General features: G+C 60.6%; 53 protein-coding genes, 2 rRNA genes and 1 riboswitch (2 of these 56 only partly in view). Of the genes, 22 read left to right on the top strand and 33 right to left on the bottom strand.

Annotated features, from left to right (window positions below):
• Both PSAKL28_RS06580 and cobO read right to left on the bottom strand, forming a co-directional pair.
• Nucleotides 1-1034, bottom strand: the 5' portion of a protein-coding gene (locus PSAKL28_RS06580; RefSeq protein ID WP_038608144.1) for a cobyrinic acid a,c-diamide synthase CobB. 262 nt of this gene lie to the left of the window's left edge; only the first 1034 of its 1296 coding nucleotides appear in the window; its start codon is at nucleotides 1032-1034; its stop codon lies beyond the left edge, outside the window.
• Nucleotides 1031-1642, bottom strand: a complete 612-nt coding sequence (cobO, locus tag PSAKL28_RS06575) for a cob(I)yrinic acid a,c-diamide adenosyltransferase (protein WP_038608142.1) — start codon at nucleotides 1640-1642, stop codon at nucleotides 1031-1033. Before cobO ends, PSAKL28_RS06580 begins: the two co-directional genes overlap by 4 nt.
• A 165-nt stretch (nucleotides 1643-1807) precedes the next feature.
• Nucleotides 1808-2032, bottom strand: a riboswitch (cobalamin riboswitch).
• Nucleotides 2033-2180: 148 nt separating this feature from the next.
• On the opposite strand from cobO, the gene PSAKL28_RS06570 reads away from it, so the two are divergent.
• Complete coding sequence (locus PSAKL28_RS06570; protein WP_038608139.1) at nucleotides 2181-2759, top strand: hypothetical protein; 579 nt, start codon at nucleotides 2181-2183, stop codon at nucleotides 2757-2759.
• Nucleotides 2760-2839: 80 nt separating this feature from the next.
• Here PSAKL28_RS06570 and PSAKL28_RS06565 read toward each other — a convergent pair whose 3' ends face one another.
• The 6 genes from PSAKL28_RS06565 to PSAKL28_RS06540 all read right to left on the bottom strand — a co-directional run bounded on the left by PSAKL28_RS06565 (nucleotide 2840) and on the right by PSAKL28_RS06540 (nucleotide 7930).
• Nucleotides 2840-3487 carry an O-methyltransferase gene (locus PSAKL28_RS06565; RefSeq protein WP_038608136.1) on the bottom strand — a complete coding sequence of 216 codons (648 nt, stop codon included), beginning with the start codon at nucleotides 3485-3487 and terminating at the stop codon, nucleotides 2840-2842.
• 16 nt (nucleotides 3488-3503) lie between these two features.
• Nucleotides 3504-4037, bottom strand: coding sequence for a C40 family peptidase (locus tag PSAKL28_RS06560; protein ID WP_038608133.1), 534 nt, complete (start codon nucleotides 4035-4037; stop codon nucleotides 3504-3506).
• Nucleotides 4038-4171: 134 nt separating this feature from the next.
• A complete protein-coding gene (locus PSAKL28_RS06555; protein ID WP_038608130.1) occupies nucleotides 4172-4804 on the bottom strand; it encodes a C40 family peptidase in 633 nt (210 codons plus the stop codon).
• Between the two features lie 115 nt (nucleotides 4805-4919).
• The gene (hda, locus tag PSAKL28_RS06550; RefSeq protein ID WP_038608127.1) at nucleotides 4920-5624 is read right to left on the bottom strand and encodes a DnaA regulatory inactivator Hda; all 705 of its coding nucleotides are present in this window, start codon (nucleotides 5622-5624) and stop codon (nucleotides 4920-4922) included.
• A gap of 157 nt (nucleotides 5625-5781) precedes the next feature.
• Nucleotides 5782-6855 (bottom strand): AI-2E family transporter, encoded by a 1074-nt coding sequence (locus PSAKL28_RS06545; RefSeq protein ID WP_038608123.1) that lies wholly within the window; start codon nucleotides 6853-6855, stop codon nucleotides 5782-5784.
• A 25-nt stretch (nucleotides 6856-6880) separates the two neighbouring features.
• Nucleotides 6881-7930 carry a DUF2066 domain-containing protein gene (locus PSAKL28_RS06540; protein ID WP_038608120.1) on the bottom strand — a complete coding sequence of 350 codons (1050 nt, stop codon included), beginning with the start codon at nucleotides 7928-7930 and terminating at the stop codon, nucleotides 6881-6883.
• Nucleotides 7931-8276: 346 nt separating this feature from the next.
• Here PSAKL28_RS06540 and purM point away from each other — a divergent pair, with 346 nt between their 5' ends.
• The 4 genes from purM to PSAKL28_RS06520 all read left to right on the top strand — a co-directional run bounded on the left by purM (nucleotide 8277) and on the right by PSAKL28_RS06520 (nucleotide 11150).
• Nucleotides 8277-9335, top strand: a complete 1059-nt coding sequence (purM, locus tag PSAKL28_RS06535; RefSeq protein ID WP_038608117.1) for a phosphoribosylformylglycinamidine cyclo-ligase — start codon at nucleotides 8277-8279, stop codon at nucleotides 9333-9335.
• Nucleotides 9335-9988: a phosphoribosylglycinamide formyltransferase gene (gene purN, locus PSAKL28_RS06530; RefSeq protein ID WP_038608114.1), complete on the top strand. Its 654-nt coding sequence runs from the start codon at nucleotides 9335-9337 to the stop codon at nucleotides 9986-9988. Before purM ends, purN begins: the two co-directional genes overlap by 1 nt.
• A gap of 8 nt (nucleotides 9989-9996) precedes the next feature.
• Entirely contained in the window at nucleotides 9997-10707 is a 711-nt protein-coding gene (locus tag PSAKL28_RS06525) for a DUF3108 domain-containing protein (protein WP_038608111.1), read from the top strand.
• A gap of 260 nt (nucleotides 10708-10967) precedes the next feature.
• Entirely contained in the window at nucleotides 10968-11150 is a 183-nt protein-coding gene (locus PSAKL28_RS06520; RefSeq protein WP_038608108.1) for a hypothetical protein, read from the top strand.
• Nucleotides 11151-11196: 46 nt separating this feature from the next.
• Here PSAKL28_RS06520 and PSAKL28_RS06515 read toward each other — a convergent pair whose 3' ends face one another.
• From PSAKL28_RS06515 to PSAKL28_RS06485, 7 genes are all read right to left on the bottom strand, one after another.
• Entirely contained in the window at nucleotides 11197-11736 is a 540-nt protein-coding gene (locus PSAKL28_RS06515) for a DUF2058 domain-containing protein (RefSeq protein WP_038608105.1), read from the bottom strand.
• Between the two features lie 25 nt (nucleotides 11737-11761).
• Entirely contained in the window at nucleotides 11762-12592 is an 831-nt protein-coding gene (gene mazG, locus PSAKL28_RS06510) for a nucleoside triphosphate pyrophosphohydrolase (protein ID WP_038608102.1), read from the bottom strand.
• 80 nt (nucleotides 12593-12672) lie between these two features.
• Nucleotides 12673-14913, bottom strand: a complete 2241-nt coding sequence (gene relA / locus PSAKL28_RS06505) for a GTP diphosphokinase (RefSeq protein WP_038608100.1) — start codon at nucleotides 14911-14913, stop codon at nucleotides 12673-12675.
• Nucleotides 14914-15012: 99 nt separating this feature from the next.
• Nucleotides 15013-16371: a 23S rRNA (uracil(1939)-C(5))-methyltransferase RlmD gene (gene rlmD, locus PSAKL28_RS06500; RefSeq protein ID WP_038608097.1), complete on the bottom strand. Its 1359-nt coding sequence runs from the start codon at nucleotides 16369-16371 to the stop codon at nucleotides 15013-15015.
• Nucleotides 16371-17273, bottom strand: a complete 903-nt coding sequence (gene cysM / locus PSAKL28_RS06495) for a cysteine synthase CysM (RefSeq protein WP_038608094.1) — start codon at nucleotides 17271-17273, stop codon at nucleotides 16371-16373. Before cysM ends, rlmD begins: the two co-directional genes overlap by 1 nt.
• Before the next feature lie 81 nt (nucleotides 17274-17354).
• Entirely contained in the window at nucleotides 17355-18821 is a 1467-nt protein-coding gene (locus tag PSAKL28_RS06490; RefSeq protein WP_084589072.1) for a sensor histidine kinase, read from the bottom strand.
• Nucleotides 18793-19509, bottom strand: coding sequence for a response regulator transcription factor (locus PSAKL28_RS06485; protein WP_038608092.1), 717 nt, complete (start codon nucleotides 19507-19509; stop codon nucleotides 18793-18795). Before PSAKL28_RS06485 ends, PSAKL28_RS06490 begins: the two co-directional genes overlap by 29 nt.
• Before the next feature lie 217 nt (nucleotides 19510-19726).
• Between PSAKL28_RS06485 and PSAKL28_RS06480 the strand changes: the two genes are divergently transcribed.
• The 4 genes from PSAKL28_RS06480 (at nucleotide 19727) to PSAKL28_RS06465 (ending at nucleotide 24405) form a co-directional block, all read left to right on the top strand.
• On the top strand, nucleotides 19727-22480 hold the full coding sequence (locus PSAKL28_RS06480) for a response regulator (protein WP_038608089.1): 2754 nt from the start codon (nucleotides 19727-19729) through the stop codon (nucleotides 22478-22480).
• Nucleotides 22481-22545: 65 nt separating this feature from the next.
• On the top strand, nucleotides 22546-23535 hold the full coding sequence (locus PSAKL28_RS06475) for a 2-hydroxyacid dehydrogenase (RefSeq protein ID WP_038608086.1): 990 nt from the start codon (nucleotides 22546-22548) through the stop codon (nucleotides 23533-23535).
• A gap of 31 nt (nucleotides 23536-23566) precedes the next feature.
• Nucleotides 23567-24004 carry a hypothetical protein gene (locus PSAKL28_RS06470; RefSeq protein ID WP_038608081.1) on the top strand — a complete coding sequence of 146 codons (438 nt, stop codon included), beginning with the start codon at nucleotides 23567-23569 and terminating at the stop codon, nucleotides 24002-24004.
• The gene (locus tag PSAKL28_RS06465; RefSeq protein WP_038608078.1) at nucleotides 24001-24405 is read left to right on the top strand and encodes an META domain-containing protein; all 405 of its coding nucleotides are present in this window, start codon (nucleotides 24001-24003) and stop codon (nucleotides 24403-24405) included. Before PSAKL28_RS06470 ends, PSAKL28_RS06465 begins: the two co-directional genes overlap by 4 nt.
• Here the strand turns inward: PSAKL28_RS06465 and PSAKL28_RS06460 are convergent.
• A complete protein-coding gene (locus tag PSAKL28_RS06460) occupies nucleotides 24345-24851 on the bottom strand; it encodes a TlpA disulfide reductase family protein (RefSeq protein WP_051939195.1) in 507 nt (168 codons plus the stop codon). The genes PSAKL28_RS06465 and PSAKL28_RS06460 overlap by 61 nt on opposite strands.
• Before the next feature lie 86 nt (nucleotides 24852-24937).
• Between PSAKL28_RS06460 and arsC the strand changes: the two genes are divergently transcribed.
• From arsC to PSAKL28_RS06445, 3 genes are read left to right on the top strand one after another with little or no spacing between them, the layout of a single operon-like run.
• Nucleotides 24938-25291, top strand: a complete 354-nt coding sequence (gene arsC, locus PSAKL28_RS06455) for an arsenate reductase (glutaredoxin) (protein WP_038608075.1) — start codon at nucleotides 24938-24940, stop codon at nucleotides 25289-25291.
• The gene (wrbA, locus tag PSAKL28_RS06450) at nucleotides 25288-25893 is read left to right on the top strand and encodes an NAD(P)H:quinone oxidoreductase (RefSeq protein ID WP_038608072.1); all 606 of its coding nucleotides are present in this window, start codon (nucleotides 25288-25290) and stop codon (nucleotides 25891-25893) included. Before arsC ends, wrbA begins: the two co-directional genes overlap by 4 nt.
• Complete coding sequence (locus PSAKL28_RS06445) at nucleotides 25886-26296, top strand: DUF2069 domain-containing protein (protein ID WP_038608069.1); 411 nt, start codon at nucleotides 25886-25888, stop codon at nucleotides 26294-26296. Before wrbA ends, PSAKL28_RS06445 begins: the two co-directional genes overlap by 8 nt.
• 77 nt (nucleotides 26297-26373) lie before the next feature.
• On the opposite strand, the gene PSAKL28_RS06440 is transcribed toward PSAKL28_RS06445, so the two are convergent.
• Nucleotides 26374-27045, bottom strand: a complete 672-nt coding sequence (locus PSAKL28_RS06440; RefSeq protein ID WP_038608067.1) for a DNA-3-methyladenine glycosylase I — start codon at nucleotides 27043-27045, stop codon at nucleotides 26374-26376.
• Nucleotides 27046-27050: 5 nt separating this feature from the next.
• Nucleotides 27051-27875, bottom strand: coding sequence for a tRNA 2-thiocytidine(32) synthetase TtcA (gene ttcA / locus PSAKL28_RS06435; RefSeq protein WP_038608065.1), 825 nt, complete (start codon nucleotides 27873-27875; stop codon nucleotides 27051-27053).
• Nucleotides 27876-28146: 271 nt separating this feature from the next.
• Here ttcA and PSAKL28_RS06430 point away from each other — a divergent pair, with 271 nt between their 5' ends.
• Nucleotides 28147-28746, top strand: coding sequence for a Yip1 family protein (locus PSAKL28_RS06430; protein WP_038608063.1), 600 nt, complete (start codon nucleotides 28147-28149; stop codon nucleotides 28744-28746).
• 140 nt (nucleotides 28747-28886) lie between these two features.
• Nucleotides 28887-29381: a SprT family zinc-dependent metalloprotease gene (locus PSAKL28_RS06425; protein WP_038608060.1), complete on the top strand. Its 495-nt coding sequence runs from the start codon at nucleotides 28887-28889 to the stop codon at nucleotides 29379-29381.
• Between the two features lie 112 nt (nucleotides 29382-29493).
• On the opposite strand, the gene PSAKL28_RS06420 is transcribed toward PSAKL28_RS06425, so the two are convergent.
• The 4 genes from PSAKL28_RS06420 to PSAKL28_RS06405 form a co-directional block, all read right to left on the bottom strand.
• On the bottom strand, nucleotides 29494-30816 hold the full coding sequence (locus PSAKL28_RS06420) for a dicarboxylate/amino acid:cation symporter (protein ID WP_038608058.1): 1323 nt from the start codon (nucleotides 30814-30816) through the stop codon (nucleotides 29494-29496).
• Between the two features lie 289 nt (nucleotides 30817-31105).
• The gene (locus tag PSAKL28_RS06415; RefSeq protein ID WP_038608055.1) at nucleotides 31106-32452 is read right to left on the bottom strand and encodes an ATP-binding protein; all 1347 of its coding nucleotides are present in this window, start codon (nucleotides 32450-32452) and stop codon (nucleotides 31106-31108) included.
• Nucleotides 32449-33126, bottom strand: a complete 678-nt coding sequence (locus PSAKL28_RS06410; protein WP_038608052.1) for a response regulator — start codon at nucleotides 33124-33126, stop codon at nucleotides 32449-32451. The genes PSAKL28_RS06415 and PSAKL28_RS06410 overlap by 4 nt, the downstream gene beginning before the upstream one ends.
• Before the next feature lie 116 nt (nucleotides 33127-33242).
• On the bottom strand, nucleotides 33243-33845 hold the full coding sequence (locus PSAKL28_RS06405) for an outer membrane beta-barrel protein (RefSeq protein ID WP_038608049.1): 603 nt from the start codon (nucleotides 33843-33845) through the stop codon (nucleotides 33243-33245).
• A gap of 266 nt (nucleotides 33846-34111) precedes the next feature.
• On the opposite strand from PSAKL28_RS06405, the gene PSAKL28_RS06400 reads away from it, so the two are divergent.
• Nucleotides 34112-34813 (top strand): 4'-phosphopantetheinyl transferase family protein, encoded by a 702-nt coding sequence (locus PSAKL28_RS06400; RefSeq protein WP_038608046.1) that lies wholly within the window; start codon nucleotides 34112-34114, stop codon nucleotides 34811-34813.
• Nucleotides 34814-34819: 6 nt separating this feature from the next.
• On the opposite strand, the gene fhuF is transcribed toward PSAKL28_RS06400, so the two are convergent.
• From fhuF to PSAKL28_RS06385, 3 genes are read right to left on the bottom strand one after another with little or no spacing between them, the layout of a single operon-like run.
• Nucleotides 34820-35368 (bottom strand): siderophore-iron reductase FhuF, encoded by a 549-nt coding sequence (fhuF, locus tag PSAKL28_RS06395; protein ID WP_038608044.1) that lies wholly within the window; start codon nucleotides 35366-35368, stop codon nucleotides 34820-34822.
• Nucleotides 35365-36978, bottom strand: a complete 1614-nt coding sequence (locus PSAKL28_RS06390; RefSeq protein WP_038608041.1) for an ATP-binding protein — start codon at nucleotides 36976-36978, stop codon at nucleotides 35365-35367. The genes fhuF and PSAKL28_RS06390 overlap by 4 nt, the downstream gene beginning before the upstream one ends.
• On the bottom strand, nucleotides 36975-37700 hold the full coding sequence (locus tag PSAKL28_RS06385; protein WP_038608039.1) for a response regulator: 726 nt from the start codon (nucleotides 37698-37700) through the stop codon (nucleotides 36975-36977). The genes PSAKL28_RS06390 and PSAKL28_RS06385 overlap by 4 nt, the downstream gene beginning before the upstream one ends.
• Before the next feature lie 781 nt (nucleotides 37701-38481).
• Here PSAKL28_RS06385 and PSAKL28_RS06380 point away from each other — a divergent pair.
• A complete protein-coding gene (locus PSAKL28_RS06380; protein ID WP_038608036.1) occupies nucleotides 38482-41364 on the top strand; it encodes a ribonucleoside-diphosphate reductase subunit alpha in 2883 nt (960 codons plus the stop codon).
• Nucleotides 41365-41577: 213 nt separating this feature from the next.
• Nucleotides 41578-42825 carry a ribonucleotide-diphosphate reductase subunit beta gene (locus PSAKL28_RS06375; RefSeq protein WP_038608033.1) on the top strand — a complete coding sequence of 416 codons (1248 nt, stop codon included), beginning with the start codon at nucleotides 41578-41580 and terminating at the stop codon, nucleotides 42823-42825.
• Nucleotides 42826-42876: 51 nt separating this feature from the next.
• Here PSAKL28_RS06375 and PSAKL28_RS26740 read toward each other — a convergent pair whose 3' ends face one another.
• Together PSAKL28_RS26740 and PSAKL28_RS27605 are read right to left on the bottom strand one after the other, a co-directional pair.
• On the bottom strand, nucleotides 42877-43686 hold the full coding sequence (locus tag PSAKL28_RS26740; RefSeq protein ID WP_218918491.1) for a hypothetical protein: 810 nt from the start codon (nucleotides 43684-43686) through the stop codon (nucleotides 42877-42879).
• A gap of 90 nt (nucleotides 43687-43776) precedes the next feature.
• Nucleotides 43777-44073: a hypothetical protein gene (locus PSAKL28_RS27605; protein ID WP_075226442.1), complete on the bottom strand. Its 297-nt coding sequence runs from the start codon at nucleotides 44071-44073 to the stop codon at nucleotides 43777-43779.
• 515 nt (nucleotides 44074-44588) lie between these two features.
• Between PSAKL28_RS27605 and PSAKL28_RS06370 the strand changes: the two genes are divergently transcribed.
• From PSAKL28_RS06370 to PSAKL28_RS06350, 5 genes are all read left to right on the top strand, one after another.
• Complete coding sequence (locus tag PSAKL28_RS06370) at nucleotides 44589-45116, top strand: BRO-N domain-containing protein (protein WP_038608030.1); 528 nt, start codon at nucleotides 44589-44591, stop codon at nucleotides 45114-45116.
• 321 nt (nucleotides 45117-45437) lie between these two features.
• Entirely contained in the window at nucleotides 45438-46040 is a 603-nt protein-coding gene (locus PSAKL28_RS06365; protein ID WP_257011859.1) for an Xre family toxin-antitoxin system antitoxin, read from the top strand.
• Complete coding sequence (locus PSAKL28_RS06360) at nucleotides 46040-46537, top strand: RES family NAD+ phosphorylase (protein ID WP_038608027.1); 498 nt, start codon at nucleotides 46040-46042, stop codon at nucleotides 46535-46537. The genes PSAKL28_RS06365 and PSAKL28_RS06360 overlap by 1 nt, the downstream gene beginning before the upstream one ends.
• A gap of 125 nt (nucleotides 46538-46662) precedes the next feature.
• Nucleotides 46663-48417 carry a SulP family inorganic anion transporter gene (locus PSAKL28_RS06355; protein ID WP_038608024.1) on the top strand — a complete coding sequence of 585 codons (1755 nt, stop codon included), beginning with the start codon at nucleotides 46663-46665 and terminating at the stop codon, nucleotides 48415-48417.
• Between the two features lie 98 nt (nucleotides 48418-48515).
• Entirely contained in the window at nucleotides 48516-48812 is a 297-nt protein-coding gene (locus tag PSAKL28_RS06350) for a hypothetical protein (RefSeq protein WP_038608021.1), read from the top strand.
• A gap of 59 nt (nucleotides 48813-48871) precedes the next feature.
• Here PSAKL28_RS06350 and PSAKL28_RS06345 read toward each other — a convergent pair whose 3' ends face one another.
• From PSAKL28_RS06345 to PSAKL28_RS06320, 6 genes are all read right to left on the bottom strand, one after another.
• The gene (locus PSAKL28_RS06345; protein ID WP_038608018.1) at nucleotides 48872-49864 is read right to left on the bottom strand and encodes an asparaginase; all 993 of its coding nucleotides are present in this window, start codon (nucleotides 49862-49864) and stop codon (nucleotides 48872-48874) included.
• The gene (locus PSAKL28_RS06340; RefSeq protein ID WP_038608016.1) at nucleotides 49861-51057 is read right to left on the bottom strand and encodes a hypothetical protein; all 1197 of its coding nucleotides are present in this window, start codon (nucleotides 51055-51057) and stop codon (nucleotides 49861-49863) included. The genes PSAKL28_RS06345 and PSAKL28_RS06340 overlap by 4 nt, the downstream gene beginning before the upstream one ends.
• An 11-nt stretch (nucleotides 51058-51068) precedes the next feature.
• Nucleotides 51069-51965, bottom strand: coding sequence for a nitrilase family protein (locus PSAKL28_RS06335; protein ID WP_038608013.1), 897 nt, complete (start codon nucleotides 51963-51965; stop codon nucleotides 51069-51071).
• Nucleotides 51966-52113: 148 nt separating this feature from the next.
• On the bottom strand, nucleotides 52114-54051 hold the full coding sequence (locus PSAKL28_RS06330; RefSeq protein WP_038608010.1) for a flavin monoamine oxidase family protein: 1938 nt from the start codon (nucleotides 54049-54051) through the stop codon (nucleotides 52114-52116).
• A 198-nt stretch (nucleotides 54052-54249) separates the two neighbouring features.
• Nucleotides 54250-54365, bottom strand: a 5S ribosomal RNA gene (gene rrf, locus PSAKL28_RS06325).
• Nucleotides 54366-54502: 137 nt separating this feature from the next.
• Nucleotides 54503-56198 (bottom strand): 23S ribosomal RNA (locus tag PSAKL28_RS06320) (it continues 1194 nt past the right edge of the window).

The following is a 56198-nucleotide window of genomic DNA, read 5'->3' as shown; positions in this document are numbered from 1 at the left end:
AAACCCAGCAACTCGGCACGCTCACCCGCAACATCGGTCAAGGCCTCAAGCAGGTAGAGCATGCCGCCACATTCGGCCAGCACTGGCTTGCCTGCCTGATGATGGCTGCGGATCGCGGCGAGCATCGCGGTGTTGGCAGCCAATGCCTGGTGATGCAGTTCCGGATAGCCACCCGGCAGGTACAGGCTGTCTGCCTGCGGTAGCGTGTGGTCATGCAGTGGCGAAAAGAAGCTCAGCTCGGCGCCCATGGCCCGCAGCAGGTCAAGGTTGGCGCCATAAGTGAAGGCAAAGGCCTCATCCCGCGCCACGGCGATGGTCACGCCATCGAGCAAGGGCTCGATAACCTCGACAGTCGGCGCCGCGAACGCCACCGCCGGCGGCAGAGACGACTCACAACTGGCGCCGAGGGCTGCGGCTGCGGCGTCCAGGCGAACATCCAGATCATTGAGCTCACTGGCCTGGACCAGGCCCAGATGGCGGCTGGGCAATTCAATCCCGGTTTCCCGCGACAGGCCGCCGTACCAGCGCAGTCCTTCGGTAAGGCTGCCTTCAAGCAACTGGGCGTGACGCAAAGTGCCGACACGGTTGGCCAGTACCCCGGCAAACGGCAGGTCGGGCTGATAGCGCGCCAACCCCAGGGCCAGGGCGCCGAAGGTCTGGGCCATGGCGGTACCGTCGATCACCGCCAGCACCGGCACATTGAAATGGCGGGCAAGGTCGGCGCTCGACGGCGTACCGTCGAACAGACCCATAACCCCTTCGATCAGGATCAGATCGGCATCGCTGGCCGCTTCCCACAGCAGCCGGCGGCTTTCCTGCTCACCGACCATCCACAGGTCCAGCTGGTACACCGGCGCACCGCTGGCCCGTTCGAGAATCATCGGGTCAAGGAAGTCCGGGCCGCACTTGAACACCCGCACCTTACGCCCGAGGTTGCGGTGCAGCCGCGCCAGGGCAGCGGTCACCGTAGTCTTGCCCTGGCCTGAAGCCGGGGCGGCAATCAGCACCGCCGGGCAGTGGCGCGTGTCACTCATAGTTCAACGCCCTTCTGGGCACGGATACCGGCCTGAAAAGCGTGCTTGATCATGCCCATCTCGGTGACGGTGTCGGCCAGTTCGATCATTTCATCCTTGGCGCCCCGACCGGTGACGATCACGTGCTGCATCGGCGGACGCGCCTGCAGGTCGCTGAGCACCTGTTCGAGGTCAAGGTAGCCATGCTTGAGAGCGATATTCAGCTCGTCGAGCACCACGAAGGTGATCGTCGGATCCTGCAGCAACTGGCGCGAAACGGCCCAGGCCGCTTCGGCTGCGGCGATGTCACGCTGGCGGTCCTGAGTTTCCCAGGTGAAGCCTTCGCCCATCACGTGATAGCGCACCTGCTCGGGGAAACGCCGGAAGAACAGCTCTTCGCCAGTGCTGTTGCGGCCCTTGATGAACTGCACCACGCCGCATTGCATACCATGGCCCATGGCCCGGGCGAGCATGCCGAAGGCCGAGCTGCTCTTGCCCTTGCCGTTACCGCTGAGCACCAGCAGCAGGCCGCATTCGTTAGGGGCGTTGGCAATACGCTCGTCGATTACCGCCTTCTTCCGCTGCATACGGGCCAGGTGGCGTTCGTCACGCTCGGTGGATTCAGTCATCGAAGTCTCCGCAAACCACTGTCAGCCAACCTGCAACGCGCTTGGCAGCACAGGGCTGCACAGCGTTCGCGGCAAAGAGATGGCAACAGATCAATGGATAAGGCAGACGGAAAAACGCGCAGGGCTGCGGCACAGGCCGAAGAAACCGCGCATCACCCTCCGTGATGCCGTTGACTGTTACAGGCCGGTCTCCGGGCTTGTGAGCGGGGTCATCAACACCCGGGGTCGCGCGCCTTCCCGGGTGCGATCACCCAGTGGCCATGCGCGGCCTTGACTCACCTACCGTTGCGGGGGCAGCGCCGGACTCGCACGCAATTGCGCACCCACCGGCTTCCCTGTTTCACCCTGCCAGACCACAGCCCACAGAGCACCTGAAACAAGTCGCGAAGGTTAGAGGGTTGCACCCGGAGCGTCAATGAAAGGCGCAGTACTGGCCTGGATCAATGGCGCCTTTGTCATCTTGTGCCACCCTGATATCAGTGATATCAAATAGCCACAATCTGGCTGTCTCGATTACAACGATAAAGGAGAGAGCGGCATGCAAGGCCTGATCATCAATAACCCGCGCCTGGAATTCCTGCGTCCGGCCCTGGAACGCTGGGTCGAGTGCATCGACCGCTGCAACCAGACCCTGGGCGACGGCGAGGCCCCTTACTGGCACGGCGCCCAAGCGAACCTCGGCGTACTCTCGGCTGCGGCCTGGCAAGCAGAGCTGATCACCTTGCAACATCACCAGAGCAAGAAGCAGCGTGACGAAGGTGAGCGTGAAGGTTACTGCGACCTGTACATCGCCAACCGTGAAGAAGCCGCCTACCTGCAAGGCAGCCAGCGCTGGCCACGCATCGCCCGCCTGGACCTGAACAACGCCCTGCAGGAGACCGTATCTGCCGCCCGCCAGGTGGCTGCACCCAGCCAGCTAAAAGTCGCCGCGCTGTTCGCCAGCCCCTGGAAAGCCGGGCAGCATGCCAGCCCCGAAGAACTCCAGGACCTGGTTGGCGACCTGCAAAAGCACACCGCCTGTGCCATTGCCTGGTACTTCCCCTATGCCTACCGCAAACTGCACAACGAGGCCGGGCAGTACCATCCGGGGGTTGCGCTGCTGCTCAAGCAGGCATGATCAATCGCGGGGCAAGCCCGCTCCCACAATACTGAGCAAACCTGTGGGAGCCGGCTTGCCCCGCGATCAGCTTGGTAAACTCAACGCTTACGACAAAGCGTCAAGCCATCCCCTATGGGCAACATCGACAGATCCACCCGCGGATCGTCCTTGAGCCCCAGGTTCAACGCCTGTATTGCCCGGGTATCTTCACTGTCGGGCTGCGCCTGCAGCACCCGCCCGCTCCACAGGGTGTTGTCGAACAACACCAGCCCACCCGTACGCAGCAAGCGCAGGGCCTCTTCCAGATACTGCGGGTAGTTGGCCTTGTCGGCATCGATGAACATCAGGTCGTAACGACCTGACGGCAATGTCGCCAGCGTCTGCAAGGCAGGCGCCAGGCGCAACTCGATACGTTCTGCCACGCCGGCCTCCCGCCAATAGCGCCAGGCAATCGCGTTGTAACTACCTTCAAGATCGCAGCACAACAACTGCCCCTGCTCCATGGCCTGAGCCATGCACAGTGCGCTGTATCCGGTGAAGGTACCGACCTCGATCACCCGCTGCGCGCCGATCAGGCGCACCAGCAGCGCCAGCAACTGCCCTTGTTCCGGCGCCACCTGCCAGCGCGCCTCGGGCAAGGCCTGGGTTTGCGTGCGCAAGCGCGCAAGCAACGGTGTCTCGCGAAGAGAAACCGCTTGCAGGTAGTGGTAGAGAGCATCGTCGAGGTAGAGCGTTTGTGCCGTCATCGCCTACCTCGCAAGGTCAGGGGTTGCGCGCCAGGTGGGTCGGCGCCAGCACCCGCTTGGCATTGAGATAGGTTTTGTTCCAGTAGCTGTTGGACAGGTAGTCCAGACGCACGGTTCCGCCCGCAGACGGGGCATGCACGAAACGGCCTTCGCCGACGTAGATGCCGGCGTGGCTGACCTGCGAGCCGCCATTGGTGGCAAAGAACACCAGGTCCCCGGACTGCAGGGCGCCACGGTCGATAGTCGGCGCACGCACGCCAATCATTTCACGGGTGGTGCGCGGCAGGGCGATACCGGCGGCATCGCGATAGACGTAACCGATCAAGCCACTGCAATCAAAACCCGAGTCCGGTGTGTTGCCGCCCCAGCGATAGGGCGTACCGACCAGGCCCAAAGCACGGAACAGCACATCTTCGGCAACCGGAGAGAAATATACCTGAGGCGCCATGACGGCTGGCTCGACCACCTTGGGCGGGGTCGGGGCATGGCTGGAGCAGGCACCGAGCAGTGCCAGCAGGGAAAACAGAGCGAGGCGCGCCTTTATCGCCATGGTCAGAACATCCTGTCTGAAGCCGTCCGGAAACGAGGCCGGAAATAGGTGAGAATTTAGATTAGACGCTTTCTGTAAACACGCACGGCGACGCGCTTTTCAGCTACGTCGCCGTGATACCGCAAGGCCGATGATCAGTTGCGCGAGATGGTGGTCGCGGTCGGTGCCATGGCCAATGCGCGCTTGGCTTCGATAAAGGTCTTGCTCCAGTAGCGATCACCGAGTTTGTCGATGCGCACGCCACCGCTGCGGCGGCTGCTGGAGTGGATGAACTGATCGTCGCCCAGGTAGATCCCGGCGTGACTGACACGACCGCGACCATTGGTGCTGAAGAACAGCAGATCACCCGGCTTGAGGTTGTTACGGGCAACCAGCGGGGCTTTTACGTTGATCATTTCGCGGGTGGAGCGCGGCAGGTTGAGGCCGGCTTCTTCGCGGAACAGGTAACCGATGAAACCGCTGCAATCAAAGCCGGTGTTCTCGGAGGTACCACCGAAGCGGTAACGGGTACCGATCAGCGACATACCGCGCTCGAGAATGTTGTCAGCCAGGGCTGGCAATTGGTAAGGCTTGCTGCTGGAGAAATCCTGAAGTTCTTCTTCGGTGGCCAGCTCTTCCTCGAACACCGACGAGGTGGAGGACTTGCTCAAAACCTGAGCGGAAACCGGTTGTTGAACCTGCTGCTGCGAAACAGGGCTATGCGCTGCGCAGCCAAAAAGCAGGGTCACAAGTGCGAGGGGCACGAGGGGTGCGAAGCGATTTAGCATGGGCACGACCGTGTCTTGGATTTAAAGAAGTCGAGACTATGCCTTCTATCGCATCGATTTGCAAATTCAATCGAAAAAAATGTGACTTTTACGTGCCGAGGCTCTAGCCCCTGCCTCACCAGCCTAAAGTTTCTTTCAAAAACGGGATGGTGAGCTTGCGTTGAGCCTGCAAAGAAGCCTGATCGAGGCGTTCGAGCAAGTCGAACAAGGCGCTCATGCTGCGCGTGCCGCGGGTGAGGATGAAGTGTCCGACCTCGTCGGAGAGTTGCAGGCCGCGGCGCGAGGCACGCAGTTGCAAGGCGCGCAGCTTGTCTTCGTCAGACAGCGCACGCATCTGGAAGATCAGCGCCAGGGTCAGGCGCGACTTGAGGTCTGCCAGCTTGATCGGCAGCTCTCGCGGTGAACTGGATGCTGCCAGCAACAAGCGCCGGCCGCTGTCACGCAGGCGGTTGAACAGGTGGAACATGGCCTCTTCCCACTCCGGCTTGCCGGCAATCACATGCAGGTCGTCGAGGCAGACCAGTTCGTACTGTTCGAGGTTATCCAGCAACTCGACTCCACGGTCGAGCAGCTGCGCCAGCGGCAGGTATACGGCGGGTTCACCCAATTGCTCGAAACGCAGGCAGGCGGCTTGCAGCAGATGGGTACGCCCGACGCCCTGCTTGCCCCAGAGATAGATCAGGCTTTCGGTCCAGCCGGCGTCGGCTTCGCAGAGTCGCTCGACGTAGCCCAATGCGGCGGCGTTGGCACCCGGGTAGTAGTTGATGAAGGTGGCGTCATCACGCAGACGCACACCCAAGGGCAACTGGATCGGTTTCATGCTGGCTGGGCAGTTCCGAAGAACCACAAGGGGCCTTTTGTGAAAAGTCTGCAAAGTCTATACCCGTGGCGCCGGTCGCACAATCAGTGAGGACCACAAGTAAAATCAAAGGCTTGCATTGACACCCGGGAATCACTGCAAGCCCATTGCCATCAAGCTAGAGATCCGGGTCGATCTCACCGCCATACATATCCGACTCTTTATAGAGATCATGGATGTGACGCAGCAGCACCATGATCACCGCCGCCACCGGCAGGGCCAGCAGAACGCCGGTGAAACCGAACAGTTCACCGCCGGCGAGAATGGCGAAAATCACCGCCACAGGATGCAGGCCGATGCGGTCACCGACCAGCAGTGGCGTCAGGACCATGCCTTCCAGCGCCTGGCCGATCATGAATACCGCTGCGATCGCCAGTAACGGATAAGGATCACCGCCAAACTGGAACAACCCGGCAATCATCGCCGCGCCGATACCAATAATGAAGCCCATGTACGGCACGATGGCCGCCAGACCTGCCAGCAGGCCAATCAACAATCCGAGCTCAAGGCCCACAAGCATCAGGCCAGAGGCATAGATCACCCCCAACGCCACCATCACCATTAACTGGCCACGGACGAACGCCCCCAGCACTTCGTGGCACTCGCCGGCCAGCGCCACCACCCGTTCCTCGCGCTGACGCGGCAGCAGGCCACGGATCTTGGCCATCATCAGGTCCCAGTCACGCAGCAGGTAGAAGCTCACCACCGGGATCAGCACCAGGTTGGCCAGCCAGCCCAGCAGGGCCAGCCCCGAAGCGGTGGCCTGGGACAGGATGACCCCGACGATGTCGGTGGTCTGGCCCATATGACCGCTGATGGCCGCCTTGATCTTGTCGAACTTCCAGAAGCCCTCGGCCAGGCCAAGGCGTGTCTGTAGCCAGGGCAAGGCATCATGCTGCAACCAGTCAAGCATCTGCGGCGCCAGCTCGTAGAGGCGCACCAACTGCTTGGCCAGCATCGGCACCAGCACCAGGAGCAGCAGGGTCAGCAACAGGGTAAACAAGGTGAATACCAGCACCACGCCCCAGGTGCGGGACAAGCCGGCACGTTCCAGGCGATCGACCAGCGGGTCGGCCAGATAGGCCAGCAGGATGCCGACCAGAAACGGCGGCAGAATCGGGTGCAGCCAGTACAGCAAAGCGGCGCACAGCAAAATTACGCCGGGCCATACCCAGCGACGCATATCAATCATGAACGGCTCCAGGCCAGGTCAGGGATTACCAACGAAAACGCAGGCCATTGAACGGTTTTGGCGCAGCGGCCTGGGTCGCTCCCGGATTGGCCAGATCAACAGGCGGTTGCGCTACCGGCGCTTCAGCTGGCAGCTCCTGCAGTTTGGCCAGGCCCAGCTGGGCGCGCAGCTGATCGCTGTTGCCAGTGACCTGATAGGTCAGGGTATCGCCCTCAACCTGTTTCAGGCGCGCACCATAGGGTTCCAGCACCCGACCGAGCTCGGCATAACGTGCCAGGTTCATGCCTTGCACCTGCACCTGCATTTCACTGCTGGCACCGGGGCGAGTCACAAAGCGCGGCGCCAGGCGGTTGCTGACCGCCAGCATCACAGCGTCGGCCAGCGCGGCCTGGTCGGCAGCTTCAACCTTGCCCTGCTCGCGCTGCTCGCCCAGCCACAGCCGCCAGCTGCCCTGCCACTTGCCGTCGGCTTCACTGGCATGCACCGCCAGCAAGGCGTCGGCGCCATAACGCTCGGAAGCCTCGCGCAGCGGCGCAGGGTCCGCACCCTCTAGATTTTTCGCAGTGGCCACCAATTGCTCATTGAGGTCGGCCAGCGGCAGGCGCAATGGCAAGCCTCGGTGCTGGGCGGCACGGCGCAGGGGCGCGGCGCTGTTCTGGCCGTCGCCGACCAGGCTTGAGCCTTCGGTACTGTCGTTCAACCACCAGCCAAGGATCGAAGGCCGATTGTTGCCCCACAGCGCCAGGCCCGCCTGACGCAAGGTGCGCTCGGTGCTGCCCGGATCGAAGTCCACCAGCACGGTTTCGGGCGGCCCGGCCTCGAAGCCGAACTGACTGATGATCTGTTGCGGGTCTTTGCGCAGCCCCGCCAGGGCCGGGCTCTGCGCCGCCTTGGGGTCACCGGTCAGGCGCAGCACGAGGGTTTCAAGGGCTTTGCCGGTGGCCAGGGTGCGGGCTTCGGCGCTTTGGCCGTCGACCGGCTCGCGAACCTGATAGAGGCCGGAAAGGGTTTCGGCCTGAGCCGACAGCCCCAGCAAGGCAAGACAGCCAACGGCCAGGTAATTACGCAAACGCATGGAGGATTCCTGTCCTGGTAATAAAGAAGCGATGCTTATAAACAAGATGCCGGTATGACCGCAGCACCCGGCAAAACATTCAGCCAGCGCGGTCAATTTCATCTCAAAGCCTTTGCTATACCTTATACAGCCTGGGCCCCGGCAACCAGCGAGACACTGTTAAAGGCTATTTTTTTAGCCGATCTGGGCTCTGCCCGTCGGCCTGAGGATGGCCGCTACCGGGCAACCCTGATAAAATCGCGCGCCTTCGCAGACCGGCGACGGTCAGGCAACCGGATTACCCTCCGCCTTGCCTGGCAGGTCACGGTCGATTCCCCTGAATCCCTCCCCCCTAAAGGCCTGGATCATGAGCAAGCAACCCTCCCTGAGCTACAAGGACGCCGGTGTAGACATCGACGCCGGTGAAGCATTGGTCGAACGCATCAAAGGCGTTGCCAAGCGCACGGCGCGCCCGGAAGTCATGGGCGGCCTGGGCGGTTTTGGCGCCCTCTGTGAAATCCCGGCCGGCTACAAACAACCGGTACTGGTCTCCGGCACCGACGGCGTCGGCACCAAGCTGCGTCTGGCACTGAACCTGAACAAGCACGACAGCATCGGCCAGGACCTGGTCGCCATGTGCGTCAACGACCTGGTGGTGTGCGGCGCCGAGCCGCTGTTCTTCCTCGACTACTACGCCACCGGCAAGCTCAACGTTGATGTTGCCGCTACCGTGGTTACCGGCATCGGCGCTGGCTGCGAACTGGCTGGCTGCTCCCTGGTCGGCGGTGAAACCGCTGAAATGCCTGGCATGTACGAAGGCGAAGACTACGACCTGGCCGGCTTCTGTGTTGGCGTGGTGGAAAAAGCCGAGATCATCGACGGCTCCAAGGTTGCCACTGGCGACGCGCTGATCGCCCTGCCGTCTTCCGGCCCGCACTCCAACGGCTACTCGCTGATCCGCAAGATCATCGAAGTGTCCGGTGCCGACATCGAAAACACCCAGCTCGACGGCAAGCCACTGACCGAACTGCTGATGGCGCCGACCCGTATCTACGTCAAGCCGCTGCTCAAGCTGATCAAAGACACCGGCGCAGTCAAGGCCATGGCCCACATCACCGGTGGCGGTCTGCTCGACAACATTCCACGCGTCCTGCCAAAAGGCGCCCAGGCGGTGGTCGACGTCGCCAGCTGGAATCGCCCGGTAGTCTTCGACTGGCTGCAACAGCAAGGCAACGTTGACGAGCACGAAATGCACCGCGTGCTGAACTGCGGCGTCGGCATGGTCATCTGCGTGGCTCAGGACCAGGTCGAGACCGCCCTGAACAACCTGCGTGACTCCGGCGAGCAGCCATGGGTCATCGGCCAGATCGGCGTTGCCGCCGAAGGCGCTGCCCAGGTCGAGCTGAAGAACGTCAAGGCGCACTGATGCCAAGCAAGTCTTGTGATGTCGTGGTGCTGCTGTCCGGCACCGGCAGTAATCTGCAAGCCTTGATCGACAGCGTCCGCACCGGCGATAGCCCGGTGCGGATCCGCGCGGTCATCTCCAACCGCGCCGATGCCTATGGCCTGCAGCGCGCCCGTGATGCCGGCATCGACACCGCTGTGCTCGACCATAAAGCCTTCGAGGGCCGCGAGGCGTTCGACGCGGCACTGGTCGAGCTGATCAATGGTTACCAGCCGCAACTGGTGGTGCTGGCCGGTTTCATGCGCATCCTCAGTGCCGGCTTCGTCCGTCACTATCAAGGTCGCCTGCTGAACATTCATCCGTCGCTGCTGCCCAAATACAAGGGCCTGCACACCCATCAACGCGCTCTCGAGGCGGGTGACAAGGAGCATGGCTGCAGCGTGCACTTCGTGACCGAGGAACTCGACGGCGGACCGCTGGTCGTACAGGCAGTAATACCGGTAGAGTTGGATGACACGCCAGAACGTCTGGCGCAACGGGTTCACAGCCAGGAACACCAGATTTACCCGCTGGCAGTGCGCTGGTTCGCCGAAGGCCGTTTGCGCCTGGGTGAGCACGGTGCTCTACTGGATGGCCAGCCTCTGGCGGCCAGCGGCCACTTGATTCGACCCTAGGAGATACTATGCGTCGCGCCCTGCTCTTCGCTCTTGCCGTGCTCGCACTGCCGCTTCAGGCAGCGGATCTGAAACCTTTCTCGGCCAGCTACACCGCCGACTGGAAGCAGCTGCCCATGAGCGGCACCGCCGAGCGCAGCCTGGAAAAGAATGCCAACGGTACCTGGAGCCTGAACTTCACGGCATCGATGATGATCGCCAGCCTGACCGAGCAAAGCACCCTGCGTCTGGACAAGGACACCCTGTTGCCACAGACCTACCACTTCGAACGTGGTGGCCTGGGCAAGGCCAAGAAAGTCGACCTGGACTTTGACTGGAGCAGCAAGCTGATTACCGGCACCGACCGCGGTGACGCGATCAAGCTGCCGCTGAACCGTGGCGTGCTGGACAAGTCCACCTATCAGCTGGCCCTGCAACATGACGTCGCTGCCGGCAAGAAGAGCGTGAGCTACCAGGTGGTTGATGGCGACGAGATCGATACCTATGACTTCCGCGTCCTGGGTACCGAAAAAGTCACCACCAAGACCGGTCAGGTCGATGCCATCAAGGTCGAGCGTGTGCGCGATCCGAGCCAGAGCAAGCGCATCACCGAGCTGTGGTTCGCCAAGGATTGGGATTATCTGCTGGTACAACTGCGTCAGGTCGAGACTGACGGCAAGGAGTACGTGATCGTGCTGCAGGATGGTACGGTCGATGGCAAGGCGGTCAAAGGCAACTGATTGCCTGACTGCTGGTTACACCCGAAACCCCGCCAAGTGCGGGGTTTCTTTTTGGGGCCTGTGGGAACTACCGGTGGGAGCGGGCTTGCCCCGCGATTGCAAGTTGTCAGTCACATCGCGGGGCAAGCCCGCTCCCACAGGCATCCCTCTACCCACATGAAAGATGTTTCATGGGCCAAGCATTTACTTAGCCAGCTAACAAATTCTATAAAGGAGACCTGCGACACGGTGCCGCAGTTAACTGAAAGTGGAGTTTGCAGATGACTGTCAAAGTAACTGAGCGCGACGAAAACAAAATGTCTTATGAAAGCCTGGCAGCAGGCCTGCGCATCTGGGATGTGCATCAGCAGGATGAACTGGTTGGCATGTTCCACAACGAACATGAAGCCCACAGCTACCGCATCGAGCTGGAATTCCTCGAAAACAGAGAGCAACAGCAATAGCCCTCTGCAGAAAATACAAACCCCGCCGAAGCGGGGTTTGTCGTTTTTACCACATCAGATCGTCAGGGATCACGTAGGCGGCGTACGGATCATCGGCATCCGGCGCTTCAACCTGGGTGTTGAGCAAGACAATACGCTTGGGATCGCGCTCCTGGATCTTCAGTGCCGCTTCACGCGGGATCACTTCATAGCCGCCACCATGGGCAACGATCGCCAGCGAACCGCTGCTCAGCTTGCTGCGCATCAGGGCGTTGACCGACAGGCGCTTGACCTTCTTGTCGTCGACGAAGTTGTAGTAGTCCTCAGTGGTCAGCTTGGGCAGGCGCGAGACCTCGATCAATTGCTTGACCTGGGCAGCACGGGCTTTCTGCTCGACTTTCTCCTGCTGCTGGCGGTTGAGCTCCTGGTCGCGCTTGGCTTTTTCCGCCATGGCTTCCTTGGCCAGCCGCTGTTGGCTATCGTCGACTTCGACCTGGCCTTTGTGTTCCAGGCGCTTTTGTTTCTTCTGTTCTTTACTGACCTGCTTGACCTGCTTCTGGTTGACCAGACCGGCTTTGAGCAATTGGTCGCGAAGGGAAAGGCTCATTGTTCACTCACTTATGTGCTTCAGCTCAGCCGCAGCTGGGCAGGTTCTTTTCCTGACGTTTGGCTTCGCCCCACAGCGCATCCATGTCTTCCAGGGTGCAATCTTCAATCGGACGCCCACTCTCGCGCAATGCCTGCTCGATAAAACGGAAACGTCGTTCAAACTTTTGGTTGGCGCCGCGCAGGGCGTTTTCCGGGTCGACCTTCAGATGCCGGGCCAGGTTGACCGTGGCAAACAGCAGATCGCCCACTTCCTCGGCCAATGCCGCACTGTCATTTTCGGCCATGGCTTCGAGTACTTCGTCGAGCTCTTCGCGCACCTTGTCCAGCACCGGCAAGGCATCCGGCCAGTCGAAACCGACCTTGGCCGTGCGTTTTTGCAGCTTGGCGGCCCGGGACAGGGCCGGCAAGGCGGCCGGAACGTCATCGAGCAACGACAACTGCTCGGGAACGCCCTTCTCGGCCCGTTCCTGGGCCTTGATTTCTTCCCAGCGCTGCTTGACCTGAGCCTCGTCGAGTTTTGGCGTATCCAGCGGTGCATACAGCTCACCGGTGGGGAACACGTGCGGGTGGCGGCGGATCAGCTTGCGGGTAATGCTGTCGATCACCCCGGCAAACTCGAAACGGCCTTCTTCACGGGCCAGCTGGCTGTAATAGACCACCTGGAACAACAGGTCCCCCAATTCACCCTGCAAGTGCTCAAAGTCGCTACGCTCGATGGCGTCGGCCACTTCGTAGGCTTCTTCGAGGGTGTAGGGAATGATCGTTGCGTAGGTCTGCTTGAGGTCCCACGGACAGCCGTACTGCGGGTCGCGCAGGCGGGCCATGAGGTGGAGCAGGTCATCTAGGGTATACATCTGAGGTCTCTGCTAAGGCCTTATCGCGGGGCAAGCCCGCTCCCACCCTGTGGGAGCGGGCTTGCCCCGCGATGGCGATCTCAAGGGGTACGGTTACGCCGCGTCTCGATAATGTTCGGCAACTGCGAAATCCGCCCCAGCAGGCGCCCAAGGGCATCCAGGCCAGGAATCTCGATGGTCAGCGACATCAGCGCGGTGTTGTCTTCCTTGTTCGAGCGGGTGTTGACCGCCAGCACGTTGATCCGCTCGTTGAGCAGCACCTGGGAGACGTCACGCAGCAACCCCGGACGATCGTAGGCACGGATGATGATATCCACCGGGTAGGTCTGTACCGGCACCGGCCCCCAGCTGACCTGGATGATCCGCTCCGGCTCGCGCCCGGCCAGTTGCAGCACCGAGGCGCAATCCTGGCGGTGAATGGTCACCCCACGGCCCACGGTGATGTAGCCGACAATCGCATCGCCCGGCAACGGCTGGCAGCAGCCGGCCATTTGCGTGAGCAGGTTGCCGACGCCCTGGATCTGGATATCGCCGCGCTTGCCCGGTTTGTAACCGGTGGCTTTACGCGGCACCAGCTCGACGTGTTCGCTGCGCTCAGGCTCAACCAGTTGTTGTGCGGCATTGACCAGATGCGCCAGGCGCAAGTCGCCCGCCCCGAGGGAGGCGAACATGTCTTCAGCGGCCCTGAGATTGGCTTTTTCCGCCAGCCGCTCGAAGTCCACCTGGGGCAGCCCCAGCCGGTTGAGTTCGCGTTCCAGCAGGGTCTTACCAGCCGCAACGTTCTGATCGCGTGCCTGCAGCTTGAACCAGTGAACAATCTTGGCCCGCGCCCGCGACGTGGTGACATACCCCAGGTTCGAGTTCAGCCAGTCGCGGCTGGGGTTGCCGTGTTTGCTGGTAATGATCTCGACCTGCTCACCCGTCTGCAGGCTGTAGTTGAGCGGCACGATCCGCCCGTTGATCTTCGCACCGCGGCAGTTGTGGCCGATTTCGGTGTGCACGCGGTAGGCGAAGTCCAGCGGTGTGGCGCCCTTGGGCAGATCGATGGCGTGACCGTCAGGGGTGAAGACATAGACCCGGTCGGGTTCGATATCGACGCGCAGCTGTTCGGCCAGGCCACCGATATCACCCAGCTCTTCGTGCCATTCCAGCACCTGGCGCAACCAGGAGATTTTCTCCTCGTAATGGTTGGAGCTGGATTTGACGTCGGTGCCCTTGTAGCGCCAGTGCGCGCAGACGCCGAGTTCGGCCTCTTCGTGCATGGCGTGGGTGCGGATCTGCACCTCGAGAACCTTGCCCTCAGGGCCGATCACTGCCGTGTGCAAGGAGCGATAGCCGTTTTCCTTGGGGTTGGCGATGTAGTCGTCGAATTCTTTCGGGATGTGCCGCCACAAGGTGTGGACGATCCCCAGCGCGGTATAGCAATCGCGCATTTCCGGAACCAGCACGCGTACCGCGCGCACGTCATAGATCTGGCTGAACTCCAGACCCTTGCGCTGCATTTTGCGCCAGATCGAATAGATGTGTTTGGCCCGGCCGCTGATGTCGGCCTTGACCCCGGTGGCCAGCAGTTCGTTCTGCAACTGGTTCATCACATCGCTGATAAACCGTTCACGGTCCAGGCGCCGCTCATGCAGCAGCTTGGCGATCTGCTTGTATTGGTCCGGCTCCAGGTAGCGGAAGGACAGGTCTTCCAGCTCCCATTTGATATGACCGATACCCAGGCGATGCGCCAGCGGGGCGTAGATATCGAAGACCTCGCGGGCAACGCGGTTGCGCTTCTCGTCGTCGGCGCCTTTGACCGCGCGGATTGCGCAGGTGCGCTCGGCAAGCTTGATCAACGCCACACGCACGTCATCAACCATGGCCACGAGCATTTTGCGCAGGTTCTCGACCTGCGCCTGGGAGCCCAGCACCAGCGACTGGCGAGGGCTGAGACTGGCGCTGATGGCGGCCATGCGCAGCACACCGTCGATCAACTTGGACACCACCGGGCCAAAGCGCTGGCCGACTTCGGCCAGGGTCACCTTGCCTTCGCGTACGGCACGGTAGATCACCGCCGCGACCAGCGAGTCCTGGTCGAGCTTGAGGTCGGCGAGGATTTCGGCGATTTCCAGGCCGGCCTGGAAACTCGAGGTCCCGTCGGCCCAGGAATGCTTGGCCGGGTTGCCCTTTTTCTCGATCTCCTGAGCGAACTCGCAAGCCTCTTTAAGGGCTTCACGGTCCAGCGCCAGGTCGACGCTCACCACATGATCCAGCCATGCTTCGAGATTGATACTGCCGTCGGTGTTGACCGGCTGGTGCACTCTCACCTGTACCATCTTTGATTACCTTTCCCTACAGCGCATTCGCGATGCGCTTGATATCTCTGGTGCTGCCCCTGCCGGACCCAAGGTGCAGCGCCCAACGCGCCAGTCCCGCTAGCCCGCTTCGAATAACGCCATGGCTTCGACATGCGCCGTCTGAGGAAACATGTCGAGAATCCCGGCACATTTTAACCGGTAACCCTGCCTGACCAGCTCTAGCGTGTCACGGGCCAGGGTTGCCGGGTTGCACGATACATACACCAGACGTTTCGCCCCGAGGTCTGCGATTTTTCGCACGACCTCATAAGCGCCGTCCCGCGGTGGATCCAAGAGTACCGCAGAAAAGCCTCCAGCGGCCCAGCCGGAGGCGGTCAAAGGCTGCGATAAATCGGCCTGAAAAAACTGCGTGTTATGCAAATCGTTGCTTCGTGCATTGGCCGCTGCTCGCTCGACCATTGCCTGTACACCTTCCACCGCCACCACTTCACGCGCCTGCCGGGCCAGCGGCAGGGCGAAATTGCCCAGGCCGCAGAACAGATCAAGTACGCGCTCGTCGGCTTGCGGCGCCAGCCAGGCCAGCGCCTGCTCGATCATCGCTGTGTTGACCGCAGCGTTGACCTGGACGAAATCCCCGGGCCGGTATGCCAGCTCCAGGTTCCACGGTGTCAGGGTGAAACCGAGGGTCTGACCGGCATCAAGCGGATAAGGTTCACCCTCGCCTTGCAACCATAGCTGCACACCTGCTTCTTTGCAGAACGCCTGCAAGCGAGCCAGGTCGCCTTCCGCCAATGGCGCGGTATGGCGCAACAGCAAGGCCAGTGCCGTACCGCTGAACAGCTCGACATGACCGACCACCTGCGGTTTGCTCAAGCTCTGCAGCAGCATCGGCAGGTGACGCATGATCGACTGCAAGGGTTGTACCAGTACCGGACAATCCTCAATGGCGACGATGTCCTGGCTGGCTTCGGCGCGGAAGCCGACTTCGAGTTTTTTCGCTTTGTTATCCCAGCGCACTGCCACCCGCGCCCGGCGCCGGTAAGCAAACTCCGGCCCGCTCAAAGGCGCTGCCCAACGCTCGGGCGCCACACCGGCGACCCGCTGCAGCTGCTCGGCCAGCAAGCGCTGTTTGAGGGCCAGCTGATCGGCATGGGCCAGGTGCTGCAGGTTGCAGCCACCGCAGCGATCGAAATGCTTGCACGGCGCCTGGCGACGCTCCGGGCTGGCGCTGAACACCCGCTCCAGACGCGCTTCAACCACCTTGCCGTGGGTATTGAGCACGCGCGCCTCGACCTCTTCCTCGGCCAGCGCGCCACTGACAAACCAGGTGCGCCCGTCAAGAAAGGCAATGCCACGGCCATCCCCCGCCAGGCGCTCGATACGCAAGCGCTGTTTTTTGCCGGTGGGGATCTGCGGCGTGCGGCTGCCGCCGGCCGGCTGGAAGCGCAGGCCGCTGTTGCGTTTACTTTTGGACATCAGTTCGCCGCGTCGAAAATGCCGGTCGACAGGTAACGGTCGCCACGGTCACAAATGATTGCCACGATCACGGCGTTTTCCAGTTCACGAGACAGCCGCAACATGGCCGCCACTGCACCACCAGAGGACACACCACAGAAAATGCCCTCTTCGCGGGCCAGTCGGCGGGTGGTCTCTTCGGCTTCGCTCTGGGCCATGTCGACCACGCGATCAACGCGGTCAGCCTGATAGATCTTCGGCAGGTACTCTTCGGGCCAGCGCCGGATCCCCGGAATCGCCGAGCCTTCCATCGGCTGCAAACCGACGATCTGCACCGCCGGGTTTTGCTCCTTGAGATAACGCGAGCAACCCATGATGGTGCCGGTGGTGCCCATGGAGCTGACGAAATGGGTGATGGTGCCCTGGGTCTGGCGCCAGATTTCCGGGCCGGTGCTGACATAGTGGGCTTCGGGATTGTCACCGTTGCCGAACTGATCGAGCACCAGGCCACGGCCATCGGCTTGCAGACGGTCGGCGAGGTCGCGAGCGCCCTCCATGCCCTCTTCCTTGCTGACCAGAATCAGCTCGGCGCCATAGGCGGTCATTGCCGCTTTGCGTTCGGCGCTGGAGTTGTCGGGCATGATCAGAATCATCTTGTAACCCTTGATCGCCGCCGCCATGGCCAAGGCAATCCCGGTGTTGCCCGAGGTCGCTTCGATCAGGGTGTCGCCCGGCTTGATCTGCCCGCGCAATTCGGCACGGGTGATCATCGACAGCGCCGGCCGGTCCTTGACCGAACCTGCCGGGTTGTTGCCTTCAAGCTTGAGCAGGAGGGTGTTGCTGGTTTCACCGGCAATGCGCTGCAGGCGGACCAGAGGCGTGTTGCCGACGCAATCGGCGATGGTTGGGTACTGCAAGGTCATGGCGTAGTTCGCAATCCAGACTGCGGGGGCGACTATCATACCGGCAAACGGGCCTTGCCCATATCACGCAATGTGCGGGTGTTATACCGGCCAGTTATAACCCGGTGGGAGCGGGCTTGCCCCGCGAGGCGATGAGCCTGACAACCCGCAATCGCGCGGCAAGCCCGCTCCCACCTGCTGAACAGCGGGTAACAGAATGTTCAGCCGCAAGCCCTGCCCGGTGTTCTGCGCCCACAGGCGTCCGCCCTGGCGCACGATGGCATTGCGGGCGATGCTCAGGCCGAGGCCGAAACCACCATCGCCCGGACGTGAGCCGTCCAGCCGGGTAAACGGCGCGAAGATCCGCTCAAGCTCGGCTTCCGCCACGCCGCCGCCCTGATCCTCCAGCCACAACAGCCAGTGATCGCCCTGACGACGGCCGTCCAGGCGAATCACGCCGCTGGCCGGCGAGTGGCGGATGGCGTTGCGCAGAATGTTCTCCAGCGCCTGAGCCACGCTGTTCAGGTTGCCCTGGATCCAGCAGGAGGCGTCCAGCGCGCAATGCAGTTGCGTCGACGGCCAGGTGCTTTCAAAACAGGCATCTTCGGCGAGCATGTCCCAAAGCGCCTGGACCTGGATCGGTTCCTTGCTTGGCGGCGCCCGCTCGGTGTCGAGCCAGGCCAGTTGCAAGGCATCCTCGACCAGACGTTGCATGCAGTCGATTTCGCGCCCCAGGCGTTCGCGCAACTGGCCGGCGTCAGCGTCCCCTTCGCAGGCTACGCGCAAACGGCTCAATGGCGTGCGCAGTTCGTGCGACAGGTCACGCAACAACTGTTGCTGCAAGACCACCGTACCTTGCAGTCGTTCGGCCATGTCATCGAAAGCACGCCCCAGCTCGCCCAGCTCATCCTGGCGGCTGGTGGTGCTGCTGGCGACCCGCGCCGACAGCTGATCAGCGCGCCAGGCATTGGCCTGCTCGCGCAACTGGATCAGCGGCATGATCAGCATGCGGTACAGCCCGATGCACAGCAGCAAGGTGAACAGTCCCGGGATCACGCCGTTGGTCATGAACCGCCAGAACAGACGGTAGCGACCGGGCATCAGGCGCTCTGGCAGTTCAATCACCAGCAGCCCCTGCTGCGGGTGCTCGACAAACGGTACGCGCATCCACGGCAAGCCGATCACCCGGCGACTGACCGGCCAGTCGATGCCGCGCAGGAAGGTGATCTTGCGACTTTGCTCAGGGGTCAGCGGCGTGCTGCTCAGCGACTGCAAGTCGGCCCCCAGCACATTCACCCAGGTGCCTTCCTTGCTGGCCATGTCGGCGATCCAGGCATCGACTCCGGCCTGCCCGCCCTGCTTCCAGGCGCGCTCAGCCTCAGCGGCATAACCGGTCAAAGTGATTCGGGCCTGATCGGAGAGGTAGGCGTTCTGGGTTTCCATGTGCCGGCCCCAGCTCCAGCTCAGACCGATCATCAACAGACAGAAACCGACCAGCAGGATCGCCAGTTTCCAGAACAATGAGTGACGATTGGGCACCTCAGCTGACCTCGGCGGCACTGAGTACATAACCCTTGCCCCACACCGTGCGCAGTTCACGCTCCTGGTAACCGATGGTCTTGAGCTTGCGCCGGATCTGGCTGACATGCATGTCCAGGCTGCGGTCATGGCGGGCATAGCCACGCTGCAGGACCTGCTGGTAAAGGAAGGCCTTGCTCAGCACTTCTTCATGGCTGCGGTGCAAGGTATCGAGCAGCCGGTACTCGCTCAGGGTCAGCCCTGCCCAGCGCTCGCCACAGCAGACATCACAGGCCTGCTCGTCGAACTGCAGGGCGCCGGCCTGCTGCACAGGCGCTTCCTGACGACGGCGCTCGAGCGCCACCCGGCGCAGGATCGCCTCGATACGCACTTTAAGCTCGGCCATGCTGAACGGTTTGGGCAGGTAGTCATCAGCACCACGCTGAAAACCACTGATGCGATCCGCCTCGGCGCCCAGGGCCGACATCATGATCACCGGTGTCGAGCTGCTTTCGCGCAGTTTTGCCAACACATCCAGGCCGTTCAGTCCCGGCAGCAGGATGTCCATCAGGACCACATCGAAACGCGACTCGCGCGCAACCGCCAAGCCATCGCGGCCATTCTTGCACCAGGTGACCTTGAAGCCGCCGCGTTGCAGTTCTTCGTGCAGGTGGGCGCCCAGGACCGGGTCGTCCTCGATGGCAAGTATGGTGGATTCGCTAATAGCTACGGGATTCATTGGCGGGTGCTAGCAATTCTCAGTTACGCGATTATTGAGTAATTGCCTGGCGCAGGCAACCCGCAACTGCTCGTCGGTGCGGCGCCGAGGATTGTGCCTACGTCAAAAGTAGATACAAATGAGTGCATTGCGCGGGAAGGCGCGGTACTTTTCCGACTTGGTCCGTCAGCTAGCACCGACGGCGGCTTACAGCACATGCCAGGCACAGGAGAGTTTCGTGCTGAATCGTTTGGGAATCCGCAGCCGCGTGTTGCTGCTGGCTTTGTTACCTGCCGGCTTGATGGCGTTGGTGCTCGGCAGCTATTTCACCTGGCTGCAGCAGAGCGAGCTGCAAACCCAATTGCTGCAACGCGGCAAAATGATCGCCGAAAACCTCGCGCCCCTGGTGGCACCGGCCCTGGTCAGCCACGACCCGGCTCAGCTGGAGCGTATCGCCGCCCAGGCCCTGGAGCAGGCGGACGTACGCGCAGTGGCGTTCCTCGGCCCGGATCGCAACAATCTGGCGCATGCCGGTCCTAGCATGCTCAACCAGGCACCGACAGGTGGCGGTACCGAGTTGTTGCAGCGTACCGGTAGCGACGCCACCCGTTACCTGCTGCCGGTGTTCGGCCACCATCGCGACCTGGCAGGGGAACGCATCGCCAACGAAACCGATCGCCTGCTGGGCTGGGTGGAAATCGAACTGTCCCACGACGGCACCCTGTTGCGCGGCTATCGCAGCCTGTTCACCAGCATGCTGCTGATCTTCTGCGGCCTGGCTGCCACCGCGCTGCTGGCCTTGCGCATGAGTCGCACGATCAATGACCCCATCGGCCAGATAAAACACGCCGTGACCCAACTCAAGGACGGCAATCTGGAAGAACGCCTGCCGGTCATGGGCAGTTATGAGATGGATGAGCTGGCTGCCGGTATCAACCGCATGGCCGAAACCCTGCACAACGCCCATGAAGAGTTGCAACACAGCATCGACCAGGCCACCGAAGACGTACGCCAGAACCTGGAAACCATCGAGATCCAGAACATCGAGCTGGACATGGCGCGCAAGGAAGCCCTGGAGGCCAGCCGGATCAAGTCCGAGTTCCTCGCCAACATGAGCCATGAGATCCGTACGCCGCTCAATGGCATCCTCGGCTTTACCCATCTGCTGCAAAAAAGCGAGCTGACGCCGCGCCAGCTCGACTACCTCGGCACCATTGAAAAGTCCGCCAGCAGCCTGCTCGGGATCATCAACGAGATCCTCGACTTCTCCAAGATCGAGGCTGGCAAGCTGGTGCTCGACAGCATTCCGTTCAACCTGCGCGACCTGATCCAGGACACCCTGACCATCCTCGCCCCCGCCGCCCATGCCAAGCAGCTGGAGCTGGTCAGCCTGGTCTATCGCGACACACCGCTGTCGCTGGTCGGCGACCCGCTGCGCCTGAAGCAGATCCTTACCAACCTGGTCAGCAATGCCATCAAGTTCACCCGCGAAGGCACCATCGTCACCCGGGCCATGCTCGAAGAAGAGCACGGCGACAGCGTACAACTGCGTATTTGCGTGCAGGACACCGGCATCGGCCTGTCGAGCCAGGATGTCCGGGCGCTGTTTCAGGCCTTCAGCCAGGCTGACAACTCGTTGTCGCGCCAGCCAGGGGGTACCGGGCTGGGCCTGGTGATCTCCAAGCGCCTGATCGAGCAGATGGGCGGTGAAATCGGCGTCGACAGCACGCCGGGCGAAGGCTCGCAGTTCTGGGTCAGCCTGCGCCTGCCCAAGGCCCGTGACGACGCCGAGGACCTGCCGCTGCAATCCCTGGTGGAGCGCCGGGTGGCGATTGTCGATGCCCATGAACTGGCCCGTCAGGCCCTGGAGCATCAGCTGGAAGATTGCGGCCTGCGCGTTTCCACCTTCCATTCGATCGACCCGCTGCTGCATGCGGTGGCGGCGGCACGCATGGCCGGGGAACCCTTCACCCTGGCCGTCATGGGGGTCAACCTCGATAGTGTCTCGCCAGAACGCCTGGGCCAGTACATCCAGCAATTGCAGCGTCTGGACTGCCAGGCGCTGGTGTTGTGCCCGACCACCGAGCAGGCGCTCTACCACCCTTACCTGCCCAACCCCCATAGCCAGCTGCAAGCCAAGCCGGCCTGCACGCGCAAATTGCGCCGGGCCTTGCTGGAGCTGGTTCAACCCCGGCGCAGCAGCAGCGAGGCCAAGGTCAGCAGCGAACAACCGTTACCCAAAGTACTGTGTGTCGACGACAACCCGGCCAACCTGTTGCTGGTGCAGACTCTGCTCGAAGACATGGGTGCCGACGTATTGGCCGTCGACAGTGGCTATGCCGCCGTCCAGGCCGTGCAGAACGAGCATTTCGACCTGGTGCTGATGGACGTGCAGATGCCGGGCATGGACGGTCGCGAGTGCACCGAGCAGATCCGCCAGTGGGAAACCAGCCAGGGCGGCGCGCCGCTGCCGATCGTCGCCCTCACCGCCCATGCTATGGCCAATGAAAAGCGCGCCCTGTTGCACAGCGGCATGGACGATTACCTGACCAAACCGATCAGCGAGCGCCAGCTGGCGCAGGTGGTGCTCAAGTGGACCGGCCTGAACCTGAGTGCGCCGCACAACGAACGTGTGCAGGAACGCATTGCCGACAGCAGCGAACTGAAGGTCCTCGACCCGGAAGAAGGCTTGCGCCTGGCGGCGGGCAAACCCGACCTGGCCGCCGACATGCTGGCCATGCTCCTGGCGTCACTGGAGGCCGACCGCGAGGCGATTCGCGCCGCCCGCGAGGCTGCCGACCGCAACGGCATGATCGAGCGTGTGCATCGCCTCAATGGCGCTTCACGCTACTGTGGCGTACCGCAGTTGCGCGCCGCCTGCCAGCGCAGCGAAACCCTGCTCAAACAGAATGACCCTGAAGCACCGCGAGCCCTGGACGAGCTGGACCGGGCCATCACCCGCCTCACCGCCCAGGCGCGCCTGAGCGCCTGACCTGAGGCAAGGTGATGGGCAGCCACCGCGGTTAGACTCCTCCGCAATCGACTCAGGAAGATCACATGCGCGTACTGTTTTTCAGCAGCCAGACCTACGATCAGGACAGTTTCAGCAACACCCCGGCGGACCACGGGCTGGAACTGCACTTCCAGCCCGCCCGCCTGAGCGAAGACACCGCCCCTCTGGCCAGCGGCCATGAAGTGGTCTGCGCCTTCATCAACGACGACCTCAGCGCCCCGGTGCTCAAGCGCCTTGCCGCAGGCGGAACGCGCCTGATCGCCCTGCGCTCGGCCGGCTACAACCATGTCGACCTTGCGGCAGCAAAACAGCTGGGCCTGGCCGTGGTGCGGGTACCGGCCTATTCGCCACATGCCGTGGCCGAACACGCGGTCGCACTGATTCTGGCCCTGAACCGCCGCCTGCACCGGGCCTACAACCGCACCCGCGAAGGCAATTTCAGCCTGCACGGGCTGACCGGCTTCGACCTTCACGGCAAAACCGTCGGGGTGGTCGGCACCGGCCAGATCGGCGCCGCCTTCGCCCGCATCATGGCCGGCTTCGGCTGCCAGCTGCTGGCTTACGACCCGTATCCCAATCCCGAGCTGCTGGCCCTCGGTGCCCGCTACCTGGAACTGCCAGAACTGCTGAGCCAGGCACAGATCATCAGCCTGCACTGCCCGCTGACCGAACAGACCCGCCACCTGATCAACCCGCAGAGCCTGGCGCAGCTGCAGCCGGGCGCCATGCTGATCAACACCGGCCGCGGCGCCCTGATCGACACCCCGGCGCTGATCGAGGCCCTGAAAGACGGCCAATTGGGCTACCTGGGCCTGGATGTCTATGAAGAAGAAGCCCAGTTGTTCTTCGAGGACCGCTCCGACCTGCCGCTGCAGGATGACGTGCTGGCCCGCCTGCTGACCTTCCCCAACGTGATCGTCACCGCCCACCAGGCTTTCCTCACCCGCGAGGCGCTGGCGGCCATCGCCGCGACGACGCTGGACAACATTACCCGCTGGGCGGCAGGCAATCCGCAAAACTTGGTCGAGGGTTGATGCTAGGATACGCGGCAGATTTGGAGGACCCATGGTCGAACACGATTTCCGCTACAACCTGTTTAACCCGCAACACACCCTGATCGAATGCCGCGCCCTGGTGCCAGGCCGCTATCAAGTGACCGGCAACGGCGGCTCGATCCAGAAGCATGATGTCCTGCTGGTGACCCTCAAGGGCAGCAAGGATTTGTCCATGCGACTGACCGTGGAAACCGTACGCCACCTGATCAACCCGACCGGTCAATGGGTCGCGGTGGCCAGCGGCCCGGTGTTCGGTGAGCTGGCGATTCACACCTGGGAAGTCAATTGCGACAGCTGCCAGGCCAACCTGAGCTTCGAATTCGCGGTGGATGCCAAGCTGGGCAAGAAAGCCCTGCAGCCGGCCGCTACCGCGCGCATTGCCGAGCTTGGCTGGAGCAGCCGTGGCGACAAGCACCTGTGCCCGAAATGCAAGGAGACGGCTCAGTGAAAAACCTGCTCCTCTGCGCCCTGACCGGCACCGCCCTGCTGGGTTGTGCGGCCGAGCCGATGAAGCTGGAACAAGAACGCAGCTACCTGCTGGAATGGATCGGTGAGCGTCCATTGATGGATTACAGCCACCTGACCCTGACCCTGGCGGAGGACGGCCGGGCCTATGGCAATGCGGGTTGCAACCACTGGTTCGCGCCTTACCAGCTCGACGGTGACAAACTCAGCTTCGGCAAAGTCGGCAGCACCCGCAAACTGTGCGCGCCGGCCTTGATGGAGCAGGAAAAGCGTTTTCTCCAGGCCCTGGAAACGGTTCAGCGCTGGGATATCTCGCCGATCGATCAGGTACGCTTCTGGCCTGCCGAGGGCAAGCCGCTGCGGTTCTGGCCTGAAGAAGGCTGAACGCCATCGCGGGGCAAGCCCTCAAGCGTCTGCTCCCCCATCAACTGCTCACGCACCTTGCCCTTGTCATCGATGATGTAAGTCACCGGCAAGGCTTCGCTGCGCGGCAGCTCGTAACGCTCGGCCGGGTCCTCGGCCAGCACGGTGAAACCGATACCCAGCGCCTCACTGGCCTTTTTCAGCTCCTCGCCCTGCAGGCCGTCGAAGTTCACGCCCAGCACCTTCACCCCTTGTGCCTGCCATTGCTTGGCCGCGGCATTGAGCTCCGGTATTTCAGTCCTGCACGGGCCACACCATTCAGCCCAATAGTTGAGCACCAGCCAGTGCCCGTCGATCTGCTCGGCTTTCACGGTCTGGCCGTTCTGGTCCAGGCCATAATCTGCACCGCAACCACCGAGCAACAGGCTCGCGGTGATGGCCAGTGCTGCTGCCAAACGTCTTGTCATGGGTCAATCCTTCTCGAAGATTCAAGCAAAATGCAAAGTCGCTGCGGTTAGAATAGCCGCCACACCCTGCTGGATGCGACCCGAACATGACTGACCTGACCCTCTATCACAATCCGCGCTGCTCCAAATCCCGCGGCGCGCTGGAACTGCTCGAAGCCCGTGGCCTGGCCCCGACCGTGGTCCGCTACCTGGAAACCCCGCCAGATGCCGCTACCCTCAGCGCCCTGCTCGGCAAGCTGGGCATCGGTGCGCGCCAACTGCTGCGCAGCGGTGAAGACGAATACAAAGCGCTAAACCTGGCCGACCCGGCCCTGAGCGATGCACAACTGATCGACGCCATGGTCAAGCACCCGAAGCTGATCGAGCGCCCGATTCTGGTGGCCGGTGACAAAGCCGTGATTGGCCGCCCACCAGAGAAGGTGCTGGAGATTCTGCCGTGAGCGCGCCTTACATCCTGATTCTGTTCTACAGCCGCCACGGCTCGACCAGCGAGATGGCCCGGCAGATTGCCCGCGGTGTCGAGATGGCCGGCCTGGAAGCGCGGATCCGCACGGTCCCGGCGATTTCCACCGAGTGCGAAGCGGTGGCCCCGGATATCCCGGAAACCGGCGCGCTGTACGCCACCCTGGACGACCTGCGTCATTGCTCGGGCCTGGCCCTGGGCAGCCCGACCCGCTTCGGCAACATGGCCGCCCCGCTCAAGTACTTCATCGATGGCACCAGCAGCCTGTGGCTCAGCGGTGGCCTGGTCGGCAAGCCGGCTGCCGCCTTCACCTCCACCGCCAGCCTGCACGGCGGCCAGGAGTCGACCCTGCTGTCGATGCTGCTGCCGTTGATGCACCACGGCATGCTGATCATGGGCCTGCCCTACAGCGAGTCGGCGCTGCTGGAAACCCGCGGTGGCGGCACGCCCTATGGCGCCAGCCATCACGCCGGGGCTGACGGCAAGCGCGACCTGGATGCCGACGAAATCGCCCTGTGCCGCGCCCTGGGGCAACGCCTGGCGACTACCGCCAAACTGCTGGAGAACGGCCGTGGCTAAAAAGCCCAAGGTGCTGCCTTCGATCGACTGGCTGACGCCGCGCCTGCGCCTGGCCCGGGCATTGAGCCTGGCGAGCTTTTTCGGCCTGATTGCGCTGCTGACGATCAACAACCTGCTGTTCGCCGACCTGCATGGCGCACGCACCGGCGTGATCCTCGCGGTCGAGCTGGTGCCGCTGGCACTGTTGCTGCCGGGTATGTTGCTGGGCAACGCACGCGCCCATGCCTGGACCTGCTTCGTGGTCAACCTGTACTTCATCAAAGGGGTACTGGCCGCGTTCGACCCGGCACGGGCGCTGTTCGGTTGGCTGGAAGTGGCAATCAGCCTGGCGCTGTTTGTCAGTGCCTTGCTGTATGTGCGCTGGCGCTTTCAGTATGACCGGCGGTTGGCCGGGGAAGGCTGAAACCTATCGCGGGGCAAGCCCGCTCCCACAGGGCTGGTGATGGTTTCTGTGGGAGCGGGCTTGCCCCGCGATCTATCTCAATGATTGACCGTGTGCGCCAACATCACCGACAGCTGGCACAACGGCCGGCCACTTTCGGCATGCCACTGGTTGAACGCCGCCTGCACCAGCGCCAGGTCGCGCTGGCTGGTCGGCGGCTTGTCGATGATGTCCTGGGCAATCAGCGCCGCACTCATGTCATCGGTGGGGATGAAGGTGTCCTTGCCAACCATGCGCAAGAAGCGCGGCGCCGACAACCCGCCCAACTGGTTGCCATGTTTGGCCAGGTACTTCCACAGGCCAACGATGTCGGTCACCGGCCAGTCAGCGATCAGGGCCCCGAAGCTGCCCTGCTCTTTTTCAACATCGAGGATCATCTGCGCGTTGCGCGGCACGCTCTTGAGCTTGCCCAGGTGCCGGATAATCCGCGTGTCCTGCATCAGCCGCTCGAGGTGCTCGGCGCCCATCAGCACGACCTTGTGCGGGTCGAAGCCGAAGAACACTTCTTCAAAGGCCGGCCACTTGGCATCCACCAGACTGTGCTTGAGCCCGGCGCGAAACACCCGCAAGGCCAGGGTCGACAGGTAGCGGTCGGCGCTGATCGCGCGCAACTGCTCGGCGCTTTTCGCCTGGGGCAGGTGCGCTTCCAGCGCCGCAGCAGAGCCGAAGCGGTTCAGGCAGTACTCATGCAGCCATTGATAGTCGCGCATGCCGGTCAGATGTTCAGCACGTCGAGAAAACGTGGCGGTGCGGTGTCGTCGATCTTGAGGTTGACGAAGTCGAACAGGTTGCGGTCAGCCAGTTGCGACGGCACCACGTTCTGCAGGCCGCGGAAGATGCTCTCGGTGCGACCCGGGGTTTTGCGCTCCCACTCCACCAGCATGTCCTTGACCACCTGACGCTGCAGGTTTTCCTGCGAGCCGCAGAGGTTGCACGGAATGATCGGGAACTCTTTCAGGTCCGAGTAGGCCTGGATGTCCTTCTCGCTGCAGTAGGCCAGCGGGCGGATCACCACGTTACGGCCATCATCGGCACGCAACTTCGGCGGCATGGCCTTGAGGGTGCCGTTGAAGAACATGTTGAGGAAGAAGGTCTCGACGATGTCGTCGCGGTGATGCCCCAGGGCCATTTTGGTTGCGCCGATCTCGTCGGCGAAGGTGTACAGGGTGCCGCGACGCAGGCGCGAGCACAGCGAGCAGGTGGTCTTGCCTTCCGGGACCAGCTCCTTGACCACCGAGTAGGTGTCTTTCTCGACGATGTGGTACTCGACGCCCAGGCTCTTGAGGTAGGCCGGCAGTACGTGCTCGGGGAAGCCCGGTTGCTTCTGGTCCATGTTCACCGCGACGATCTCGAACTTGATCGGCGCCACTTTCTGCAGGTACAGCAGAACATCGAGCATGGTGTAGCTGTCTTTGCCGCCGGACAGGCAGACCATGACCTTGTCACCGTCTTCGATCATGTTGAAGTCGGTGATGGCTTCGCCGGCGAGACGACGCAGGCGTTTTTGCAGTTTGTTCTGGTTGACCGAAAGGGTGCCCATAGCGCTTGGAATCCGCGAGGTGTGACAAAAGCGGCATATTTTACGCACAAACCGCCGCCAGGCGTAGGCCAATCCGATAAAGACTGCAAGGTGATTAGCCGGCGCGTTGACAGCGCGATTTGCTCTAAAAAGCCGGCTTTAAGCGGCTGACTCCTTCCTATACTGCGACATAAGGCCACAGCAACCGTGACCTCGATCCTCTGGCCCCTATCACTTGGGGTCGCAAGCGCTCCTCTGGGGGGCGATGGCAACAACGGAAGGAGTGACTGGCATGATCCATCACGTTCTGGGGCTGTTTACCCATCCTGACCAAGAATGGAAAGAGATCCGTGGCGAGGAAGAAAGCATCAGCCACATGTACCTGACCCACACCCTGATACTGGCGGCGATCCCTGCCGTCTCAGCGTTTATCGGCACTACCCAGGTCGGCTGGGTCATCGGCGATCGCGCCCCGGTCATGCTGACCCATGAAAGCGCGTTGTGGATGACCATCATGTCGTACCTGGCCATGCTCGCCGGGGTCGCAGTAATGGGCGCGTTCATTCACTGGATGGCGCGCACCTACGACGCCAACCCGAGCATGGCCCGCTGCATCGCATTTGCCACCTACACCGCAACGCCGCTGTTCGTTGGCGGCTTGGCGGCGCTCTACCCCCACCTGTGGCTGGGGATGATCGTCGGCACGGCAGCCGTGTGCTACACGGTCTATCTGCTCTATGTCGGCCTGCCGACCTTCATGAACATACCTTCCGATGAAGGCTTCCTGTTCTCGAGTTCGGTACTGGCGGTCGGCCTGGTGGTGCTGGTCGCCATCATGGCCTTCACCGTGATCGTTTGGGGACTAGGCGTGGGGCCTGTCTATACCAACTAGAATCATCAATTAGAAAAGCAGCAACATAGGCGCAGTAACCTTCAGGCCGCCGCAAGGCGGCCTGATGCTGTGCGCTGACAGGTGGCTCGGCAGTGCGGCGGTGGTTACGGCATAATTGTCGGCCAGGAGTGTTCCCCGATATGCCCGAACTGCTCAAATCCCGCGTCGAAACCTGTTATCAGCAAGCCGAAACCTTTTTCAAGCGCCCCTTCCCCCGCCCTGAGGTCAGCTTCAAGCTGCGCGGGCAAAAGGCCGGTGTCGCCCATCTGCATGAAAACCTGCTGCGCTTCAACCTGCAGCTGTATCGCGAAAACAGCGAAGACTTCCTGCGACAGACCGTAGCCCACGAAGTTGCCCACCTGGTAGCCCACCAATTGTTTGGCGACCGTATCCAGCCGCATGGCGAGGAGTGGCAACTGATCATGCGCGGGGTTTATGAACTGCCGCCTAACCGTTGCCATAACTATGAAGTCAAACGGCGTACGGTGACGCGGTACATCTATCGTTGCCCTTGTGCCGGCAGCGACTTCCCGTTCTCGGCCCAGCGCCACAGCCTGGTGCGCCAGGGGCGGCGCTACCTGTGTCGGCGCTGCCGAAGCACCCTGGTGTATAGCGGGGAAACGCGGGTGGAGTGACAAACGCATCGCGGGGCAAGCCCGCTCCCACAGTGATGGTGAACACCCTGTGGGAGCGGGCTTGCCCCGCGAAATGCACAAAAAAAAGCCCATCCGAAGATGGGCTTTTTCATTAACGGGCAGGACCTTCAGCCACACCCAGGTCATCCATCGGGCGAGTATCAACCAGCGGCGAACCACCGGAGGCCAGCTCGGACTGCAGCTTGTCTTCGTCCAGCTCGTTGACCCACTTGGCAACCACCACGGTGGCCACGGCATTACCGATCAGGTTGGTCAGGGCACGGGCTTCGGACATGAAGCGGTCGATACCGAGGATCAGCGCCAGGCCGGCAACCGGCAGGTGACCCACAGCGGACAGGGTGGCGGCGAGGACGATGAAGCCCGAACCGGTAACGCCCGCAGCACCTTTGGAAGCCACCAGCAGCACCAGCAGCAGGGTGATCTGATGGGTGATGTCCATGGTGGTGTCGGTAGCCTGGGCGATGAACACCGCGGCCATGGTCAGGTAGATCGAGGTACCGTCAAGGTTGAACGAGTAGCCGGTAGGAATCACCAGGCCAACCACGGATTTTTTCGCACCCAGGCGCTCCATCTTGGCCAGCATGCGTGGCAGGGCCGACTCCGAAGACGAAGTACCCAGCACGATCATCAGCTCTTCACGGATGTAGCGGATCAGCTTGATGACGCTGAAACCGTGGGCGCGGGCGATACCACCCAGCACCACGAGGACGAACAGCACGCAGGTGATATAGAAGCAGGCCATCAGGTAGCCCAGTTGCACCAGCGAACCCACGCCGTACTGGCCGATGGTGAAGGCCATGGCACCGAAGGCACCGACCGGCGCCAGCTTCATGATCATGTTGATGATGTTGAACATGACATGGGCGAAACGGTCGATCAGGTCCAGCAGCGGCTTGCCGTAGGCACCCAGGCGATGCAGGGCGAAGCCGAAGATCACCGAGAACATCAGCACTTGCAGGATGTCGCCGTTGGCGAACGCGCCGACCACGGTGTTAGGGATGATGTTGAGCAGGAAACCAACGGTGGTCTGCTGCGCGCCGGCGGCGGCATAAGCGGCCACGCTGCTGGCGTTCAGGGTGCTGACGTCGATATGCATGCCGGCGCCAGGCTTGACCACGTTGACCACGACCAGGCCGATGATCAGGGCAATGGTCGAGACGATTTCGAAATAGAGCAGCGCGTAGCCACCGGTCTTGCCCACCGACTTCATGCTTTGCATGCCAGCGATGCCGCTGACCACGGTGCAGAAGATGATCGGGGCAATGACCATCTTGATCAGTTTGACGAAGCCGTCACCCAAAGGCTTCAGGGCAACGCCGGTCTCAGGGTAGAAGTGGCCCAGCAGGATACCGATGGTGATCGCTACTAACACCTGGATATACAGCGATTTGTACAGTGGCTGACGCGTCGTCATGGCTAATTCCTCAAGGGTATCGAGCTCATCCTTCCCAGGATGCGAGCGGTACCTAAAGCGCGAACCCTCCTGCACTGGAGGGATTTGTTGTGTCGAGCTGCCTGGCAGAACTCTGTCAGGTCAATAGCAAGCCCGATGCCAAAATGCGCTTTATCGGTGCAGGCCCCGTGTTTACTGGGGTTTGCTGCACAGCGAGGCAGCAAAAGTGCCGAGCGGATTGGCGGATTTCCGCCCGACACCTTTTGCAAAAGGATAACGATGGCGGTAATCCGCCCGAAGGGATAGGAACTCAGTCCAGGCTGAAGCGGATACGAAATGCCGCGCCACCCAGCGGTGAATCGTCCAGGGTCAGGCTGGCGTCGTAGCTTTCGATGATGTCCTTGACCACCGCCAGGCCGATGCCCTGCCCCGGGTTCTGCCGGTCCAGACGTTCGCCGCGCTGGAGGATGCGCTCGCGTTGATCCGGGGGTACGCCAGGACCGTCGTCCTCGACACACAGCTCGACCGCTGATGGCCCGCTGCGCAGGCTGATATGCACCTGGCTCAGGCACAGGCGGTAGGCGTTCTCCAGGAGGTTGCCGAGCAGTTCGAGCAAGGCGCCCTGCTCCATGGGCACTACCGCGTGTTCAGGGATGTCCAGGCTGATCTTCACCTTCTTGTCACGGTAGACCTTGGCCAGGGTGCTGCACAGGCTTTCAAGCAACGGCTGCAAAGCCACCTGGTGACGCACCAGACCGCTCTTGCGCAGGCTGGCGCGTTGCAGCTGATAGTCGATCTGCTGGCTCATGCGTTCGATCTGGCTTTGTAATATCCGCGCCTGCTCACGATCCTCACGACGCTGGCCCATGCTTTCACTGACCCCTTGCAGCACCGCCAACGGGGTTTTCAGGCTATGGGCCAGGTCGCCCAGTGAGTCGCGGTAGCGCTGACGTTGCTCGCGCTCGCTGCGCAGCAGGCGGTTCAGCGAACCGGTCAGGCGCAGCAGTTCACGGGGATGTTCGCCGCTGAGCCCGTCACGCGCGCCGGACTCGACATCATCCAGTTCGTGGCTCAACTGACGCAGCGAGCGCAGCCCCCAGGTCAGGCCGGCCCAGAGCAGCACCAGCAAGGCCAGCAACGCCGCGCCAAAGCCCAGGTACAGGCGTTCGCGCAGGCCGTCGAGGGTGTGCTGGTATTCGCGTACCGGCTGCAGGGCAACAATACTGAAGGCCGCCGTCTTGCCGCCGAGCAGCTTGACCTCAACGTCATAGACGAAGAATTCCTCGCCATCGGCCTGGCGAATCCGCGCGAACTCGTTGCCACGCCCGTCATAGCGCGGGGTGTAGTTGATGTTTTCATCGGCCGTCGCCCGCGACCGCCAGACCAGATTGCCCTGGCGATCGTAGATATAGCCGAGCAGACGGCTGTCGGGCAGGTTGTATTTTTCATCAGGCAGCAGCGCCGGCATCTGCAACTGGTTGTGCTCGATGCGCGCGGCAGAAATCAGCGTGGTGACGTCCGAGGCCAGGCGCTTTTCGATCGACTCCTGCAAGGCCAGACTGAAGGCCTTCTGCAAGGCCGGCAGCAGGCCGAGCATGAACAACAGGGCCAGCAACGCCGCTGCCAGCATCAAGCGCACGCGGAGCGAACGGATCATCGGCAGCGCTCGGTGAACAGATAGCCCAGGCCACGCACGGTATCGATCGGTTTGAAGCCGTTGTTGCCTTCCAGCTTGCGCCGCAGACGACCGACCAGCACCTCGATCACGTTCGGATCACGCTCGTCGTCATCGGGGTAGAGCTGCTCCATCAGACGGTCCTTGGCCACCACTTGCTGGTGATGGCGCATCAGGTACTCGAGGATGCGGTATTCATAGGCGGTCAGCGCCAGCGGCTGATCATCGAGGGTTGCCTGCTTGCGGTTGAGGTCCAGCAGCAACGGGCCTGCCGCGATGGTCGACTGGACGAAGCCACTGGAACGACGCAACAGGGCATTGAGGCGGGCCTCCAGCTCTTCGAACTGGAACGGTTTGACCACGTAGTCGTCAGCCCCGGCGGCCAGGCCTTCGACCTTGTCCTGCCAGTTGCCGCGCGCGGTGAGGATCAGGATCGGAAAGCTCTTGCCCTGGGAGCGCAATTGCCGGATCAGGTCCAGGCCGCTCATGCCGGGCAGGCCCAGGTCGATCACCGCCAGGTCATGGTTGAACTGCTCGGCCTGGTACAAGGCCTCCTCGGCGTTGGGCACCGCTTCAACCACATGCCCGCTCTCGGTCAGGCGACTGTGCAAGTGATGACGCAACAGGGCTTCATCCTCAACCACCAGCAGTTTCATAGGTTCCTCCCTACCCGTGCCGAAGCACGTGGCTCCGGCGAAATACTCAGCCCATGCAGAATAACAGCGAACCGGCCATGCACCTGCAGGCCGGTCCGAACATCTTCATCGCAGGGTCAGAAAGCGTAGTTGGCCGACAGGTAGGTTTGCGCGCTGCTGTCCAGGCGCAGGGTGCCGACTTTCGGACCGCCATGTTCGGCAAGCTCGGTGCTGGCATTGCTGCGCAGGTAACGGTAGCCCAGTTCGACCGAGGTGTTGTCGGTGACCTGTTGCAGCAGGCCGGCCTGCAGGCCGATGGCATAACCGGTGTCGGTGTCGCGGCTGTAACCGGACGACTCCTGGCTGAGCTTGGTCAGGCCGGCGCTGGCACCGCCGAACAGCTTGGTGCTGTTGCCCAGCGGGTAGAACAGGTCGTAACTGCCCAGCAGGTTTTCCTGACGCACTTTCAGACCGCTGTGGTCGTTGGAGACGTTGTCATAGGTGAGGTAGTAGCGGCCCTGATCGTTCATCTGGCCGACGCGCACGCCCCAGGTTCCGTCCTTGCTGATGATGCCGTCGGTGTTCAGGTGATCGGTGTTGCTGCTCAGCAAGCCGGACTTTTTGATCTTGTCACTGGTCTGGCCATAGGTGACACCGGCGAAGGTTGTGTCGGCGGCCTGGACGGCAGCACTGGCGCCGAAAAAGGCGACGGCGAGGAACAGGGTGTTGAGCGCTTTCATAAGGTTTACTCCTGGCTGATATGCCGTTCTGGTGTTGGAGCCAGAGTAAGCAAACCCTCCTGAACGACCGCTGAACCCTGCCTGAACCTCGGCTGAACAGCTGTGCTGACCTGACCTGGTGCTTTGACGGTGGGAGCGGGCTTGCCCCGCGATACGATGTGACTGACAGGATGCAATCGCGGGGCAAGCCCGCTCCCACCGAGACCTGCCACTGATGCCTGTTGCATCACTGGAAAGCCCCCCACAGCCACGGCACAATAGCGGCCATGAACCGACTCCCCTCCTGCTGCGCCCCGTTGCTGCACCATTGGCCCCTGCCCCGCCCGGTCGCCGGTGCGGTACTGGTCAGTTGCCCCTTCGACCCGGCACTGCTGGCCAGCGACGACTTCGCCCGCGCCGGCATCGAGCAGACGCCGAGCCTGCAACGCTCGGTGGCCAAGCGCCAGGCCGAGTACCTGGCTGGCCGGGTGTGCGCGCGAGCGGCCTTGCAGCGCCTGGAGGGTTGCGACTACGTGCCAGGTACCCACGAGGACCGCTCGCCGATCTGGCCGGCCGGTATCAGTGGCTCGATCACCCACGGCAAAGGTTGGGCTGCCGCAGTGGTGGCGCGCAGCAGCGATTGCCAGGGGCTGGGGCTGGACCAGGAAAGCCTGCTCAGTGACGAGCGCGCCGAACGCCTGGCCCGGGAGATCCTCACGGCAGACGAACTGCAGCGGATGGACGCCAGTCAGACGGGCCTGACCGTCACCCTGACCTTTTCTCTCAAGGAGAGCCTGTTCAAGGCGCTCTACCCGATCGTCCAGCAGCGTTTCTACTTTGAGCACGCCGAAGTGCTGGCATGGTCGGCCGATGGCCATGCACGCCTGCGCCTGCTGACTGATCTGTCGGCGCAGTGGCACAAAGGAAAGGAAATCGAGGGACAGTTCAGCCTGCAGAATGACCAGTTGCTGAGCCTGGTCAGCGTCTGAAGCGCTTCAAGCCAGCAACGGACAATGCTCGCAGTGCCCGACCCAGTCGACCTTGTAACTCAGGCAGCAGGTGCGGCGACGGCGTCTGCCCGCAGCATCCACACTGACAGCGGCAAACAGCGGGCTGTCAGCCGAGGTGAGCAAACAGCCTAAACCGTGGCCATCACCCTCGCTGCGCTGCAGTGCCTGATCCAGGCAGTCCCCAGCATTGCCCCAGAGCACCGCGGGCGCTACTGCGCCCAACGCCGCCAGACGCCACACCACGGGTTGCAGGTGATGCTCCAGCGCTGCTTCAAGCCCTTCACAACACGCCCCCTGTGCACTCAGGGCGAGCGGCAGGCCACGGCTGTCCAGGCTCACCTCAGTGGCGTCGAAAACTGGCAGCACGCTACCGCCAAGTAGCGACTGCCAGAGCACCGCGAAGTAGTACTTGGACCACTGCGACACTAGCACCGGACGCTGCGCCGGCATTAGCTCGGGGCCATACAGGTCTAGCAGCAAGGACTCGAAGCGAGCCGGTTGCAGCAGCTGTTCCAGAGGCAACCAGGCACTCATGCCGCGTCCTGCTGACGCGGCCAGCTCAGGCTGAAGCGCGCACCGCCCAGGCGCTCGCTGTGCCCGACCGACGCCCGGCCTTTGTGCCAATAGATGATCCGACGCACAATCGACAAGCCCAGGCCATGCCCGCCGGAAGCACGGGTACGGCTGTCATCAAGGCGGGTGAAGGGGGTGAAAATCCGGTCCCAGACACTTTCCGGCACACCCGGGCCGTCGTCTTCGACATCGATCCGGCAACGCTGCGACCCAAGCTGGTAACTGAGGCTGACCTGCGACTCGGCATGACGCATGGCATTGCTCACCAGGTTCTGTAACGCCCGGTGCAGGTAACGCGGCTCGGCTTCCACCCAGGCCCCCTGCTCTTCTGCTTCCTCTGGGCCCTGGCACGGTCCGCGCACGACCCTGACGTCACTGCGCAGTGGCGCCAGCTCGGCGATTACCTGATCCAGCAGGGCATCCAGGTCGACGCGCTGAAAATGCAAGGCCGGAGCGCCCTGCTCAAGGCGGGCGTAAGTGAGCATCTCGTCAACCAGCTTGTCCAGCTCCTGGATATCGCCGTCCATGCCACTCAAATACTTGTCCCGGGCCTGGTCGTCGCGCGCACTGGCGATCATTTCCAGACCGAAACGCAGACGCGCCACCGGTGTACGCAATTCGTGAGAAACCGCGCGCACCAGTTCACGCTGGATGGTCAGCGAGCGCTGCAGGTGTTCAGCCATACCGTTGAAAGCTGCGGCCAGACGTCCGACCGAGTCGGCATCGTCGGCAGCCACGCGGGTTTCCAGGCTGCCCTGGGCAATGCGCGTAGCGGCGGTTTCGAGATCGGACAGACGCCGCTCCAGCTGACGCACCAATAAATAGACGATCAGGCCAATCAGGCACAATCCGAGCACGGCAATCAGTGCCAGCAGCTGTGGCGGGTAGGGATTCATCTGGTACAGCGGACCGATCTCCAGCGCCCAGGGGGTGCCGACCATCCCGGCGACGACGCGGATCGAGTCACCATCCTTGCCCAGGGTCATCACCGTGTCGCCTTCATCGACACGGCGGCGCTGGTCCACGTCCATGTCGGTCTGTTCCAGACGCCGCAGGCTCAGGTCGAAACCAAATCCCTTGCTTTGCTTGATCTCGGCCAGACGCCGCGGCTGCTCGCCAATCGGGTAGCGCACCAGCTCATCGGCCAGCAGGTAAATAGTTGCCCGCGCCAGTTGCTCGCTGATCTGCTCGACCTCGCCGGTCAGCAGCAGATTCTCGGTACCGACCTGGCGCATGACCTTGGCCGCATGCGGCCCGGTCTTCTCCACCAGCACCTGGCCACGCTGCAACTGACTGCGCTGACCACCGTCGATGCCGGCCTGCGTCAAGGTTTGCAATTTGAGCGGTATGCCCAGCAAGCGCTCCCAGATCAGCAGGGTGCGCTTGCGTTCGACCTCACCCAGCGGCACCAGGTTGTCGGCCATCAGGGTGAACGTGCCGTGGGCCAGGCGCTCGCGGTACTGGCCGGCACGCACCTCGTTGAGCAGGTGCACACTGAGCACCCCGAGCACAGCCACCAGCACCAGCGCGGCGAGCATGCCGCCATAGATCCGCAGGAAAATCGAGTTCATCGCACCTGGCCCATGGCCTCGGCCGCCTCGCGCACGAACAGGTAGCCTTTGCTGCGGATGGTCTTGATCATCCGCGGGTGCTCGGGGTCGTCGCCGATTCGCGGGCGAATCCTGGAAATACGCACATCAATGGAGCGGTCCTGGCCGTCATAGCCCACGCCACGCAACGAGGTGAAGATTTCCTCACGGGACAGGATGCGTCCGGCGTTACTGACCAACAGCCAGAGCAAGTCGAACTCAGCGCTGGTCAGCTCGATACCTTCATCGCGCAGCCAGGCTTCACGCAGGCTGTTGTCCACCCGTAGTGGGCCGAACTGCAGGCATTGCGCAGGCTCACTTTCAGCCACCGGCTCACTGCGCCGCAGCAAGGCATTGATACGCGCCAGCAACAGGCGTGGGCGCACCGGTTTGCACACATAGTCATCCGCGCCCATGTCCAGGCCCTGCACCTGGTCCAGGTCATCGCTGCGGGCGGTGAGCATGAGGATTGGGCCGGTAAATTGCTGGCGAACCTTGCGGCAGATACTAAAGCCGTCTTCGCCGGGCAACATCAAATCGAGAACCACCAGGTCCGGTTGCTCGGCAATGATCCGCGCCGCCGCCTTGGCCCCGTCACCTTCGACCTCGACGTCAAAACCGTTGGCCTGCAGGTACTCTCGGGTCAGATCGGCCAAACGCTGGTCATCCTCGACGATCAACACCTGACTGCGCTGCTGCTCCACGGCTCACCTCGACGGCTTGTTGTTATTAAAGAGTGCCCTGGCAACGGCTTCACCAAAAGGCAACATCGGCCCCGGATACTACGTCGGGCACCGACGCCTGCCAACCGTCACCACGAGCGGCAAAAAACCACGGGGCGGATTGCTCGGAAGGCTATCGGATTTGTGGTAGGGTGCGCGCCCGAAAATATCCGCCTGGATAACCGCAGTCAGTGAAAAAAAGGGTGACGGACGGTCATCTGGCGCTAAGACACGGCCTACAAGGCGTTAGCCAAAATCACTCACAAACTACTCACAAGTTATCCACAGACCACCACCTTGCAATACCCCCAAGACCGCATTATCTTGTATCCCTATCGAAACAAAACACTACATCTTGGGTTTTGAACAGATTCCCAAGCACAAGTCGAGCAAGAAACTCAAGCCCTGATTCAGTGCTTTTTTGCTTGAACTTTAGAAACATTCAGCAGCCAAACCGCTCCTGCGGAGGCGTCCGTTGCAAACCCTCGGAGGGTGTTGTTTCGGGTACGGGTGTTGCAAGCCATAGGCACACCGTACAGCAACAGTTTTGAGTCGTGGATTCAGAACCTTTGACTTCGGCCAGGGAGCGGCAAGAAATTGCCCCTTATTTTCCTGATCTGTCCCGAAGTGAGTATGCCCGACCTGTTCGGCATGCCGGAGCGTCGCGTTCCCGCGTGTCATCAGCGTCGGTTGTTGGGCTTTCGGACGGAACGGCGGGTGCCCACAAGGCGCCTAAACAAACATAGAGAACGTGGAGACACCCATGCAAACCGACACAACTCGCGAGAACCCGCAGGCCAAGGCGCCGCAGGCCGCTGATTCGAACCAGGATCTGGCTGCTACCGCCCCAGGCCAACTGCGTGTGATCAAGCGCAATGGCACTGTCGTCGCCTACACCGACGACAAGATCACCGTGGCCATCACCAAGGCGTTCCTCGCAGTTGAAGGCGGCACCGCCGCTGCCTCGTCGCGTATCCATGACACCGTTGCCCGTCTGACCGAACAGGTTACCGCGACCTTCAAGCGTCGCATGCCATCGGGCGGCACCATCCACATCGAAGAAATCCAGGACCAGGTCGAACTGGCCCTGATGCGTGCCGGCGAGCAGAAAGTTGCCCGCGACTACGTGATCTACCGTGACCAGCGCGCCAAAGAGCGTGCTACCCGCGTTCACGCCGAAGACGCCAACGTACAGCCGCACCCGAGCATCCGCATCACCCTGGCCGACGGCAGCCTCGCGCCACTGGACATGAACCGCCTTAACACCATCATCACCGAGGCCTGCGAAGGCCTGGCCGAAGTCGATGGCGACCTGATCCAGCGCGAAACCCTGAAGAACCTCTATGACGGCGTCGCCATCAAAGACGTCAACACCGCTCTGGTAATGACCGCCCGTACCCTGGTCGAGCGCGAGCCGAACTACTCGTTCGTCACCGCCCGCCTGCTGATGGACACCCTGCGTGCCGAAGGCCTGGGCTTCCTTGGCGTGGCCGAAAGCGCCACCCACCACGAGATGGCCGAGCTGTACGCCAAGGCCCTGCCGGCCTACGTTGCCAAAGGCGTCGAGTTCGAACTGCTGAACCCTGCCCTGGCCGACTTCGACCTGGAAAAACTGGGCAAGGCGATCAACCACGAGCGTGACCAGCAGTTCACCTACCTGGGCCTGCAGACCCTCTACGACCGTTACTTCATCCACAAGGATGGCGTGCGCTTCGAGCTGCCTCAGGTGTTCTTCATGCGTGTGGCCATGGGCCTGGCGCTGGAAGAGAAAAACAAAGAAGCCCGTGCGATCGAGTTCTACAACCTGCTGTCGTCCTTCGACTACATGGCTTCGACCCCGACCCTGTTCAACGCCGGAACCCTGCGTCCACAGCTGTCGAGCTGCTACCTGACCACCGTGCCGGACGACCTGTCGGGCATCTACCACGCGATCCACGACAACGCCATGCTGTCGAAATTCGCCGGTGGCCTGGGCAACGACTGGACCCCTGTGCGTGCACTGGGCTCCTACATCAAGGGCACCAACGGTAAATCCCAGGGCGTCGTACCCTTCCTGAAAGTGGTCAACGACACTGCCGTAGCGGTCAACCAGGGCGGCAAGCGCAAAGGCGCTGTGTGTGCCTACCTGGAAACCTGGCACCTGGACATCGAAGAATTCATCGAACTGCGCAAGAACACCGGTGATGACCGTCGTCGTACCCACGACATGAACACCGCCAACTGGATCCCTGACCTGTTCATGAAGCGCGTCTTCGATGACGGCAAGTGGACCCTGTTCTCGCCGAACGAAGTACCTGATCTGCACGACCTGACCGGCAAGGCCTTCGAAGAGCGCTACGAGTACTACGAAGCCCTGACCGAGTACAACAAGATCAAGGTGTTCAAGACCATCCAGGCCAAAGACCTGTGGCGCAAAATGCTCTCGATGCTGTTCGAGACCGGCCACCCGTGGCTGACCTTCAAGGATCCGTGCAACCTGCGTTCGCCGCAGCAGCACGTTGGCGTGGTCCACAGCTCGAACCTGTGCACCGAGATCACCCTGAACACCAACAAGGACGAGATCGCGGTCTGCAACCTGGGCTCGATCAACCTGCCGAACCACATCGTCGACGGCAAGCTGGACACCGCCAAGCTGCAACGCACTGTGAACACCGCCGTGCGCATGCTCGACAACGTGATCGACATCAACTACTACTCCGTGCCGCAAGCGCGTAACTCGAACCTCAAGCACCGTCCAGTCGGCCTGGGCATCATGGGCTTCCAGGACGCGCTGTACCTGCAGCACATCCCTTACGGTTCCGACGCTGCCGTCGAGTTCGCCGACAAGTCGATGGAAGCGGTCAGCTACTTCGCCATCCAGGCCTCCTGTGACCTGGCTGACGAGCGCGGCGCCTACGAGACCTTCCAGGGTTCGCTGTGGTCCAAAGGCATCCTGCCGCTGGACTCGCAACAGATCCTGATCGAAGCCCGTGGCCAGAAGTACATCGACGTCGACCTGAACGAAACCCTGGACTGGGCACCGGTCCGTGCTCGCGTACAGAAAGGTATTCGTAACTCGAACATCATGGCCATCGCGCCGACCGCGACCATCGCCAACATCACCGGCGTATCGCAGTCGATCGAGCCGACCTACCAGAACCTCTACGTGAAATCGAACCTCTCGGGCGAATTCACCGTGATCAACCCGTACCTGGTTCGCGACCTCAAGGCCCGTGGCCTGTGGGACCCGGTCATGATCAACGACCTGAAGTACTACGACGGTTCGGTACAGCAGATCGAGCGCATCCCGCAGGAACTCAAAGACCTGTACGCCACCGCGTTCGAAGTGGAAACCAAGTGGATCGTCGACGCCGCCAGCCGCCGTCAGAAGTGGATCGACCAGGCCCAGTCGCTGAACCTGTACATTGCCGGCGCTTCGGGCAAGAAGCTCGACGTGACCTACCGCATGGCCTGGTACCGTGGTCTGAAAACCACCTACTACCTCCGTGCCCTGGCCGCGACCAGCACCGAGAAGTCGACCATCAACACCGGCAAACTCAACGCCGTCTCCAGCGGTGGCGACAGCGCGCCGATCCAGGCAGCGGGCCCAGCGCCAGTGCCGAAGGCTTGCGCTATCGACGAGCCGGATTGCGAAGCCTGCCAATAAGCCCTGAAGGGCACTGTGGGAGCGGGCTTGCCCCGCGATAAAGCCCCCTCCCGCAGCACAGAGAAAAGGTCAGGGCTACCCCTGACCTCCTCCGAGGAGCCCCGCTCCCGGAAGCATTCCAAGTTTTTGCGTGCACAGCAGTACCTAACCGCAAGCATCGCAACCAAGATCCACCGGCCATACTGAACATGGCCCTCAAGCAGGAGACCCACCATGCTGAGCTGGGACGAATTCGATAAAGACGAAGGCGAAGAAGCCACCAAAGGCGCAACCGCCACTCAAGCCGCTGCCGCAGGCATCGACAAGCTGGACAACGCCGGCGGTGTTGCCGCCCTCGAAGCTCGCGCCGTAACTGCCGATGACTCCGAAGCAGTCAAGCGTGCCAAGGCTGCCCTGGACCAACTCGACATCGCCGAAGGCCTGGCTGAGCTGGAAGGTTCCGCTGCCCGTGTCGCCGTTGACGAAAAGCGCATGATCAACTGCCGCGCCGACCTCAACCAGCTGGTGCCGTTCAAGTACGACTGGGCCTGGCAGAAGTACCTGGACGGTTGCGCCAACCACTGGATGCCGCAAGAGGTCAACATGACCGCGGACATCGCCCTGTGGAAAAACCCGGAAGGCCTGACCGACGACGAGCGTCGCATCGTCATGCGCAACCTGGGCTTCTTCTCCACCGCCGACTCCCTGGTTGCCAACAACCTGGCCCTGGCCGTGTACCGCCTGATCACCAACCCGGAATGCCGCCAGTACATCCTGCGCCAGGCGTTCGAAGAGGCGATCCACACCCACGCCTACCAGTACTGCATCGAATCGCTGGGCATGGATGAAGGCGAGATCTTCAACATGTACCACGAGATCCCGTCGGTTGCGAAAAAAGCCGCCTGGGGCCTGAGCTACACCCGCGCGATCTCCGACCCTGAGTTCAACACCGGCACCGTCGAGACCGACAAAGAACTGCTGCGCAACCTGATCGCCTACTACTGCGTTCTGGAAGGCATCTTCTTCTACTGCGGCTTCACCCAGATCCTGTCGATGGGTCGCCGCAACAAGATGACCGGCGTTGCCGAGCAGTTCCAGTACATCCTGCGTGACGAGTCCATGCACCTGAACTTCGGTATCGACGTGATCAACCAGATCAAGATCGAAAACCCGCACCTGTGGGATGCCGAAATGAAGGAAGAAGCCTCGCAGATGATCCTGCAGGGCACCCAGCTGGAAATCGAATACGCACGCGACACCATGCCGCGCGGCGTACTGGGCATGAACGCCGCGATGATGGAGGACTACCTCAAGTTCATCGCCAACCGTCGCCTGTCGCAGATCGGTTTGAAGGAAGAGTACCCAGGGACCACCAACCCGTTCCCATGGATGAGCGAGATCATGGACTTGAAGAAGGAGAAGAACTTCTTTGAGACGCGAGTGATTGAGTATCAGACTGGTGGGGCGTTGAGCTGGGATTGATTTCTTCATAAAAATAAAGGCTGCCAGTTGGCAGCCTTTTTATTTCTACTATTAAAACTCTACGCATTGAGCTGGGATTGAATTTAAAATCCAACATTCTTGATGGGTATAGCGCACGCCTAACTCGGAAACGTATTGTTCCTCAAGAGCCTGCAGGGCAAGCTTTTTCGCAGGACTGGGGTTAGTGCTGTGGTCGCTCTGGGCGTCCTTCCACCGCTGATGGAGGTCAATCGACCTAACAAATGATCCGATTTTTATATTTTTGTTTACCGAGTTAGAGGTTACTCCAGCATATTTATAGGAATCTATGACTGTGAGCTTACCATCCCCATCAACATCAACCCCAGCGGTTAACCATTTGAAAACACTGAGCAAGAATAGATTTGCAACCCAAGTAATTTGTTGTCCGAGAAAATCTTCTGTCGTCGACGAACTCAGGCTTTCGTGAAGATTTGTAGCCCCAATCAAAATCACGTCCGGATCGGATGGGTTTCGGCCACTTCGCCCAGCACCTATATAATTAAATATTCCGGCATGACATTGCCCTAAATACGCAATAGCACTTTTTAATTCCGGTGACGACTTAATCGCCTTCAGCAATGCATAAGGCGTTATTGGAACAGCGGCATCTATCCCTTCAATGCTTCCATGACCAGTCACAAACAAAACTAAATTTTCGTAACCATTCCCACTAATATCCGCAAAAAAATCGGAAGAGCTACCAATCTTATAACTATTAGCAGTACCCAACGCTAATAATTGACTTACTAATACGCGATCTTTGCCATCAACGTATATAAAAATATCTTTTGGGTCGACCCCGGCCTGCTCAATACACATCAAGCCGAATGCCAAGTCCATTACATGCCTATACTCGGGTTCATTTGAACTCGAAAGAAACAAAACCCACCTAGTACTTCCTTTTACAAGCCCCATTATTCAACTCACAAGTCAGAAAACCTTGGAAGATATTGCATTACTTATGGACCGCGGCTTCGGCAAATCTGAAAAATAATAAAGCTCATCAATCCTAAAATTATCATTAGGACGGTCAAGCTCACCGACAATATGCCCTTCTCCATCTAGTGCGTAAACACTCTGCCCTACTTTCAAGTAGAAATCAGCAGGAACTTCAGAACGACTTATAGAGTCGGACTTAAATAGCAACCATTGCCCGCCGTTAACACACTCCTTGATAGTTTCGTCTATTTCTGGCAAATCAGCTGATAAAATATTGTTAAACCTCATAACAAACCTCCTCCTAATAGCGTCATGCACACCTCTAAACATCCCTGGTAGCTACTAGACCATAGACCAAAAGCGTCGGCGCATGGTGACAGATGCTAAGAGCTAGGCCAACAGCTTCTATGAGTAAAGGCGATAGCCGGACGTTATCCGAAAATTCAGAAAAATCCGACAAGAAACCCGTTGCCCCTCACTACCAAAAGCCTTTAGCGTTCATGAGCGCCTAAGAAACGCTCCACACAGCGGTCCACCCGCTCCCGACAGATGCGGCATTTTTATGCCTGTGGTTTACTACTGCGCGCATGAAACACTCTGTAATGTCGGGAGTGGGCTAATACAAGACCCGTAAGGGGAATACGTCCGGCCTGCTGTGTGAGGTTTCTTAGCTCCCGACACCCAGCCCTAAGAAAGCTGACCACAAACAGAGGTAATGGAAATGCCTATCGAAACTAGCGTTCGCAGGCCTTTCGCACATGCGTCCCGCCTGTTCCAATCTCCCAGTTCCCGAGAGGTAAGCCATGACTGACCTCTATGAACCCATCCGTTTCACCCGCCACAACCGCCCGCTCCACACCCTCTGGCTCGAATCCCAAGCCTGGTTCTGCGCCCGCGAACTGGGACGCCTGATTGGCCGCTATCTCGACGAACATATCGTGCGCAAGCTCGATGCAGACCAGCGACGGACCTTGTCATTGCTGCGCTACGGCGAGTATCGCGACACGGTGATGATCAGTGAGTCCGGCGCTTATACCCTGCTGGCTCATCATTACATTCCCGAAAATCGCAGCCTGCGACGATGGCTTACCTACGAGGTGATTGCGGTGCTGCGGGACAGGCAGGATCTGGTAGAGCGGGATATACCGCGGATTGGTCAGATGGATTTGGGTGGGCATTCGTTGACGCTACTGCAGTGGCAGCAGGAGCCGTGGATTCGGTTGAGGGATGTGCCGCAGGTGGTGTTTGAGCCTGAATTGTCAGTGGGCAGGCGCGTTTCGAAAGCCCATTCTTCCTGGAAAAAAACGACTGCACGCTGGCTCAGGCTTTGACGCTGGGCGGTAGGAGCGGGCTTGCCCCGCGATTGCGGTGTGCCAGTTACATCGCATCGCGGGGCAAGCCCGCTCCCACCGGCTGGATCAACCTGTGGGAGCCAGCCTTGCTGGCGATGCCCGGCGCAGCCGGGCCAGGGCCGCTACGCGCCCCATCGCCGGCAAGGCCGGCTCCCACAAATAAGCAGTTTGACAGTTGCTCCCATCGGCAATCGCCCCATCAGCATGGCAGGGTAGCCACAGAACGACGCAAATCTTTTCTCACGCCTCTGCCAATTGGCAGTACACTAAATGCCATCTGTCCAGAGTGGAGCGCCGATCATGTCTGCTACCGCGGAAAACACAGACGCCAGGAAATCAGCGAAAAAGCCTGGCAAAGCGAAAGCTGCCGATGCCGGATCAGTGATCACAACGAACACTGAAGCGGCAGCCCATCGGCTGAACGAAACACCCGCGCAAAAAGCCTACGGTACTGCCCGTGTGTCAGCAGCGAGCGCTACCGGCATGCCGATTGTCGATCTGCTGCTGCCCGACACCGACACCGACGACCGCATGGAGGTGTTCAAGGCCACCCAGAGCGGTTTTCCGCTCAGCTCTGTCATTCAGTTGGTCGAGTCGGTCGAAACCTTCAAGCGGCACAACGTCCTGGCGAAGATCGTCGGCCTGTCGGAGCGTACCCTCGCCCGCCGGATGAAGAACAAGGATGAAGCCCTGAGCCCTGAACAAAGTGCCAGGGCGCTGTACTACGCAGAGGTGCTGGAGAAAGCGCAGGAGGTGTTTGGCACCCGCGCGCTTGCCGAAGAATGGATGACCCGGCCGGCGCTCGGGCTGGACGGCGAGTCGCCCATCGACCTACTGTCCAATCCGGTCGGCTATGAGCTGGTCACCGACTTCCTGAATCGGCTGGATTACGGGGTCTACTGATGGTGACGGACCCTCTGGCCCATGACCTGCATTTCTGGCGTCTCGACCATGCCAGGCATGCGCCTACGTGGAACAGCGGCATTGGCGCAGAGGCCTGTGGCGGGCGCTGGAATCCCAAAGGATTTCAAGTGGTCTATGCCAGCCTTGATGCTGCTACGGCGATTCTTGAAGTGGCGGTGCATAAAGGCTTCCAGACCCTCGACTGCGTTGCGCACACGCTGACGGCGGCACGGGTGATGGACCCGTCCAGAATCTACAAAGTCGAGCGCAAGGATGTGCCCAACCTGAACTGGCTGAGGCCGGGAACGCCCAGCCGCAGCCAGCAAGCCTTTGGTGCCAGGCTGCTGGAACAGCATCCCTTCGTGCTGATTCCTTCCTGTGTGTCGCCCTATAGCTGGAATCTGTTGATGAATCCGCAGCTGGCTGCAGGCCTTTACGAGGTTGTTCTGCAGGAGCCGTTCGCACTGGATGGACGGTTGAATCCCCCTCTACAGTAAGCGAGGCAGGTGATTCGGTTGCAGTTGATCTGCAGCAGCCAAGTTTTTCGGCGTAACCACGATAGTGAGCCATCCTTAAAAAGCTCCGGCCAAGGAGCCCTATCGACGCTATCGGAAAGCCCTGCATGAACGAAAGCCCAGCCACCCCGCCCACTACTCTTGCGCGCCCCACCACTACTCAAAGCAGTTGGCGACGCTGGTTGCCCGGGCTGCAGGTGCTGCGCTCGTACCAAATGGGCGATTTGCCGAAAGACCTGCTCGCAGGCCTGGTGCTGACCACCATGCTGGTACCGGTGGGTATCGCCTATGCCGAAGCCTCGGGCGTGCCGGGTATATACGGGTTGTACGCGAGCATCGTGCCGCTGCTGGTCTACGCCTTGTTCGGGCCCAGCCGTATTCTGGTACTCGGGCCCGACTCGGCGCTGGCGGCAATCATTCTTGCCGTGGTGCTGCCTTTGTCTGGCGGCGACCCCATGCGTGCCATTGCCCTGGCCAGCGCCATGGCCCTGGTGTGCGGGCTGGTGTGTATTGGTGCCGGCTTGCTGCGGCTGGGCTTTATCACCGAGCTTTTGTCCAAACCCATTCGCTACGGTTACATGAACGGTATCGCCTTCACGGTACTGATCAGCCAGACGCCGAAGCTGTTCGATATCTCGGTAGAGAGCAGCGGCCCCCTGCGTGAAGTGCTGAACGTCGGTCAGGCACTGCTGGCAGGGCAAGCCAATTGGACTGGATTCATCATCGGCGCCGGAACCCTGGCCCTGATCCTGGTACTCGAGCGCTTCAAGCGCGTGCCAGGCATCCTCATTGGTGTGGTCGCAGCGACCCTGGTGGTGGGCAGTCTTGGCCTCGACGTCAGTCATGGGGTCAAGGTACTGGGCCCTATGCCGCAAGGGCTTCCCGGCTTCGTGGTGCCCTGGCTGCGGGCCGAAGACCTGATCACGGTGCTGATTGGTGGCTTCGCTGCTGCGCTGGTGTCCTTCGCCGATACCAGCGTGCTGTCGCGCACCTATGCGGCCAAGACCCGTAGCCCTGTCGACCCGAACCAGGAAATGGTCGGTCTGGGAGTCGCCAATCTGGCGACGGGACTGTTCCAGGGTTTTCCCGTCAGTAGCAGCTCTTCTCGCACCCCCGTCGCCGAGGCGGCCGGGTCGCGCACGCAGCTCACCGGCGTGGTCGCTGCGTTAGGGGTAGCATCGTTGCTGCTGTTCGCGCCCAAGCTGCTACAGCACCTGCCCAACAGCGCGCTTGCCGCCGTGGTGATCGCGGCCGCCATTGGCCTGTTCGAGATCAAGGACCTGAAGCGGATCTACCGTATCCAGCGCTGGGAGTGCTGGCTGTCGATTACCTGCTTTGTCGGGGTGGTAGTGCTCGGTGCGGTCCCTGGTATCGGTCTGGCGGTTGTTATCGCCGTGATCGAGTTTCTCTGGGATGGCTGGCGTCCACATTACACGGTGCTCGGTCGCGTGGACGGGATACGCGGTTATCACGATATCTCCCGCTATCCCAGCGCTCGCCTGGTACCCGGCCTGGTGCTGTTCCGCTGGGATGCACCGCTGTTCTTCGCCAATGCCGAGCTTTTCCAGAAGTGTGTGCTGGAGGCCATCGCCAGATCTAAGACCGAGGTGCGCCGGGTTGTGGTAGCTGCCGAGCCGGTTACCAGTGTGGACGTGACCTCGGCGGACATGCTGGTGGAGCTGGAACAGACACTGCGTGCGGCAAACATCGAACTGCGCTTTGCCGAAATGAAAGACCCGGTGAAGGACAAGCTTAAGCGTCTGGAAGTGCTGGACCACATTGGCCGTGATATTTTCCAGCCAACGGTTGGCGCTGCCGTGGATGCCTATCTGGAGGAACACAGCGTCGACTGGACACCTTAGCGGCGACCGAGAATGCAGGTTAGCGCCGCATCCGGTGCCAACCTATGCGAAAATACCCGCGCTTTTGTTCATATGTGTGGAGATGTACAGTTTTGGTAATGCACTACTCAATCAGCAGCGACGCAGTCGCTTGCGGTCGCAATGGCAATAACCTCAGCAGCACTTCTGAAGCCGACAAGGTCGATTGCAAGTCGTGCCAGCGCTCGCTGGACAAGGCTGATGCCGTCCCGGTCAAGAAGGCCACTCCATCGTTGGCAGAACTGCGCAAGCAGCGCCAGGCCAGTCAGGTGAAGGCAGCACCGTTCTGCTTCAAGGCCAACTGGCGTGTACGCCTGGCCGCCCTGCCCGATCGCTGCCGTTTGCCTCGCGGTGTAGCGCCACAGGCTTTCGTGTAAACCTGCGCGGGAGCCTGGGCTAGGCTCCCGCGTGATTCATCCCGGTTACAGCTCGCGCTTTATCGCGCCGCCAGCCAACGACCCAGCTCGCCCTCCATGCCACAGCCGATCAACACCCATAACAGCACCCGGCATTTGCGTGGACAGAGAAACCCCGCCATCAACGCCCCTTTGCGTTGCAAGTCCATCTCGCCACCGATAAACCCATACGAGCGCAGCGCTGTAGCACCGGCGCCCGTACGAGAAGCCATGATGACCGGCATCCAGTGGCTGATTTGGCCTACGCAGCGCGCCCATTGCTGCGAGACGTGCCCGGCACCAAAGCCGGCGATGACCAGACCTTCATAGCCCAATCCTGCCACCTCTTCCAATAGCAAGGTATCCGCCGCAAGGCTGGCTTCGAGCAATGCTACGCGATGATCCAGACGCTCCGGCACAGGCAGTGAGCAACGCGGTTTCGGCGCTTTCAAATAGCGCACCCGCCCTTCTACCAGCAAACCTTCCGGCCCGAAATGCGTAGAACTGAAGGCTGCCATTGCCAGGCTATCGGTTTTACGTACATGTTCAGCAGCATGAATCTGGTCGTTGATCACCACTAACGCGCCCCGTCCCTGGCTCTCATCTGCCAACGCAACCTGAACCGCAGCCAGTAGGTTCGCCGGGCCGTCGGCGCCGGCCTGGTTGGGCGAACGCATGGCTCCGGTGAGAATCAACGGTGTCTGGTACGGCCAGAGCAGATCGAGAAAGTAGGCCACCTCTTCAAGCGTGTCGGTTCCCTGAGTCAGCACGATACCCTGCACACCTTGCTCCGCCTGGGCCTTGGCCCACTGCAGGACATCAATCAATTGAATGAAGGTTAACGACGCACTAGGTAAAAGATGCAAGGTTTGGGCTGTTATACGGGCAAGGTCTTCTAACTGCGGCAGGCTTGCCAGCAGGGCTTCGCTACTCAAACTCGGCGTAACCCCCTCGCCGGGTGCATTGACCTGCATGCTAACGGTTCCACCCAAGGCGCCAATCGCAATCAGCGGGAGCTGCAAGACTTCGCTCATGGTGTGACTCCAGTGACCAGGCGGACAAAGGGGATGATGACCAAGGTACAGATGGCCATGGACAGGACGTTGCCGATGTACCCATGCATATGGCTCGGCAGTCGCCGACTGATGGAATGGGCCAGCGGCGGCGCCATCAACGCGCCCAGGGTGGCGCTGAGGACAGTGACCTGCCAACTGCCGCCCAGCATGAGGACAGCGGCAGGCACCACAGAGACGATGGGAATGTAGGTGGGATACCAGCCCAGACGCCGCCACTGATTGCGCCAGAACAGTATGCCGATGAAGGACGCCAACGCTTGCCCTGCAAGTATCTCCAATAGCAGATGCGAACCATAGACCGGACCGCCCGGAGAAATCCAATAAGCTAACAACGCACCAAGAATCAGGCCCAGGCTGGCCAGTTCATTGCCAAAGAATGGCGCCTCACTGAAGTCTGCCAGCACCCGCCGTAACGTCCAGACCACCCCGTAATCAGTCTCGGCTTTCGCCGCCGGTACCCCTTGCGGTGCTCTGACGGCAGGTGAAGAACGGACCAACTGCGGAAAGTGTCGACACAGGATGAACGCCAGCACACTGGCGATTGCCATGCCGCCAACATTGCCGATCACCACCGGCAGTTCCAGCGGATAACAGAGGTAGTTGACCAGTAGCAGGCTGGCTGGGGTCACCAGCAGCGCCCCCAGCAGCGCGCCGTTGATAGCGACCTTCCAGCCTGCGCCAAACATCAGCACCATCGCCGCCGGTAACGAGACAAAGGCAACGAAGGTTGGCTGCCAGGTCCCGCTGCTCAGCGTCCAGCCCCACAGCGCATGGCTGAACAGCAAACCCAGCAACGAGCTGATCACCAGCCACGGCCACAACCTCGTGCCGTAGCAAATGGCAAAGCCCTGCCAACGCATACCATTGCGGTTGGCCCAATGGGCCAACGCCGCACCTGCCAATAACCCCAGCGCGGGTAACTCATGCTTGTAAAAAGCCACTTCACTGATATCACCGACAATCCAGCGCAGCCGCGCCAACGGCTCCTGTAGATTAGCGACCATGTGCGCATAATCCGGCCAGAGACCGAGCCAGGCCTCGGCGCGACCACTGAGCAATTCGATGACCACACTGGTAGTCACTGAAATCGCCAAGCACATCAGCAACAAGGGAATGAAACTGTTACGAGGGTGTTCGAGTGAGTTGTCCATGCGTGCCTCCTTCAGCGCGGTAACGCTGGATGCAGGTCATAGCCAAGCATCGAGCCGTAAAGGTCCGTGCGTCGGTCACGCGGCAAATCATTGAGGTTGTTCCAGATCGGTGCGCTGCGCGCGCTGGTGAGGTCAAGATCGGCGTAGAGAATGCACTCGTTCTCGGCGCCTGCCACTTCGCCAATTGGCCAGCCATTGGTTCCGGCGATCAGCGAACAGCCAAGAAAGCGTCCGCCACGCTCGCTGCCGATGCGATTGGCGGCGGCGATGTGGACGTTGTTGACGTGGGCAGCAGTCATGGTCAGGTAGGACGCCATGCACCGGCCGCTGGTATCGAACAGCGGTGGTGGGGTCCACACCCAGTTGTTCAGGCTGCAGATGATATCTGCGCCTTGCTGGGCCAACAAACGCGGCACCTCCGGGAACCAGATATCCCAACAGATCAACAGGCCGATGCGCCCTATCGGGGTTTCGAATACCGGAAAGCCCAGGTCGCCAGGGGTGAACCAGAGCTTTTCCTGGTTCCACAGGTGAGCTTTGCGGTAGTGGCCAAGCAAGCCCTCGGGGCCGAACAACACGGCACTGTCGTAAAGCTTCAAACCTTCGCGCTCGGCAAAGCCGGCAACCAGGTAGACCTGATGTTCACGCGCGAATGCCGCCCAGGTGTTAACGCTTGGACCACCTTCCAGGGTTTCGGCATGAGCATAGGCTTCGGCACGGGTACTGAAGGTGTAGCCGGTGTTGGCCAGCTCTGGCAGGACTATCAGATTGGCCCCTTCGCGGACCGCTTGTTCGGCGAGTTGCAGGCCTCGGCATAAATTGTTGTCGCAGTGCTCAACGCCGACTTGCGGGTCGAACTGGATAACGGCGACGCGGACGGGGCTCACAGGGGCAGTGTTTGCAGACATGGAGGCGGCCTTCTTATCGTTATTGGAGGGACGCCAGTTAAACGGACACCCTGTTAGATAAGACAGTCAGGCAACTCTGTAGCAAACGCGGGAAAGCTCCTAAGCAGCGGAAAGGGCAATCATACAGTCTGCCCTTTTCGCCGCAATTTCAGGCCTTCATTTGGTAATGCGGATAGTCACTCATGGAGAAATCTCCATTGAACACGGCTTGTGTCTTCTGACAGATGTTAATCACTGCGTCCACAGCAGTTCTGAAACACGGCTCCGTCCAGCCAGCGTCGACCGAAAACGACTCGCCAGCCAGGTAAAGGCCTGAGCGCTCACTGAAGTCCCGGTTGTATTTCATCAGGCTGACAGCATCGTAGTAAGTACCTGCTCGGTAGAGCTTGGCGCAACCCAGTGCATTCTTGTCGGTGATCCAGCGCTGAACGCGGGCGTTATAGGTGTCTATGTAGGGGGAAATCGGCTGCTGGATATTGCTGCAGCGCAGCAGGATCCGATCCAGCTCATTGACGCATTTTCTGACCAGTTGCTCATCGTCGAAAGAAGCCAGTTTGGTTGCGTCGTCCTCCCAGGTGTAACTGAGCAGAATGCAGTCATAGGCGTAGCTGTCGTTGTACCGGTAGGTATACACATCGTGTACGAAACTGTCGGTAACAAGAATTTGCGGTATGCGTTGATGCTTACTCAAAAAGCTCTTTTTCAGAGGCGCATAGACCTTACAGCTGGTCTCCCAGTGAGCAGTCTTATAGGCATTGGTGATCTTGGCCGGCAGCATCGCCGGGGTGAAATGCTCCAGACGAACGTTGGTTTCGAGCAACCAGGACGGCAATGTAACGATCACAGAGTCGAAATCTTCACTCAAGGTGGTTGTTGAGTGGGGATTACTGGCATTCCACTGGTACTGAACACGGATCTTTCCATCAGGCAGTTTGCTCAAGCCAGTAACCGGACTATCGGTGAGCAACCCATTCTGACGGTCGAGACAGTGACTGTAGAGTGACTTTCCAGTGCCATCGATCCCCATGAAAAGCAGACATTCATCCAACGCTGCCAAGCCAAGATAGGTAGGCGCAGCGAATTTCAAGCCTTTGCTGTCATAGACAGCCTCCGCCGCCTGGTAAGGTGCTTCGAGTGGATTCCCCTTATCGTCCACCCGACCATGAACCAGTTGTAAGTGGCTGCTGAAACCGAAGATGGCAGTACGCAATGGGTATAAGCAGCACACATCGTAAAATGCGCCCCAACTTCCATCGCCAATGCCAATGGCATAGAAAATTGCTGACTCCTCTGGGTTCATGCCAAGACCGCCAAAATCACCGGACCGGCTTTTATCCCAGTTGGTGATCGCTGGAAGACTGACCAGATCGCGAAACGACAACGCTTGATAGCGCTCTACGATTGCAGCCCATAAAGCCTCCCAATCTTCGGAACCATAGATTGCCGCAATCTGTTCAGTCATCCGTGCAGCGAAGTGGTGCCACTTGTCATAGACCTGCTGCAGTGCCGCCGTCGGGGGTGGAGTAATGCCATCAGGGTTGGCCCATACCAGCAATGTCGGCTCGCCGTGCCCCTGCAGCTCCCCTTCCTGTAAGTAGACCCCGGTTGAGGTCACCCTGGGAGTCCCTGGGTTAGGGAAGTCAGAAATATGCAGGTCGAAAAGCCCGGCGTAATAAGCCATCAACGAACGACCGTCCTTGGGCGCTTCACCTGTTCGGTTGAAGAACGGCATACGCATAGCCCCCATTTCAAAAGGCGTCGAAGGCGCAGCTAATGGTTGGGAATTGTCTACAACAGTCAGATGGCGCCCACCAATACGCTGAGACTGTTCAATCAAGGTGATCTGAGTGAAGCCACAGCGCAGCAACTCACGTGCAGCCGTCAGACCGGTGACACCAGCGCCGACAATGCAAATACGGTGGTCCGTAATTCTCGCCTGAGCAATGCCACCTGTTTGTTCAAGCAGCTTGCGGTAGTCAAAACACAGATCGGGAGGGTTGGGGAAACGGGCGGTCCATTTACCTGACGGGGTTGCCAGGTTGGCCGCTACATTGGCGGGATGATTGTAAGTAGAGCCGATGGTCATGGGTCGAGATCTCCAGGAGATGTTGGAGAGTCGAGCTTGGCGACAAGCAGGTGCCAGGAGGCATTACATAGTTAGGAGGACCGGGCTTGCCCCGCGATTGCGGTGTGTCAGCTGCAGCGCATCGCGGGGCAAGCCCGCTCCCACCGGGAAAAGACAAAACCCCTACCTGCATACGCAGATAGGGGTTTCGGAATTTAATCTTGACGATGACCTACTCTCACATGGGGAAACCCCACACTACCATCGGCGATGCATCGTTTCACTGCTGAGTTCGGGATGGGATCAGGTGGTTCCAATGCTCTATGGTCGTCAAGAAATTCTGTTGCCAGAAGGTCTTGTTAGACACTCCAGCGAATTGGGTATGTGATACTTGTGAGTCGCAAACTTTCGGTTCGTTTCGTCTTCACAACACCGCAATCTGGCCTTTCGACGCAAATTGCTTGGGTGTTATATGGTCAAGCCTCACGGGCAATTAGTATTGGTTAGCTCAACGCCTCACAGCGCTTACACACCCAACCTATCAACGTCGTAGTCTTCGACGGCCCTTCAGGGAGCTCAAGGCTCCAGTGAGATCTCATCTTGAGGCAAGTTTCCCGCTTAGATGCTTTCAGCGGTTATCTCTCCCGAACATAGCTACCCGGCAATGCCACTGGCGTGACAACCGGAACACCAGAGGTTCGTCCACTCCGGTCCTCTCGTACTAGGAGCAGCCCCTCTCAAATCTCAAACGTCCACGGCAGATAGGGACCGAACTGTCTCACGACGTTCTAAACCCAGCTCGCGTACCACTTTAAATGGCGAACAGCCATACCCTTGGGACCGGCTTCAGCCCCAGGATGTGATGAGCCGACATCGAGGTGCCAAACACCGCCGTCGATATGAACTCTTGGGCGGTATCAGCCTGTTATCCCCGGAGTACCTTTTATCCGTTGAGCGATGGCCCTTCCATACAGAACCACCGGATCACTAAGACCTACTTTCGTACCTGCTCGACGTGTCTGTCTCGCAGTCAAGCGCGCTTTTGCCTTTATACTCTACGACCGATTTCCGACCGGTCTGAGCGCACCTTCGTACTCCTCCGTTACTCTTTAGGAGGAGACCGCCCCAGTCAAACTACCCACCATACACTGTCCTCGATCCGGATAACGGACCTGAGTTAGAACCTCAAAGTTGCCAGGGTGGTATTTCAAGGATGGCTCCACGCGAACTGGCGTCCACGCTTCAAAGCCTCCCACCTATCCTACACAAGCAAATTCAAAGTCCAGTGCAAAGCTATAGTAAAGGTTCACGGGGTCTTTCCGTCTAGCCGCGGATACACTGCATCTTCACAGCGATTTCAATTTCACTGAGTCTCGGGTGGAGACAGCGCCGCCATCGTTACGCCATTCGTGCAGGTCGGAACTTACCCGACAAGGAATTTCGCTACCTTAGGACCGTTATAGTTACGGCCGCCGTTTACCGGGGCTTCGATCAAGAGCTTCGCGTTAGCTAACCCCATCAATTAACCTTCCGGCACCGGGCAGGCGTCACACCCTATACGTCCACTTTCGTGTTTGCAGAGTGCTGTGTTTTTAATAAACAGTCGCAGCGGCCTGGTATCTTCGACCGGCATGAGCTTACGGAGCAAGTCCTTCACCCTCACCGGCGCACCTTCTCCCGAAGTTACGGTGCCATTTTGCCTAGTTCCTTCACCCGAGTTCTCTCAAGCGCCTTGGTATTCTCTACCCAACCACCTGTGTCGGTTTGGGGTACGGTTCCTAGTTATCTGAAGCTTAGAAGCTTTTCTTGGAAGCATGGCATCAACCACTTCGTCGCCTAAAGGCAACTCGTCATCAGCTCTCGGCCTTAAGATCCCGGATTTACCTAAGATCTCAGCCTACCACCTTAAACTTGGACAACCAACGCCAAGCTGGCCTAGCCTTCTCCGTCCCTCCATCGCAATAACTAGAAGTACAGGAATATTAACCTGTTTTCCATCGACTACGCTTTTCAGCCTCGCCTTAGGGACCGACTAACCCTGCGTCGATTAACGTTGCGCAGGAAACCTTGGTCTTTCGGCGTGGGAGTTTTTCACTCCCATTGTCGTTACTCATGTCAGCATTCGCACTTCTGATACCTCCAGCAAGCTTCTCAACTCACCTTCACAG

The sequence above is a fragment of the Pseudomonas alkylphenolica genome, assembly GCF_000746525.1.
In the GTDB taxonomy this organism is placed as follows: domain Bacteria; phylum Pseudomonadota; class Gammaproteobacteria; order Pseudomonadales; family Pseudomonadaceae; genus Aquipseudomonas; species Aquipseudomonas alkylphenolica.
The sequence above is the reverse complement of the archived record's forward strand: the minus strand, read 5'-3'. Positions and strand labels throughout refer to the sequence as shown.

Bases quoted from the DNA above. Each gene is read 5' to 3' on its own strand.
- cobO (WP_038608142.1), bottom strand. From the start codon at position 1,642: ATGACTGAATCCACCGAGCGTGACGAACGCCACCTGGCCCGTATGCAG.
- PSAKL28_RS06570 (WP_038608139.1), top strand. From the start codon at position 2,181: ATGCAAGGCCTGATCATCAATAACCCGCGCCTGGAATTCCTGCGTCCG.
- PSAKL28_RS06565 (WP_038608136.1), bottom strand. From the start codon at position 3,487: ATGACGGCACAAACGCTCTACCTCGACGATGCTCTCTACCACTACCTG.
- PSAKL28_RS06560 (WP_038608133.1), bottom strand. From the start codon at position 4,037: ATGGCGATAAAGGCGCGCCTCGCTCTGTTTTCCCTGCTGGCACTGCTC.
- PSAKL28_RS06555 (WP_038608130.1), bottom strand. From the start codon at position 4,804: ATGCTAAATCGCTTCGCACCCCTCGTGCCCCTCGCACTTGTGACCCTG.
- hda (WP_038608127.1), bottom strand. From the start codon at position 5,624: ATGAAACCGATCCAGTTGCCCTTGGGTGTGCGTCTGCGTGATGACGCC.
- PSAKL28_RS06545 (WP_038608123.1), bottom strand. From the start codon at position 6,855: ATGATTGATATGCGTCGCTGGGTATGGCCCGGCGTAATTTTGCTGTGC.
- PSAKL28_RS06540 (WP_038608120.1), bottom strand. From the start codon at position 7,930: ATGCGTTTGCGTAATTACCTGGCCGTTGGCTGTCTTGCCTTGCTGGGG.
- purM (WP_038608117.1), top strand. From the start codon at position 8,277: ATGAGCAAGCAACCCTCCCTGAGCTACAAGGACGCCGGTGTAGACATC.
- purN (WP_038608114.1), top strand. From the start codon at position 9,335: ATGCCAAGCAAGTCTTGTGATGTCGTGGTGCTGCTGTCCGGCACCGGC.
- PSAKL28_RS06525 (WP_038608111.1), top strand. From the start codon at position 9,997: ATGCGTCGCGCCCTGCTCTTCGCTCTTGCCGTGCTCGCACTGCCGCTT.
- PSAKL28_RS06520 (WP_038608108.1), top strand. From the start codon at position 10,968: ATGACTGTCAAAGTAACTGAGCGCGACGAAAACAAAATGTCTTATGAA.
- PSAKL28_RS06515 (WP_038608105.1), bottom strand. From the start codon at position 11,736: ATGAGCCTTTCCCTTCGCGACCAATTGCTCAAAGCCGGTCTGGTCAAC.
- mazG (WP_038608102.1), bottom strand. From the start codon at position 12,592: ATGTATACCCTAGATGACCTGCTCCACCTCATGGCCCGCCTGCGCGAC.
- relA (WP_038608100.1), bottom strand. From the start codon at position 14,913: ATGGTACAGGTGAGAGTGCACCAGCCGGTCAACACCGACGGCAGTATC.
- rlmD (WP_038608097.1), bottom strand. From the start codon at position 16,371: ATGTCCAAAAGTAAACGCAACAGCGGCCTGCGCTTCCAGCCGGCCGGC.
- cysM (WP_038608094.1), bottom strand. From the start codon at position 17,273: ATGACCTTGCAGTACCCAACCATCGCCGATTGCGTCGGCAACACGCCT.
- PSAKL28_RS06490 (WP_084589072.1), bottom strand. From the start codon at position 18,821: ATGTACTCAGTGCCGCCGAGGTCAGCTGAGGTGCCCAATCGTCACTCA.
- PSAKL28_RS06485 (WP_038608092.1), bottom strand. From the start codon at position 19,509: ATGAATCCCGTAGCTATTAGCGAATCCACCATACTTGCCATCGAGGAC.
- PSAKL28_RS06475 (WP_038608086.1), top strand. From the start codon at position 22,546: ATGCGCGTACTGTTTTTCAGCAGCCAGACCTACGATCAGGACAGTTTC.
- PSAKL28_RS06470 (WP_038608081.1), top strand. From the start codon at position 23,567: ATGGTCGAACACGATTTCCGCTACAACCTGTTTAACCCGCAACACACC.
- PSAKL28_RS06460 (WP_051939195.1), bottom strand. From the start codon at position 24,851: ATGACAAGACGTTTGGCAGCAGCACTGGCCATCACCGCGAGCCTGTTG.
- arsC (WP_038608075.1), top strand. From the start codon at position 24,938: ATGACTGACCTGACCCTCTATCACAATCCGCGCTGCTCCAAATCCCGC.
- PSAKL28_RS06440 (WP_038608067.1), bottom strand. From the start codon at position 27,045: ATGCGCGACTATCAATGGCTGCATGAGTACTGCCTGAACCGCTTCGGC.
- ttcA (WP_038608065.1), bottom strand. From the start codon at position 27,875: ATGGGCACCCTTTCGGTCAACCAGAACAAACTGCAAAAACGCCTGCGT.
- PSAKL28_RS06430 (WP_038608063.1), top strand. From the start codon at position 28,147: ATGATCCATCACGTTCTGGGGCTGTTTACCCATCCTGACCAAGAATGG.
- PSAKL28_RS06425 (WP_038608060.1), top strand. From the start codon at position 28,887: ATGCCCGAACTGCTCAAATCCCGCGTCGAAACCTGTTATCAGCAAGCC.
- PSAKL28_RS06420 (WP_038608058.1), bottom strand. From the start codon at position 30,816: ATGACGACGCGTCAGCCACTGTACAAATCGCTGTATATCCAGGTGTTA.
- PSAKL28_RS06415 (WP_038608055.1), bottom strand. From the start codon at position 32,452: ATGATCCGTTCGCTCCGCGTGCGCTTGATGCTGGCAGCGGCGTTGCTG.
- PSAKL28_RS06410 (WP_038608052.1), bottom strand. From the start codon at position 33,126: ATGAAACTGCTGGTGGTTGAGGATGAAGCCCTGTTGCGTCATCACTTG.
- PSAKL28_RS06405 (WP_038608049.1), bottom strand. From the start codon at position 33,845: ATGAAAGCGCTCAACACCCTGTTCCTCGCCGTCGCCTTTTTCGGCGCC.
- PSAKL28_RS06400 (WP_038608046.1), top strand. From the start codon at position 34,112: ATGAACCGACTCCCCTCCTGCTGCGCCCCGTTGCTGCACCATTGGCCC.
- fhuF (WP_038608044.1), bottom strand. From the start codon at position 35,368: ATGAGTGCCTGGTTGCCTCTGGAACAGCTGCTGCAACCGGCTCGCTTC.
- PSAKL28_RS06390 (WP_038608041.1), bottom strand. From the start codon at position 36,978: ATGAACTCGATTTTCCTGCGGATCTATGGCGGCATGCTCGCCGCGCTG.
- PSAKL28_RS06380 (WP_038608036.1), top strand. From the start codon at position 38,482: ATGCAAACCGACACAACTCGCGAGAACCCGCAGGCCAAGGCGCCGCAG.
- PSAKL28_RS06375 (WP_038608033.1), top strand. From the start codon at position 41,578: ATGCTGAGCTGGGACGAATTCGATAAAGACGAAGGCGAAGAAGCCACC.
- PSAKL28_RS26740 (WP_218918491.1), bottom strand. From the start codon at position 43,686: ATGGACTTGGCATTCGGCTTGATGTGTATTGAGCAGGCCGGGGTCGAC.
- PSAKL28_RS27605 (WP_075226442.1), bottom strand. From the start codon at position 44,073: ATGAGGTTTAACAATATTTTATCAGCTGATTTGCCAGAAATAGACGAA.
- PSAKL28_RS06370 (WP_038608030.1), top strand. From the start codon at position 44,589: ATGACTGACCTCTATGAACCCATCCGTTTCACCCGCCACAACCGCCCG.
- PSAKL28_RS06365 (WP_257011859.1), top strand. From the start codon at position 45,438: ATGTCTGCTACCGCGGAAAACACAGACGCCAGGAAATCAGCGAAAAAG.
- PSAKL28_RS06360 (WP_038608027.1), top strand. From the start codon at position 46,040: ATGGTGACGGACCCTCTGGCCCATGACCTGCATTTCTGGCGTCTCGAC.
- PSAKL28_RS06355 (WP_038608024.1), top strand. From the start codon at position 46,663: ATGAACGAAAGCCCAGCCACCCCGCCCACTACTCTTGCGCGCCCCACC.
- PSAKL28_RS06350 (WP_038608021.1), top strand. From the start codon at position 48,516: ATGCACTACTCAATCAGCAGCGACGCAGTCGCTTGCGGTCGCAATGGC.
- PSAKL28_RS06345 (WP_038608018.1), bottom strand. From the start codon at position 49,864: ATGAGCGAAGTCTTGCAGCTCCCGCTGATTGCGATTGGCGCCTTGGGT.
- PSAKL28_RS06340 (WP_038608016.1), bottom strand. From the start codon at position 51,057: ATGGACAACTCACTCGAACACCCTCGTAACAGTTTCATTCCCTTGTTG.
- PSAKL28_RS06335 (WP_038608013.1), bottom strand. From the start codon at position 51,965: ATGTCTGCAAACACTGCCCCTGTGAGCCCCGTCCGCGTCGCCGTTATC.
- PSAKL28_RS06330 (WP_038608010.1), bottom strand. From the start codon at position 54,051: ATGACCATCGGCTCTACTTACAATCATCCCGCCAATGTAGCGGCCAAC.